Origin of the sequence: Streptomyces sp. NPDC046712 (assembly GCF_040645695.1) — a bacterium.
In the GTDB taxonomy this organism is placed as follows: domain Bacteria; phylum Actinomycetota; class Actinomycetes; order Streptomycetales; family Streptomycetaceae; genus Streptomyces.
In genome coordinates this window covers 391,718-447,331 of sequence record NZ_JBEYYW010000003.1, presented here as the reverse complement: position 1 = coordinate 447,331, position 55,614 = coordinate 391,718, and the positions used below count along the sequence as shown (strand labels likewise).

Sequence of the window (55,614 nt, the reverse complement as noted above, 5' to 3'; positions counted from 1 at the left end):
CAACTAATCTGGCGTTGATTTTTGGCACGCTGTTGAGTTCTCAAGGAACGGACGCTTCCTTTGTACTCACCCTCTCGGGCTTTCCTCCGGGCTTTTCCCTTCGGTCTTGCGTTTCCGACTCTATCAGATCTTTCCGATCCGATTTCCTCGGTGCTTTCCGGCCTCTTCGGTTTCCCGTTTCGACCTTCCGGCGTTTCCGACTCTATCAGATCCTTTCGGGCCTGATTCCCAGTCAGAGTGGGTTGTCTTTGCGGCTGTTGGGCCGTTCCGACGCTCAAACTCTAGCGGATTTCCCGGGCGACTCATAATCGAGTCAATCGAAATGAATTTCGGCATGCCGAAATTCGTCCCGGCTGGGAGATCGTGCTGAGTTGAGGTGCCGCATCAGCGGCGGGAGTGGCTGTCGCAGAACCGTTCCGGCCCCGTGACAACTCGGAGAACACTACGGATACGGCGGGGGCGTGTCAACCCCGGCCCGGCGAACCTCGAGCGGGCCTCGACCGGGCCTCTCAGTCGAGGTCCGTGAGCCGGCCGCCCGCGTCCGGCTGGGTGTGCTCGACCCTGCGGAGGAGGCGGATCAGCATCTCGCCGAGGCCGCCACGCTCCTCGCTCGTCAGGTCCTGGAGGAGCTCCTCCTCGAAGTCCGTCGCCATGCGCATCGCCTCGAGCCACTTCGAGCGGCCCTCGTCCGTCAGCTCCACGATCACCCGCACGCGGTTGCTCTCGTCGCGGTCGCGGGTGACGAGGCCTTCGCCCGCCATGCGGTCGATGCGGTGCGTCATCGCGGCCGGGGTGAGGCCGAGGCGCTTGGCCAGCTCGCCGGGGCCCAGACGGTAGGGCGCGCCGGCGAGGACGAGGGTCTTGAGGACCTCCCACTCGGCGTTGCTGATGCCGAGGTCGGCGAGCTGACGCCCGTACGCCACGTTCATCCGTCGGTTCAGCCGGCCGAGGGCGGAGACCACCTTCTCGACCTGGGGGTCGAGTTCGCGGAACTCGCGCTGATAGGCCGCGATCTGTTCGTCGAGGCTCGGCTCGGGGGTGTCGGACATGCGGGGAGTATCCCACGGGCGACGTTGGCGTTGAAGTCCTTCCATGTGTATTGTTAAGGATCTAACTTTAGTGTTTAAGTCTTCAGGGTTCAGTCCTACAGGGCTGAAGCCCTCCTCTCGAAGTGGGTGAGCGTGACCAAGGCGATGGGTGCAGCGATGCGCCGGATCCAGGCAGGCAGCGCGCTGAGCGCGTTCGGACTCGGCTTCACCGTTCCGTACCTCTATGTGTATGTCGCTCAGGTGCGGGACCTGGGCGCGTCCACGGCAGGCATCGTGCTCGCCGTCTTCGCCATGGCCGCACTCGTCGTCCTGCCGTTCAGCGGGCGGGCCATCGACCGGCGCGGTCCCGTCCCCGTTCTTCTGGTCGCCGCCGTCCTCGCGTCCCTCGGCGCCCTGGGCATGGGGCTCTCCGAGAGCGTGCCCGCCGCCGTCGGTTCGGCCGCGCTGCTCGGTGCCGGTACGGCCGTGATGCAGCCGGCGCTGGCGACGATGATCGTCTGGTGCTCGGACCCGTCCACCCGTACCCGGTCCTTCGCCATGCAGTTCTTTCTGCAGAACCTCGGACTCGGCGTCGGTGGTCTGATCGGCGGCCAGCTCGTCGACGAGAGCCGGCCGGACAGCTTCCTTCTTCTCTTCTCGATCGAAGCGGCGATGTTCCTCGTGCTCGCCGGAATCGTTCTGACCGTGCGGATGCCGGGCTCCCCCGCACTGCAGGGCACCCGCCCGGCCTCCAAGGGCGGCGGCGTCCGGGCGCTGCTCGGGCACAAGGCGATGGTGCAGCTGTGCGTTCTCGGCTTCGTGCTGTTCTTCGCCTGCTACGGCCAGTTCGAGTCGGGCCTCGCGGCGTACGGCACCGAGGCCGCGGGCATTCAGCCGTCCACGCTCGGGATCGCGCTGGCCGCCAACACGGCCGTCATCGTGGTCGCGCAGTTCGTGGTGCTGAAGTTCGTCGAGCGTCGCCGCCGCACGCGGGTGATCGCGGCCGTCGGTCTGATCTGGACCGTGGCGTGGGTGATCGCCGGGTACGCGGGGCTCGGGCACGGCAGCCAGACGATGGCGACCGCGGCCTTCATCTCCACGTACGCCCTCTTCGGGCTCGGTGAGGCGATGCTGTCGCCGACCGTGGCGCCGCTGGTGGCCGATCTGGCTCCGGAGTCGATGGTCGGGCAGTACAACTCGGCGTTCGCACTGGTCAAGCAGCTCGCGCTGGCCGTCGGGCCGGCCGTGGGCGGGCCCATGGGGGCCTCGCTGCACGGGCCGTACATCGTGACCTTCGTGCTCTTCTCGCTCGGGATCACGTTCCTGGCGCTGCGGCTGGGCAAGCAGCTCACGCCGGTGCAGGACCAGCCCTCCCTGGTCACGAAGACCTCCCGGGTGGTGGCCCAGCACGTGCCGGAGCGCGAGACCGCCGCCGCCTAGTCGGGCAGGGCGAACTCGCACCAGACCGCCTTGCCGCCTCCCGGCGTACGGCGGCTTCCCCAGGACGAGGCGATCGTCGCGATGATCGAGATTCCGCGACCCGCCTCGTCCTCCGTCTCCGCCCTGCGGCGGCGCGGCAGATGGTCGTCGCCGTCCGTGACCTCGATGATCAGGCGCCGGTCGGTGCGGCGCAGCCGCAGGCGCATCGGCGGGGTGCCGTGCTTGAGGGAGTTCGCCACCAGTTCGCTGGTGGCGAGGACACCGAGGTCGCGCAGTTCGACCGGGAAGCGCCAGCTGGAGAGGACTCCCGACGCGAAGGCACGCGCGCGTGGGGCGGCCTCGACTCCGCCGAGGAGCTCCAGTGCCGCGTTGTGGAAGAGCTCGGCGTCCGCGCCCTTGCGAGAGGGGTGCTGGACCACCAGGACCGCCACGTCGTCGTCGTGTTCCGCGGTGACGCCGAGCGAGCGCAGCAGCCGGTCGCAGACGACCTGCGGGGTGCCGAGGGCGCCGGACAGCGCGCGCTCCAGGGCGGCGACGCCCTCGTCGATGTCCTCCCGGCGGCGTTCGACCAGACCGTCCGTATAGAGGACGGCGGTCGAACCGGGAGGCAGGGCGATCGTGCCGGAGGTGTGCAGCCAGCCGCCGGTGCCGAGCGGAGGGCCGGTGGGGTCCTCGGCGCGGCGGACCGTGCCGTCCTCGTCCCTGACGAGGATCGGGAGGTGGCCTGCGGAGGCGTAGACGAGCTTGCCCTCGTTGGGGTCGTGCACCGCGTAGACGCAGGTGGCGATCTGGCTGGCGTCGATCTCGGCGGCGAGGCCGTCGAGCAGCTGGAGCACTTCGTGCGGGGGCAGGTCGAGCCGGGCGTAGGCCCGGACGGCGGTGCGGAGCTGGCCCATGACGGCGGCCGCGCGCACGCCGCGGCCCATCACGTCGCCGATGACGAGGGCGGTGCGGCCCGCGCCGAGGGTGATGACGTCGTACCAGTCCCCGCCGACCGCCGCGTCCGTGCCGCCGGGCTGGTACGTGGCGGCGATCCGCAGGTCGTCGGGCTGCTCCAGCTCCTGCGGGAGCAGGGAGCGCTGGAGCGTGACGGCGGTCTCGCGGTGCCGGCGCTCGCTGGCGCGCAGCCGCTCCGCGGCCTCGGCGTGGTCGGTGACGTCGGCCGCGTGCACGAGGACGGCGCCGCCGTCGAAGCGCGGGGAGTCCACGGGTAGGCAGGTGACCGTGTACGAGCCGCCTTCCTGGGTCTTGCGGGACTTGACCGTGCGGGGCTTCCCGCTGCGCAGGACCTGGTCCATCAGCGGCAGCAGGCCCAGCTCGTGGGCCTCGGGGCAGGCGTCGGCGACGGCGGCCCCGGTGGGACGGGGGCCGAAGGCGGCGGCGTACGCGTCGTTGACGTACGCGATGCGGTGCTCGGGGCCGTGCACGAGCGCGACCAGGCCGGGGAGGCGGCCGATGATCTCCCGTACGGAGAAGTCCTCCAGTGCGGGGACCTCGTCGGGGCGGGGCTCAGGCTGCTGCTGCTCGTACTCCCCGCGGGCGGCGGGCACGGAGCCCTCGGTCCCCCGCGCCGCCGTGCGGCGCTGTGTTCCGGGGAGTCGGGCGCTCCAACGGGTGAAGTTCACGGATCTGTATGCCTCGTGGTGTCGTTGGCCGTGCTGAGTCACTCTGTGCAGGTGTGAGCCCACCTATGGTCACACGTCCAGTGTGACCGACCGCACTGACATCGGTGTCAGCCGGGCTTCGGGCCGTTCTTGGGGGGCGGGGGCGCGGCGGCGAGTTCGAACTCGGCGCGCGGGTGTTCCAGCGAGCCGAGCGAGACGATCTCCCGCTTGAACAGGCCGGAGAGGGTCCACTCTGCCAGCACGCGGGCCTTCCGGTTGAAGGTCGGGACGCGGCTGAGGTGGTAGGCGCGGTGCATGAACCACGCCGGGTAGCCCTTGAGTTTGCGGCCGTAGACATGTGCCACGCCCTTGTGGAGGCCGAGCGAGGCGACCGAGCCGGCGTAGCTGTGGGCGTACTCCTTGAGCGGTTCTCCGCGCAGGGAGGCGGCGATGTTCTCGGCGAGCACCTTGGTCTGGCGCACGGCGTGCTGCGCGTTCGGCGCGCACTCCGCGCCCGGTTCTTCCGCGGTGATGTCGGGGACGGCGGCCGCGTCACCTGCTGCCCAGGCGTGTTCGACGCCGTCGACGGTCAGGTGTGCCGTGCACTTGAGCCGGCCGCGTCCGTTGAGCGGCAGGTCGGTGGCGGCGAGGACCGGCGCGGGTTTGACGCCGGCCGTCCAGACGACCGTGCGGGTCGGGAGGCGCGTGCCGTCGCTCAGGACGGCGACGCGGTCCTCGCAGGACTCGAGGCGGGTGTCGAGACGTACGTCGATGTTGCGGCCACGCAGCTCGCGGATGGCGTACTTGCCCATCTTCTCGCCGACCTCGGGCAGGATCCGGTTCGACGCCTCGACCAGGACCCATTTCAGGTCCTCCGGCTTGATGTTGTGGTAGTACCGCGCGGTGTAGCGGGCCATGTCCTCGAGCTCGGCGAGCGCCTCGACGCCGGCGTAGCCGCCGCCGACGAAGACGAAGGTGAGGGCGGCGTCGCGCAGGCCCGGGTCGCGGGTGGAGGAGGCGATGTCCATCTGCTCGATGACGTGGTTGCGCAGCCCGATGGCCTCCTCGACGGTCTTGAAGCCGATGCCGTAGTCGGCGAGGCCGGGGACGGGGAGGGTGCGGGAGATCGAGCCGGGCGCGATGACCAGTTCGCCGTAGGTGAGCTGGATGTTGCCGGTGCCCTCCTCCTCGGTGGCGAGGGTGGAGAGCGTCGCGGTCCGCTTCGCGTGGTCGACGGCGTGGACCTCGCCGATGACGATCCGGCACTTGTCGAGGACGCGGCGGAGCGGGACGACGACATGGCGCGGGGAGATGGAGCCGGCCGCCGCCTCGGGGAGGAACGGCTGATACGTCATGTACGGCTCGGGCGTGACCACCACGATCTCGGCCGCACCGCTTCTGAGCTCGGCCTTGAGCCGGCGCTGCAGGCGCAGCGCGGTGTACATCCCGACGTAGCCACCGCCGACAACGAGAATGCGCACAGGTTCCGTCACTGTCCCATGACGCAACGCCGTCCGGGGTTTGTCCACAGGCCCGGCAAATTGTGTGACCGGAGGGGCTGGAGGCATGAGGTGGTGCACAGAGGTACCCATAGCCGTAAGTACGCAGGTCAGGATGGGTGAGGGGGGTGGGTCGGGGGGTCAGAATCGGGAGAGTTCAGGCCCTTGCTCCGATCGGGGGGCGCACCGTACGGAACTCCCCCTTCTGAATTGACCTCGTCTCAACTATGTTCGTACCTCGTCGGGGTATCGGATCGCAGCGCGTGGACCAGAGCGTGGGACGGTCCGGACATCCCGTGTCAGGGCGGGGAAGTCTCCGGGGGGAGACATCATGAGCGGGGGAACGCTTATGCACATGCAGGATTCTCGTTGGCAGGCCGTCGCGGACGGCTCGGTCAACGGACGGACGGGAGCGACGGCACCGGTCGGGCGCTCGGCTCCGTTGCGCGTGGACGCGCAGCGGAATCTGGAGCATGTCCTGCGCGCCGCGCGCGAGGTCTTCGGCGAGCTCGGCTACGGGGCGCCGATGGAGGATGTGGCGCGCCGCGCCCGGGTCGGTGTGGGCACGGTCTACCGCCGCTTCCCGAGCAAGGACGTTCTGGTGCGCCGGATAGCCGAGGAGGAGACCTCCCGGCTGACCGAGCAGGCCCGTACGGCTCTCGGGCAGGAGGACGAGCCCTGGTCGGCTCTCTCCCGGTTCCTGCGGACCTCGGTCGCCTCGGGTGCGGGTCGGTTGCTGCCGCCGCAGATCCTTCGGGTGGGCGTGGACACGGACGACCTCGTGCTGCCGTCGCAGGCGGCGGAGGGCGGGGTGCGGGTGCCGCACCAGCGGGGCTTCGCGGACCAGGCCGAGCAGCGGGTGGTCGGGCCGCGCGCGGTGCCGGAGGCCGAGCAGGACGACGCCGGCGCGGCGGAGCTCCTGGAGGTCGTCGGCCGGCTGGTGGACCGGGCCCGTGAGGCGGGCGAGCTGCGGGCGGACGTGACCGTGGCGGACGTCCTGCTCGTCATAGCCACGGCGGCGCCCGCGCTGCCGGACGCGGCGCAGCAGGCGGCGGCCTCGGCCCGGCTCCTGGACATCCTGTTGGAGGGTCTGCGCTCGCGGTAGCGGGCGCCGGCCGGGTCGTCGGACGGTCCGGGCGGACCGTTGAGCATTCCACGAACGCGTGAGCGGTTACGCCCGGACACAGGAAGTCGCCCCGGACGAGTGGTAAGTGGACGCGTGGGTTCGGCGCGTCTCCGCTCTGTGGCACGCTTGGCCGGTGTTCGGGTCTGGGCGTGCATACGGGGGCTTCCGCGATGAGCGGTGACGGTCGGGACGAGGCGCTGGGACACGGTGGCGCCACCGAGACCGGGGGCCTGCCTTCACGGCAGGTACCGAGCCAGGGCGGCCGGAAAGGTTCCTCGGACGCGCCCGCGGGGCCCGCCGAACCGAGCGTGCCCCAGCAGCGCGAGCGGCCGGCCGGTCCGGTGCCCGGTGCCGACGAGCGCGACACCGTACTGCCGCCGCCCGTCGAACTGCCGCCGTCCGACGCCGATCTGATCCAGCTGATGCGGGACGGCGACGACAGCGCGTACGAAGAGCTGTTCCGCCGCCACTCCGAGGCCGTGCGTCGCTATGCCAGGACGTGCTGCCGCGACGCGCACACCGCCGACGACCTGACGGCGGAGGTGTTCGCCCGCACGCTCCAGGCGGTACGGGGCGGGGCGGGGCCCGAGCAGGCCGTCCGCGCCTACCTCCTGACCACGGTCCGGCGGGTGGCCGCGAACTGGACGCGGACGCAGAAGCGGGAGCATCTGGTCGAGGACTTCGCGGTGTTCGCGGCGCAGGCCGCCCGCGGCTCCGAGGTCTCCGACCAGACGGCGTCGTTCGGAGCGGGGCTCGACCTCGGCGCCGACGTCCTGGCCATGCACGAGGCCGAGCAGTCGCTGGCCATGCAGGCGTTCCGGTCGCTGCCCGAGCGCTGGCAGGCCGTGCTGTGGCACACCACCGTCGAGGAGGAGTCGCCGAGCGAGGTCGCGCCGCTGTTCGGCCTGACCGCCAACGCCACCGCCGTCCTTGCCAGCAGGGCCCGCGAGGGCCTCAAGCAGGCCTATCTCCAGGCCCATGTGAGCCAGTCCCTCACCTCCGGCGGGGACTGCGCTCGGTACGCCGACCGGCTCGGCGCCTATGCGCGCGGCGGGCTGCGGGTGCGGGCCGAACGCGGGCTGCGCAAGCACCTGGAGGAGTGCGCCAAGTGCCGGCTCGCCGCCGGCGAACTGGCACAGGTGAACGCCGGGATCCCCGCGCTACTGCCGGTCGCCGTCATCGGCTGGTTCGCCGCCGGGTTCTCGCTCAAGGCCGCTGGTGTCGTGGCCGGTGGAGTGGCGGGCGCTGCCGGTGCCGGAGCGGCCGCCGCCGCGACGGGAGGCGGTTCGTCGACCACGGCCGGGGCGTCCTCCGCCGCCGTGGCCGAGGGGTTCGGCGCCCCCGCGAAGGCCGGGATCGCGGCGGCCGTGGCCGTCGCGGCCACCGCCGGTCTGGTGTGGGCGCTGTCCGGGGACCCGCAGCCGGTCGCGCAGCCCGCATCGTCGCCGCCGGCCGTCGCCCCCGCCGTACCCCCGGAGCCGACCCCGCCGCCGAAGCCGACGCCCAAGCCCACGCCGCCCCCGGCACCGGCCCCGGTCGTGCGGGCCACCGAGCCGGCACCGACGCCCGAGCCGACGCCCCCACCGAAGCCCAGCCCCAAGCCGACCCCGAAGCCCACGCCGCCGAAGCCGACCCCGACACCGAGCCCTGCGAAGCCCGCACCGAAGCCCGCGCCGCCCGCTCCGCCCACCGTCTACCAGGTCAACCGGCTGGACTACGGCATCTTCGGCGACGGCACCGAGCCGGAGGTACGGCTCGGTGACAGCAGCTGGATGTGGCAGCGCGAGGGTCTGTCGATCGGCGGCACGCGGTACGCGCACGGGGTGAGCGTGCACGCGCCGTCCTCGCTCACCGTCGACCTCAACCGCCGGTGCACCGGCTACGACGCGGTCGTCGGCATCGACGACCTGAGCGCGCCCCTCAGGGTCGGCGGCGTCCGCTTCTCCGTCTACGGGGACGGCGAACAGCTCTGGCGCTCCGAGGTGGTCCGGCCCGGCGACCCGGCGATCCCGGTCCACGTCGGCATCGACGGCCTCAGGACGATCCGCCTGGTCGTGGAGGAGCACACCCCGTTCGGCCGGGCTGCGGTCGCGGACTGGGGCCGGTCGCAGATCAGCTGCGCCTGAGCGGACGGCTGCCTTCCGTAGCGTACGAATCCGCCAGGGCGATCACCTCGTCGAGGCCGAGGCCCGTGCCGGCGGCGTACGCCACCTCTACGGTCTCCTCGGTCAGTTCCGTGCGGGCACGGGCCAGGAGTTCCTCCGCCTCACGGACTTCCGGGACCGCACGGGGCATCGTGGTGCGCCAGGTGTCGGCCGCCGCGAGGACGCGAACCGCGAGGGCCAGTTCGCCGTCCAGGGCGAGCGCGTTCGCCAAGCCCTCCGCGAGGTGCGCCGTGATGAAGTCGGCGCACTGGGCCCCTCGGGCGATGCGCAGCGCCCCGGCCGCGTCCGCGACCGCTTCGGCTCCGCCGCCCTCGCAGGCCCTGACGCGGGCGTCGAGCCCGGCCAGGACCGCCTGGAAATGCGGCGGGGCGCCGGTGGTGATCCGCCCGCGGGCCTCGTCGAGGTGGGCGCGGGCGGAGCGCAGTTCGCCGCGGTGCAGGGCGATCGCGGCGCGCAGGAAACCGATGAACGTGTGCGTGTCGTTGACGTGATGGCGGCCCGCCTCCGCCGAAGCCTCTTCCAGCCCCTTCTCGGCGGCTTCCATGTCGCCCGATCGGTAGGAGAGCTCCGCGAGCCGGGCGATCAGGAACGGGGCCTCCGCGTGGGCACCGACCTCGCGGGCCAGGCCGAGAGCCTCTTCGTACGCCTCGCCCGCCTCCTCGTGGCGCCCCCGCATCATGTGCGCCTCGGCCGCCGCGCTCGCCACCTGGGCCCGCATCCAGCGGTCACCGACGCGGCGGGACAGGGCGCGCAGCTCGGCCAGGTCCTCGTCGACACCCGGCATTCCGCCCGGCATGTCGATCACCATGTGCGTGCGGAACATGAGGCTGACGCCGGTCTCCCACTCGCCGCCGTACCGGCGGCAGTTGTCGACGGCCGTGTCCAGCATCGCGCGGACGGTGGAGGGTTCCTCCGTGAGGTACGCCGTGAACGGCCACAGCAGCCCCGGGAATCGGGCCGCCTCGGGGCCGAGGTGCTCGGCGAACGCGGTGCGAACCCGCCGTATCAGCACCGCGGCCTCGGGGTCGTCGCGGAAGCCGCTGGCCGCCTGGCTCTCCACGACGAGGAAGAAGTACAGCATCCGCAGCCGCATGCGCGGCCAGTGGCGCGGGTCCTCGGGGTCGTCGGGATCCTCGCCCAGCCGGACCGTGCGATCGACCCAGACCAGGCCCTCGGGGCGGTAGTTGCGCAGCCACCAGAACCAGCCCATGGCGAAGACCAGCCGGTGCGCGGCGGACTCGTCGGGGGCGGTCACGGTCGTGCGGTGGAGGGCGGCCCGGATGTTGTCGAGGTCGTTCTCGATCCGCCGGATCCAGGGGAGCTGCTCGCCGGAGCGCAGCAGCGGTTCGGCCCGCTCCGCGAGGGCCGTGAAGTGGGCGGTGTGGGCGGCCTCGGCGGCGGCGAGCAGGTCCGGGGTCTCGGCGGCTCGTTCGACGGCGTACTCGTGGATGGTCTCCAGGAGCCGGTAGCGCATCTCGCCCTCGTCGGTCGGGGCGGCGACCACCAGGGACTTGTCGACGAGCGCGCCGAGGGGGCCGGCCGCGTGCGGGGCGAGGGCCTCGGCGGCGGCGAGGTCCCAGCCGCCGGCGAAGACGGACACCTGGCGCAGCAGGGTGCGTTCGTCGGCTTCGAGGAGGTCCCAGGACCAGTCGACGACGGCGCGGAGGGTCTGCTGGCGGGGCAGCACGGTCCGGCTGCCGGAGGTCAGGAGGAGGAACCGGTCGTCGAGGCGTTCGGCGATCTGGCTCGGGGTGAGCAGGCGCAGCCGGGCGGCGGCCAGCTCGATGGCGAGCGGCAGGCCGTCGAGTCGGCGGCAGATCTCGTCGACGGCCTCGATGTCCTCGACGGGGTCGAAGTCGGGGCGTACGGCGCGGGCGCGTTCGGCGAAGAGGCGGTGGGCCGGGTCGGGCGGCAGGGGTTCGACCGGGCGGACCGCCTCGCCGGGGACGCCGAGGGGTTCGCGGCTGGTGGCGAGGACGCGGAGCCGCGGGCAGTGGGTGAGGAGGGTCTCGGCGAGTGCGGCGGCCGCGTCGATGACGTGCTCGCAGTTGTCGAGGACGAGGAGGAGACAGCGGGCGGCGAGGTGCTCGACGAGGTGGGCGGTGGGGTCGTCCTTGAGGGGCTGGCCCTCGCGCGTGATGAGGGTGGTCTCGCGGAGCCTGAGGGCGGAGAGGACGGCGCCGGGTACGGCCGCGGGGTCGTCGAGCGGGGCGAGTTCGACGAGCCAGGCGGCGGGGCCCTCGGCCTGGAGCGCGCTCCGGAGCGCGGCTTCCTCGGCGAGGCGGGTCTTGCCGGAGCCGCCCGGGCCGGTGAGCGTGACGAGACGGGAGTGGCCGAGGTCGGCGTGGAGGGCGGCGAGTTCGGGTTCGCGGCCGACGAAGGAGGTGAGGCGGGGGCGGATGTTTCCGGTCTCTCGCGGCTGCGGCGCCGTCGGGCGGAGCAGCTCCCGGTGGAGCGCGGCCAGTTCGGGGCCGGGGTCGGCTCCGAGGCCGTCGGCGAGGGCGCGCCGGGCGTCCTCGTAGGCGGCGAGGGCGTCGGCCTGCCTGCCCTCGGCCCGCAGGGCGCGGACGAGTTGGGCGCGGAAGCCTTCGTCGTACGGGTGCGCGGCGGTGAGCTCGGACAGCTCCGGTACGAGTCCGTCGACGGCGCCGCGCCTCAGGTCGGCCTCGACGCGCTGCCGTACGGTGGCGAGCCGCTGCGCCTCGGGCCGCACGCGCGCGTGCTCGGGGAGATCGGCGAGCGCCAGGCCGCGGAAGAGGGCGAGGGCGGTACGGAGGAGGCCGGCGGCGGTCTCGGGGTCGCCGGCGTCGAGGCGGGCGCCCGCGTCCCGGACGTGGCGCTCGAAGACGAACAGGTCGATGTCGTCGGGTCCGGCGAGGAGCCGGTAGCCGGGGCCGGGCGTCGACTCGACGGCCTCCCGCCCGATGGCGCGGCGCAGCCGCCCGACGAGGGCCTGGAGGGCGGCGGGGGCGTCGTGCGGGGGCTCGTCGCCGTACACGTCGTCGACGAGTTCGGCGACGGTGACGGTCCGTCCGCCGCGCAGCGCGAGCGCGGCGAGCAGCGCGCGCAGCCGGGCACCGCCGAGGGGGAGGGGGGTGCCGTGGGCGTCGAGCGCGAGGGTGGTGCCGAGGATGAGATACCGCACGCGGGCCATTGTCCCTGGGGGCGGTGCCCTGCGCCTCGGGGTTTACCCGGAGGGTCGCCGCCCGGGGCGCGGGCGCGGCGCGTCCGTCCCCAGCCTGTGGACAGACGTCACCGCGCAGCCGTACGCCGCGCCGGAGCCGATCGCCCCGTCACGCCGCGCCGGAGCCGACTCGCCCCGTCACGCCAACAGCGATCTCGTCGACGGCACCAGCGGTCCCACCACCGCCCGTTGCCGCGGTGGGGCCGCGGTGCCCGTCCAGCAGGTGCCGCGGCGGGCGAGGAGCCGGTGGAGCCAGAGTTCGGTGGAGACGAGGTCGGCGAGGCCGTCCAGGGGGACGGGTTCACCCTCGGAGGCCGCCCGCAGGGCCTTGCGGACCACGCGGGCCTCGATCAGGCCCGCGTCGGCGAGGAGCGGGGCGGCGAAGAGGGCCATGAGGTCGGGGAGCGCGGCGCGCAGGCCCGCGCGGACGGCCGCGGCCGGGACCGCGGGGTTCGGTGTGCCCCAGCCCGGCGGGAGGTCGTGGATGCCCGCGCCCGCGAGGACCGTGCGCAGGACGGCCGCCCTGGCGCCCGGCTGGACCCGCAGCGATTCGGGGAGGTCGCGGCAGGCCCGTACCACCTGGTTGTCGAGGAAGGGGGCGTGCAGCCGTTGGCTGCGGATCTCCGCCGCCTGTTCGAGCACCCTGTGGTCCGCCGCCGCCCGGGCGAGCGCCGCACGCGCGCGTGCCTCCCCCGGCCGCTGCACCGACGTCGGCAGCGTCGCCGCCCGGTTCAGGCGAACCGATACTTCAGCCAGCGCCTCACCGGTCAGCCAGCGCGCCGCCGGGCCGGGGCGCGACCAGGTCAGCGCGGAGAGGGACGCCTCCAGGGGGCCGAAGGCCCCGGGCCCCGGACGGTTCGCGTCCAGCAGCCGCGTCGCCGCAGCCTCCAGGCCCGACCGGTAGGGGGTACGGGCGAGCCGGCGCGCCGCCCGGTAGACCGTCAGCGGTACGAGCAGCGAACCCGCCGACGGGCCGGTGGCCTTGGCGAGCGCCGTCACCGGACGCACCAGTGATCTGCGCCGCCGGTCCATCAGCAGGTCGGCGAGGCGCGCCGGATGCGCGTCCAGGACCTGTCGGGCCCCCAGGCCGGTGAAGTGGTCCGCGCTGCCGCCCGCGAGGCGCCGCCGGTGCCGGTCGGCGACGACGAGCGAGGGACCCGGCTCGTCGGTCAGCGGACCCTCCAGCTCCGCGTAGGGCAGCGCCTCCTCACCGGCCGCCACGACCACATGGTGCAGCCGCGGGTTCGCCGCGATCGCCCGCGCCCGCTCCAGCTCGTCCTCCCGGCCCGAAGAACCTCCGGCCGCCAGGTCGTTGAAGGTGACGGCGAGCAGCCGCTCCCCCGCGCCCGTGCCGTGGCCGAGGATCGTCCCGGGGACCCCTGGGAGTCCGGCCGCAAGGAGTGCGAGCGTTCCGGACGCGCTGCCCCCGGAGAGGTCGGCGCCGATCCCGGGCGCGGGTCCGCCGCCGCGGGCGGCCCGTCGCTCGGCGGGCCCCATGCCGGGGACGGGCCCGGGGTCCGGCAGCGGGGACTCCGGCGCGTGCCGGGGCGCGGTGAGCCGGGCCCGTACGGCATCGACCAGTGCGTCCCGTACGCCCTCCACAGCCCGGCGCGGCTCGACCTCGGCCGCGGCGACCGCGAGCGAGGCCACCGGCTCGTACCCGGTGATCTCGCGCGAACCCTCGCGCAGGATCAGCGCGTGCCCGGGTGGCACCCGCTTCACCCCTTCGTACGGCGTGGAGTCGCGCAGCGCCTCCGGCGTCTCGGGACAGGCGAGCAGCGCGGCCAGATGCCCGATGTCGAGCTGGGCCTCGATGAGGTCCGCGAGGGGCAGGGCGGCGGTCGCGTACGCCGTGCCGTTCGCCCACGGAGTGTGGAACACCGGCCGCGCGCCCGCCAGATCGCCCGTGACGGTGATCCGGCGGCCGACCTTCACAACCGCGGTGTAGCTGCCGGCCCAGGCGGTGAGATGGCGCAGCGCTCCCCCGCGCGCGGTGAGCAGCCCGACCCTCAGCTCCTCGTCGCTCGCGGCGCAACACCCCAGTACGGCAAGGCGGGTGTGCGCGTCGACGCTGATCAGCCGTACCTCGTCCGGCCGCCAGTCGCCGACCGCCCACAGCGGATCGGGGTCACCCCAGAGCAGCTGTGCGCCCACCGGCTGGATCGTGCGCCCCTCGGACGCCGCGCCCCCCACGGCTCCGGCCGTACCCGTCGGGCCGAAGCTCGCGGCGACACTGCTCCAGCCCACCAGCCATCGCATCGGCGCCTCCACGTCGGTTCAGTGGAGGAACATGCTGCCACGACAACGGCGCACAGGAGGGGGTCCGGGGTCGCGCACGCAAAGGCGAATGCGCCCCTGGCATGGGACAGTTGCGGCCGGTTCGCCCACCGTCGTCATTCGGCCATTCTCGGCGCCGCGAGGAGTGTCCGGCGGTTCGGGAGGAGTGTCCGGCAGTCCGGGAGGCGCTGTTCGCCTCCCGGAGCCGTCCGCCGCCCGCGGGGAATGGGGCGACGGTGTCCCCCAGCCCACCGGTCCACAGCCGGTGGGCCGACCCACGCAGCACTCATGGAAGCGCTCCCCCGCCGACCGGGCGAGAGCGCACGGCCGGGCGCACGGCCACACAACCGGAGCACGCGCCCGGAGCCGCCCCACGAGCGCCGTCCGGCGCTCCCCGCGCCGACGCCACTACGCCATCCGGCCCCCATCCGTCTGTTCACACAACAATCCCGCCATACGGAACTCCGCCCCTTAACGGTCGGGATCCGGCGAACTACGCTGTGTTTACGAATGCCGCACGCCTATGCCCGGCGTCGTGGCGGCCGTCTTGGGTGTCGAGGGGTGGCGTCATGTCCAGGGAGCAACGCGGGCCGAACGAAAAGCTCGGCACGGTTCTCGCCCTCGCGGGAATCAGCAACGCCGGCCTCGCCCGGCGCGTCAACGACCTCGGTGCGCAGCGGGGACTGACGCTTCGGTACGACAAGACCTCCGTGGCCCGGTGGGTGTCGAAGGGCATGGTGCCGCAGGGCGCCGCCCCGCATCTGATCGCCGCCGCGATCGGCCAGAAGCTCGGTCGGCCGGTGCCGCTGCACGAGATCGGCCTCGCCGACGCCGATCCGGCGCCCGAGGTGGGTCTCGCCTTCCCTCGCGACGTGGGCGAGGCGGTCCGCTCGGCCACCGAGCTGTACCGGCTGGACCTCGCCGGCCGGCGGGCGGGTGGCGGCGGGATCTGGCAGTCGCTGGCCGGATCGTTCGCGGTCAGCGCCTACGCGACGCCCGCCTCGCGGTGGCTGATAACGCCCGCCGACTCCTCCGTGGAGCGCCTGCTCGAACCCGCCGACGGACCGGCGCCCGAAGGACCCGAGACCGGCCCCCACGCGCGCGTGGGGCACAGCGATGTCGCCAAGCTCCGTGAGGCCGCGGAGGACGCGCGCCGCTGGGACTCCAAGTACGGGGGCGGCGACTGGCGTTCCTCGATGGTCCCGGAGTGCTTACGGGTCGATGCCGCGCCGCTGCTGCTCGGCTCGTACTCGGACGAGGTCGGCCGGGCACTGTTCGGGGCGACGGCGGAGCTGACCCGGCTGGCCGGCTGGATGGCCTTCGACACCGGCCAGCAGGAGGCCGCCCAGCGCTACTACATCCAGGCGCTGCGCCTGGCCCGCGCCGCCGCCGACGTACCGCTCGGCGGATACGTCCTCGCCTCCATGTCGCTCCAGGCCACCTACCGGGGCTTCGCCGACGAGGGCGTGGACCTCGCCCAGGCCGCCCTGGAGCGCAACCGCGGGCTCGCCACCGCCCGCACCATGTCCTTCTTCCGGCTCGTCGAGGCCCGGGCGCACGCCAAGGCCAACGACGGGGTGGCGGCCGCGGCCGCGCTCAAGGCGGCCGAGGGCTGGCTGGAGCGCTCGCGGGAGGGCGACGCCGACCCGTCCTGGCTGGGCTTCTACTCGTACGACCGGTTCTGCGCGGACGCCGCCGAGTGCTATCGCGACCTGAAGGCGCCGCGCCAGGTGCGCCGCTTCACCGAGCAGGCGCTGTCCCGGCCGACGGAGGAGTTCGTCCGCTCGCACGGGCTGCGGCTCGTGGTGTCCGCGGTCGCCGAGCTGGAGTCGGGCAATCTGGACGCGGCCTGCGCGGCCGGCACGCGCGCGGTGGAGGTGGCGGGCCGGATCTCGTCCGCCCGGACGACCGAGTACGTACGGGATCTGCTGCACCGGCTGGAGCCGTACGGGGACGAGCCGAGGGTCATGGAGCTGCGCGAGCGGGCCCGCCCGCTGCTGATGACCCCGGCGTGACTCCCGCGACACTCCGGCGTGAGGCGTGTCCCACCGGGTTTAGCGGCTTTGTCAGTGGGTCAGTGCACTATCGGGGTGGGAGGTGGTGCAGGTGTCGGTGTCCGTACGCGACGTGGACTGCGACGTGCTCGTCGTCGGCGGCGGGATCGTCGGGCTGTCGACGGCGTACGCCCTGACCCGCGCCGCGCCCGGCACTCGTGTCACGGTCCTGGAGAAGGAGCACGGCCCGGCCCGCCACCAGACGGGGCGGAACAGCGGGGTGATCCACAGCGGGATCTACTACCGCCCCGGGTCCCTGAAGGCACGGTTCGCGGTCGCCGGCGCGGCCGAGATGGTCAAGTTCTGCGCGGAGTACGGCCTGCCGTACGAGGTGACCGGCAAGCTGATCGTCGCGACGGGACGCGACGAGCTGCCCCGGCTGCACGCACTCGTGCAGCGCGGCCGGGAGAACGGCATCCCGGTGCGTGAGCTGGGCCCCGCGCAGATCACCGAGTACGAGCCGCGGGTGCGGGGCCTCGCCGCGATCCATGTCGGCACGACCGGCATCTGCGACTACGGAGCGGTGGCGGCGCAGCTCGCCGAGTCCTCAGGGGCGCGCATCCTGTACGGCTCCGAGGTCGCCGCGGTCGACCGGCGACCGTGGGGCGTCGCCGTCCGCACGGCGGCCGGGACGGTGGTGCGGGGACGGGTCCTGGTGAACTGCGCGGGGCTGCACTGCGACCGGGTGGCGCGGCTCGCCGGCGACGAGCCGGGGATGCGGATAGTCCCTTTCCGGGGGGAGTACTACGAGCTGGCGGACCCCTCGCTGGTCCGCGGCCTGGTGTACCCGGTGCCGGACCCGGCCTTCCCCTTCCTGGGGGTCCATCTGACCCGGGGCGTCGACGGCGGCGTGCATGTGGGGCCGAACGCGGTCCCGGCGCTGGCCCGGGAGGGATACGGCTGGTCGGTCGTCCGGCCCGGCGATCTGGCGGGGACGCTGGCATGGCCGGGGTCGTGGCAGATCGCGCGGGAGCACTGGCGGTACGGCGCGGGCGAGCTGCGCCGGTCGCTGTCGAAGCGGGCCTTCACGGAGGCGGTGCGCAGGCTGCTGCCGGTGGTGGAGGAAACGGATCTGCGGCGGGCCCAGGCGGGGGTGCGGGCACAGGCGGTACTGCGGGACGGGACGCTGCTGGACGACTTCCTGATCCGCGAGGCTCCGCGGACGGTCCACGTCCTGAACGCGCCGAGCCCTGCGGCGACGGCGTCCCTCCCGATCGGCCGCGAGGTCGCCCGCAGGGCCCTGGCCTTCTTGTAGCCCGTCGTTCGCGCCCCTTCGCCCTGCCCCAACCGCCTCGCTCCGGGGCCTGCGGGGGAGGCCCGCCTCACTCCGGGCCCCCGACAGAGGGCCGCCGCCGGAGGCCCGCGGGCTTTCTCCGACACGCCGTAGAATCGGGGCATTGTGTCTGAGTCTCGAGAAACCGCCACGCAGTCCGTCGCCGAGCCCGTCGTCGCCCGGCGCGGTAGCCGGATGTTCGCCGCGGGGGAAGGGCCCCTGCCCGATCCCGCCGGCTCGCACCACGAGCGGCGCATCCGCAGCTTCCAGCCCCGTCGCAGCCGCGTCACCGCCGGTCAGGCCGAGGCGATGCTCAAGCGCTGGCCCGACTGGGGCCTGGACATCGACGGCAAGCGGGTCCTCGATCTGACCGAGATGTTCGACGGTCTGCCCGTCGTCCTGGAGATCGGCTTCGGCATGGGCGAGGCCACCGCCCAGATGGCCGCCGCCGACCCCGGTACCGGCATCCTCGCCGTGGACGTGCACACCCCCGGCCAGGGCAACCTCCTCGGTCTCGCCGACCGGAACGGCCTGGAGAACGTCCGGGTCGCCAACGGCGACGCGATCATCCTGCTCCGCGAGATGCTCGCCGCCGACTCCCTCGACGGCTGCCGCGTCTACTTCCCGGACCCCTGGCCCAAGAAGCGTCACAACAAGCGGCGCCTCATCCAGCCCGAGTTCCTCACCCTGCTCGCGACCCGGATGAAGCCCGGTGCCGTGCTGCACTGCGCCACCGACTGGGAGGAGTACGCCGAGCAGATGCTCGAGGTCCTCTCCGCCCACCCCGACTTCGAGAACACCCAGGCCGACGGCGGCTACGCGCCCCGCCCCGCCTTCCGTCCCCTCACCCGCTTCGAGGGGCAGGGCCTCGACAAGGGCCACGTCGTGCACGACCTGCTTTTCCACAGGAAATAGAACTTGCTCGCGGGGTGTCAGTGCACCTCGTTAGGGTCACTCACGTGTCGAACCACGTGCCCGTCCCTGCCCGGGACACCGAGGAGCCGGCCTTCCCGGCCGTCCCGGACCGCGCCCAATGGCGCTACCGGCCCCGTCGCGCCTTCTGGCGCAGCAAGGTGGTCCGGATCGTCGCCGTGGCCGCCGTGCTCACGCTCTGCGCGCTGGTGATCCTGGCGATGGTGCGGGAGCAGACCGGCACCGAGGGCTTCCTCGTCGGTCTCGGCCTGGCCGTCCTGCCCGTCCCTCTCCTCGTGGCCGCCTTCCGCTGGCTCGACCGCGTCGAACCCGGCCCCTGGCGGAACCTGATCTTCGCGTTCTGCTGGGGCGCCTTCGCCGCCGCGCTCGTCGCGATCCTCGCGAACTCCTTCGCCGTCCGCTGGATAGCGACCGCCACGGCCGACCCGACCTCCGCCGACACCCTCGGCGCCACGGTCGTGGCGCCGGTCGTGGAGGAGAGCGCCAAGGCGGCCGCCGTGCTGCTGATCTTCCTGCTCCGCCGCCGTGAGTTCACCGGTCTCGTCGACGGCGTCGTGATCGCCGGCCTCACCGCCAGCGGTTTCGCCTTCACCGAGAACATCCTCTATCTCGGCCGGGCCTTCGGCGAGGACCAGGAGATCGGCACGTCCGGCATCGGTTCGGTGACCGCCGGGACCTTCTTCGTACGGATCGTGATGTCGCCGTTCGCCCATCCGCTCTTCACGGTGCTCACCGGCCTCGGCTTCGGCTTCGCGGCCCTCGCCACCCGGCGTCAGCGCGTGCGGCGCGTCCTGCTCCCGGTGACCGGCCTCGTCCTCGCGATGGGCGTGCACGCCCTGTGGAACAGCTCGGCGTCGATCCTGGGGCCGTTGGGCTTCTTCGCCGTGTACGGGATGTTCATGGTGCCCGCCTTCGGTCTGCTGACCTGGCTGGCGATATGGAGCAGACAGCGGGAGCTGCGCACGATATCCGGGCAGCTCCCGGCCTACGCGGCGGCGGGCTGGCTCTCCCCGGCCGAGCCGCTCGCGCTGTCCTCGATGCGGGCCCGTTCCCTCGCCCGTGACTTCGCCCGTCGCACGTACGGCCTGCCGGCCGCCACCGCGGTCGGGGAGTACGAGGCGTTCGCGACGACCCTCGCCTTCCTGCGCCACCGTGCCCAGCGCGGCGCGGCCGGCCCGGACTTCACTGCCCGCGAGCAGGAGCTGCTCCACCACCTCTGGCAGCGCAAGGCGGTCGCCTCTCCCGCGTTGACGTATGCGGCGCGGGCGACCGGCCAGGTCTGGGCGCCGCCGCAGTACCTGGACTACGGCGGCTACAACCCGTACCGCAGTTAGGGCCTGTCCGGCGGATCAGGGGTCGGACAGGCCCTGGGCGGAGCCGGCGCGTGATCGCGTCGGAGACTCAGACCGACAGGCCCTTGTCGCGCAGCCAGGCGGCCGGGTCGATGCCGTCGCCGCCCGCGGTGTGGACCTCCAGGTGCAGGTGCGGGCCGGTCACGTTGCCGGTCGCACCCACGCGGCCGATCGTCTCGCCGGTGCCCACGGACTGGCCCACGTTCACCGTCATCGAGGACAGGTGCGCGTACCAGACCTCCGAACCGTCCTCCAGCTCCAGGACGATCCGGTAGCCGTAGGAGCCGGACCAGCCCGCCGACTTGATCGTGCCGCCGTGCACCGCCTTGACCGGGGTGCCGGTGGGCGCCGCGAAGTCGAGGCCGGTGTGGTAGCCGGAGGACCACATGGAGCCGGACTGGCCGTACGTGGAGGTGAGGGTGTACGAGGAGGTGGGCAGGGAGTAGCTCGCCGCGAGCTTGGCCAGGCGCTCCGCCTCGGCCTTGGCGGCCGCTTCCTCCTCCGCCTTCTGCTTCGCCTCGGCCGCCGCCTTCTCGGCCGCTTCGACCTTCGCCGCCGCCTCGGCCGCGGCCTTCTCGGCGGCCAGCTTCTCCGCCTCGGCCTTCTCGGCGGCGTCGGCGGAGGCCTGCTGCTGCTCGGCCTGCTGGAGGATGCGCGCGCGCAGCGCCTCGCCGGCGTCGGCGGTGGACTCGGACGCGGAGCCGCCGTCGGTCTTCGCCGCCGCGTCGGCGGGGAGGGCGAGGGAGGCGGTGAGCGGCTGCGGGTTGTTCGTCCCGGAACCCGTGCCGTTCGCGTCCTCGTCCCCGTCGGAGATGAACTCGCCGACGCCCGGGAGGTCGGAGGCGTCCGGCAGGTTCAGGTCCGGGAGCGAGATGGAGACCGGGGGCTTCTCCTTGGCGGTGGCCATGCCACCCGCGCCGACCGCCGCGATGACACCGACGCCGAGGACGGTGGAGGAGCGGGCGAAGCCGGAGCGCTGCTTCACGACCCGGTGGCGGCCACCGGAGCGGGCCTGCTGACGGAGGGAGTCCTCGGTGGGGTTCCACTCCCCCCAGGTCGTGGCGTCGTCGTCCGAACCGGCGGCACCCGAGGCACCGAACGCATCGAAGTGGGCTTCGGGGGCAGGGGTGTTGGACGCCACGGAGGCGTACTCCTTTCCTTCCTTCTCGCCTACCGGGTTAGCTGACGGGTTCGGAGCAGGAAGGTCTCCTACGGGCGCTGTCGCACAGGTGCGAAAGTGCCCGATTCACCCCAAGTGGTGGTTCCCCGGTTCCTTTTCAGGATTCGGCGCGTGCGCACGGTGCCGTCTCTTACGACGGCTGGGACGACCGCGCTGCGTTATCGAACGTTAATAGACACGGGGGCCGGATTCCAAGCTGTTCTGGTTGATCATTCACGAGATTGAGCTGGTACAGCCCGATTTGATCCCGCTTCAGCAAGAGCCCGCCGCAGGGCAGGGAATCTGACGATGTATCAATTGTTATCGCAGCGGTACCTCTCCACTACGGATGGTCACGGAACCACCGGCATCGTCCGCCGCCGCTCCGGCTGCCCCGCCGCCGGACGGCTCACCGCGAGCAGCGCCATGTCGTCCGTCGAACCCCCGCCCGTGTACCGGCGGACGTCGTCCACGATCGCGTCGAGCAGCTCCTCGGGCCCCGGGAAGATCCGCCCGGAGAGCCGCTCGGCGGGATCGTAGAAGGCCCCCTCGGCATCGCGGGCTTCGGAGAGCCCGTCGGTGTAGAGCAGCAGCGTCGTGCCCGGCGGGTACGGGGTCTCGTCGGCCCGGTCCGGCCACGCGGCCAGCTCGCCCATGCCCAGGGGCAGCGCCGCCTCGCTCGGCTCCAGAAGCGCCAGACTCCCGTCCGCGTACAGCAGCAACGGCTCGGGATGACCGCGGTTCACCACCCGTACGAGACCGGCGCCGCGCGGGATCTCGGCCAGGACGGCGGTGGTGAACCCCTCGAAGGCGTCCAGGCCGTCGCGCCGGGTCCCCTCCCGGGCCAGAGCCCGCTCCAGACGCTGCGCGACGCCCTCCAGCGTCGCCTCCTGCTCGGCCGCCTCCCGGAAGGCGCCGATGACGACGGCGACGGCCTCGACCGCGTCGAGCCCCTTGCCCCGGACGTCGCCGACCACGAGCCGTACCCCGTACGGCGTGTCCTGGACGGCGAAGAGGTCGCCGCCGATGAACGCGTCCGCCTGCGCGGCCTCGTAGCGGGCCGCGACCTGCAGCCCGCCGATCCGCTCGGCGGGCGTGGGCAGGACCGCCTTCTGGGCGGTCGCCGCGATCACGCGGGCGGAGGCGAGCCGCTCGCCGCTGCGCCGCACGACCCGGTTGACGAGCAGGGCGAGCGCCGAGACCGTGAAGACGGTCAGGCTCTCGGTGAGCGCCGGGATCTCGTCGACGGTGTGGTTGTAGATGTGCAGGCCCACGCTGGCGAGGACGGCCGCGATGCCGGTGAGCAGGGTGGTCAGCATCGAGAAGAACGGGGCGGCGATGAGCGGCGCGGCCGAGAACATCGGCGAAGCCGTGTAGGCCGCCGGCGTGGAGAGGTCGAAGACGATGCCGCCCACGATGACCAACGGCGGCAGGGCGCGGACGAACCGGCGGGCACGCTCGGCGCGGGGGCGCGGGTTCTTGGTTTCCCCGTTTCCCGCCACCTGCTGCCCCACCTGTGCTCTCCTGCCCGGTCCGGCCACGGCGACGGACGGTACCGCGCCCTCCCCAGGGTGGCGGGAGCCGCGCCGCGTGGCGACCCCCGCTCGGCCAAGTGGGCGACACCCGCCCGCCCCCACACAGTCGGCCGCCACCCCGCCCGGTCAGCGCCACCCCGCACCGTCAGCCGCCACCCCGCCCGGTCAGACGCCGGACCCGCCCGGTCAGCCGCGGCCCCAGGCGCCGGACCCGCCCGGTCAGCCGCCCGCGCCCAGCCGTCCGCCCCGCGCCAGCAGCCGGACCGCGCCCGCGCACACCAGCCCGACCCCGCACAGCACCAGCCACGGCGTCGCCGACCACCCCGTCATATCGAGCAGCACGCCCGTCCCCAGGTTCCCGAGCGTGATCCCGATCCCGCACACGGTGTTGTAGAGCCCGTAGTGCGTGGCCACCCACCGCCCGCCCGACAGCGCGACGACCGTGTCCATCTCGTACGGGTACAGAACCGCGTTCGCGACCGCCAGGACCGCCGAGCACAGCAGCAGGCCCACGACCCCGGGCACGGCCGGCGGCAGCAGGAAGGCCCCGCCCATCAGCACCAGGCCGAGGACCAGACACCGCTCCCGGCTCAGCCGCCGCTTGCACCAGGCCGTGATCCGCAGCTGGCCCGCCAGCGCCACGAGCGCGGAGACCACGAACAGCGCGGTCGTCGCCGCCGTGCTGTCCGCGGCCAGCGGCAGCGCCAGATAGACCTGGAAGGACAGGACGTACGAGCCGGTCATCGCCAGCGAGAAGAGCCAGAACGTGCGGTTGGTCAGCACCGTACGGAACTGCCCCCGCTCCTCCACCTCCCCGTCCTCGTCGGACGCCTTCCCCCGTACCGGCAGGTGCCGCAGCTGCACCAGCGTCAGTACGGCGAACAGCACCGCCGCCACCACACACGTCAGCCGGAACGACACCCCCGTCAGCGCCACCCCCACCAGCGGCCCGAGCAGGATCCCGGCCTGGTAGTACGTGTTGAACAGCGCGAACGCCTCCACGCGCCGCTCCCCCGCCTCCGCCGCGAGGTACGCCCGCACGGCCGGGTTGAACAACGCCCCCGCCAGACCCGTCGCCACCGAGGCGGCGATCAGCACCGGCAGCGACTGGGCGAACGCGAGCGCCCCGAAGCCCGCCGTCCGCAGCGCGCAGCCCGCGACGATCAGCGGCTTGAAGCCGAGCCGGTCGGCGAGCGCCCCGCCGACCAGGAACATGCCCTGCTGCGAGAGGTTCCGTACGCCGAGGACGAGCCCGACGGCCCAGGCCGCCATGGAGAGCCCGTCCGAGAGATGCGCGGCGAGGTACGGCATCAGCATGTAGAAGCCGAGGTTGATGGTCAGCTGGTTGAGGAAGAGCAGCCGTACCGCCGGTTCGAAGGTGCGGCTCTGCCGCCAGATCCCGTCCTTGGCGGGGGCCGACGCCTGAGTGCTCATCGGACCCGCTCCAGGACGCGGCGGGTCCAGCCGTCGACCTTCGCCTCTCCCTCGTACGCAGCGGGCTCCTCGCGCGGCGGAGCGTCGAGCAGTCCGTGCGCCGCGCAGAACTCGTCGCTGAAGACCGTGTCGAAGTACCGCTGCGGCCCGTCAGGGAAGACGGCCGCGATCCGCGTCCCGCGTGGCCGGGTGCGGGCCAGCCACCCGGCCACCAGCGCGACCGCGCCCACGCTCCAGCCGCCCGTGGCGAACTGACGCGACGCCAGCCGTCGGGCGGCCCGGACCGCGTCCGCCGGCCCGACCCAGTGGATCTCGTCGAAGGCCGCGTGGTCGACGTTGCCGGGATGGATGGAGGAGCCGAGCCCGCGCATCAGCCGCTCGCCGGCCGGCAGACCGAAGACGGTGGAGTGGACACTGTCCACGCCGACCAGCTCCAGGGCGGGGCTGGACGTGGCCCGCAGCGCCCGGGAGATGCCCGCGGAGTGCCCGCCGGTCCCCACCGCGCAGACCAGGACGTCGATCCGGTCGAGCTGCGCGGACAGCTCGGCGGCGAGCCCTCCGTACGCCTCGGGGTTGTCGGGGTTGCCGTACTGGTTCGGCCACCACGCTCCGTCGAGGCTCGTCAGCAGCTCGGCCACGCGGTCCATGCGGGCCTGCTGCCAGCCGCCCTGCGGGCTCGGCTCCGGCACGACGTGCACCCGGGCGCCGTGGGCGACGAGCATCCGCTCGACGATCGGTTCGAGACCGGGGTCGGTGACGACATGGACGGGGTGGCCGTGCAGCACTCCGGCCAGCGCGAGGCCGAGGCCGAGCGTGCCGGAGGTCGACTCGACGATGGGCGCGCCGGGCCGCAACTCTCCGCGGCGGCGTGCCTGTTCGACCATGTGCAGGGCGGCACGGTCCTTGATGCCGCCGAAATTGAAGCCTTCGAGTTTGGCCCAGTAGCCGTCGTCCATCCACAGCACCGGGGTGTTGCCGACGGTCTGCGCGGCGACGGACAGCAGGTTGTTCGTCAGGGGCATCGGAGATACGTCCTTGAAGTGGTACGCCGAAAGGGAGCCTGGTCGTGTCGTGCGACCCGGCTCAGTTCCGGTCCACTCCGAGGGCGATCAGCAGACGACCCGGCTCGGGTCCGGGTCCCGCCCGGTCGCGGACGCAGCGCGCGTGCGGATCGGCGGGGAAGACCTCTTCGTCGGCGAGGAGTACGGCTCCGCCGACGTCGGGCGCCGCGGGCTGCGGGGCCGTCTGGGCGGGCAGGTGGGCGTCGAAGGACCACGACTCCGCAGGCGTCTCACAGCCGTGCGGCAGGGCGGGGGCGGCGACGGTCGTCGCTTCGGGCGAGGCGAGCAGATGGTGCCCGTGCGACCCGTGGCAGACGCTCACCAGGAGGGCGAGGAGCGCGAGCAGGACGAGGACGGCGGGCGCCCGCCGTCGTACGTCAGTCACTGTCTCGTCACGCATGGTGCGCGTGACCCTACGGTGCGGCAGCGCGCGGCCGCAAAGAGGCGGGCCGGTTTCGGCCAGTGTTTACTTCGGGCGCCGCGGGACCTACAGGTTCCGCTCCGCGTAGACCTTCATCGCGTCCCGGACGAGGAGGACGGTGCCCTCGCCGTGCTGGTCGTAGTTCTGGCCGAAGCGCGGGTCGTCGACGTACATCTGGCCGAGGCCGATCACGTACTCCTTCGTCGGCGTCGTCGTGGTCGACAGCCATGCGACATGGCGTCGCGCGATCGCCTGCGCCTCGTCGCTGTCGGCGGCGAGGCCGTCCCGTGCCGCCTGCCCGAAGTCGCGGGCGATGCCGGCCTGCTCGTCCATGAACGCCTGCTTCTCCTCGGCGCTGAGCGAGCGCCACCAGCGGTCGCCCTTCTCGTACGCGTCGCGGCCCCAGCGCTCGGTGACCTCCTCCTCGTACCGCGTGTGATCGAATCCGTCGAACACTTCTTCCGCCATGAGTTCTTCTCCGTTCTCCGTCTTGTGGAGAGTGGTCCGCACGGCCTCGATCTGCCGCCCGATCCGTTCCCGCTCCTGTTCCAGGAGGAGGAGATGGGTGTGCAGGGCGGCGGACGTGTCCCGCTGACCTTCCAGGACCTCGGCGATGGCGGGCAGGGAGAGCCCCAGCTCGCGCAGCAGCAGGATGCGCTGCAGCCGCACGAGCGCCGCCTGGTCGTAGTACCGGTAACCGTTGGCGCCGATCCGGCTCGGTTCCAGCAGTCCGCGCTCTCCGTAGTGCCGGAGGGTGCGGCTGGTGGTGCCGGCCTTCTTGGCGATCTCCTGGATCGACCACTCCATGGGGAAAACGCTAAATCTTGACGTTGCGTAAAGGTCAAGCGGCGCTTTTCGCGAGAACGACGAAGGCCCGGATCCAGTGACTGGATCCGGGCCTTCGTTGCTACTGAGTAGCGGGGACAGGATTTGAACCTGCGACCTCTGGGTTATGAGCCCAGCGAGCTACCGAGCTGCTCCACCCCGCGTCGGTGAATATGACCTTACGGCATGGTGAGCCGATCCCCTAATCGGTTTTCCCCGCACCGGCTCGCCAGCCGCTCAGCAGCCGCAGTCCTCGGCGTCGACCGGGGCCGTCAGCGGGTCCGCCTCCTTCTTCGCGGGGCCCTCCCAGGTCTCGTACGGGAAGCCCTCGCGGACCCAGTACTCGAAGCCGCCGAGCATCTCCTTCACCTGGTAGCCCAGCTCGGCAAGGGCGAGCGCGGCACGCGTGGCGCCGTTGCAGCCGGGCCCCCAGCAGTACGTGACCACCGGCACGGACTTGTCGAGCAGCTGCTCGGCCTGCTCCGCGATGAGCGCGGTCGGCAGGTGGATCGCGCCGGGGACGTGGCCCTGGTCCCAGGAGGCGGTGGAGCGGGAGTCGAGGACCACGAAGCCCAGCTCGCCGCCGGCGGCGACGGCGGAGGCGACATCGGAGACGTCGGCGTGGAAGGCGAGGCTGGCGGAGAAGTAGGCGGCCGCGGCGGCCGGGGAGGCGGGCGGGGTGCGAAGTACGGCGTTGACCTGCGCAGTTGTCGTCATGCATGAAAATCTACGGTCGAAGATCACGGTGCTGAAGTGGCAATTCCCGGCGCCGGACCCGATCGGCCGGGGAAATCCGGGCGTTCGGCGGGGGGCGGAGGGGATCTCACGCACCGGACGCCCCGCGGCCCGGGAAGAGCCCCGTGGCGCCGCACCGCTGTCACATGTCGCGCCCGTCATCCGTCATCACGATGACGGGCATCAACGAGGGAGACACCGATGGACGAGAAGGACCTCCTGGCCGAGCGCTTCCAGGCCGACCGCACCCATCTGAAGGCGGTCGCCTACCGGATGCTGGGCTCACTGAGCGAGGCCGAGGACGCCGTCCAGGAAGCGTGGTTCAAGCTCAACCGCTCCGACATCAGCGACGTGCAGAACCTCAGCGGCTGGCTGACGACGGTCGTCGGACGGGTCTGCCTGGACATGCTGCGTTCGCGTGCCTCGCGCCGGGAGGACCCGCTGGAGTACTACGTCCCCGATCCGGTGGTCCGCGACGGGGACGGCACCCGCGACCCCGAGGAGGAGGCGCTGCTCACCGACTCGGTGGGCCTGGCGCTGCTCGTGGTCCTGGAGACGCTGGGGCCGGCGGAGCGGCTGGCGTTCGTCCTGCACGACATGTTCGCGGTCTCCTTCGACGAGATAGCCCCGATCGTGGACCGCACCCCGGCCGCGACCCGCCAGCTCGCCAGCCGCGCCCGCCGCCGCGTCCAGGGCGCGGCCCCGGCGCCTGCCCCGGACATGACCAGGCAGCGCCAGGTCGTCGACGCCTTCATGGCCGCCTCCCAGGGCGGTGACTTCGAGGGCCTGCTCGCGGTCCTCGACCCGGACGTGCTCCTGCGGGCGGACTGCGGCAAGGTGTCCGCGCTCTCGAAGGTCATCCGCGGCGCCGAGGCGGTCGTCAACCAGGCGCTCACGTTCGCCCGCTTCCGCCGCGCCTACCGGACGGTGCTGATCAACGGCACGCCGGGCGTTCTCTCCTACGTGGACGGCCAGGTGGCCGGGCTCATGGCCTTCACGATCGTGGACGACCACATCGTGGAGATCCAGATCATCGCGGAGCCGGAGCGCCTGGCGGCGCTGGGACTGCCCGGACTGGAGGGCTGAGAACCGGCACCCCGGCCGGGCGCGCCGCCCGGCCGGGGTGTCGTCCGGCCGGGTGTGGTCCGGCAGAGCGTCGTCCGGCCGGGGTGCGTCCGGCCGGGTGTCGTCCCGCCCCTACTGCCTGAGGGCTTCCAGGGGTTCGACGCGGGCTGCCCGCAGGGACGGGTAGAGGCCGGCGAGGAGACCGGTGAGAGACCCGACGACCGGGGCGGGCAGGGCGACGTAGGGGTGGACGATCGCGGTCCAGCCCTGGGCGAGGGAGACCGCGACCACCACGCCGACCCCGATCGCCGAGCCGATCAGCCCGCCGAGCGTGCCGAGCGCGGTGGACTCCGCGAGGAACTGGCCCGCGACGTGCGAGGGGCGCGCCCCGAGTGCGCGCCGCAGACCGATCTCGCCGCGTCGTTCCAGGACCGCGACCAGCGTGGTGTTGGCGATGCCGACCGCCCCGATCACCAGGCAGATCGCCGCGAGCAGCAGGAACAGGCCGGACAGCGAGGTGTCCACGGAGTCCCGCAGGGTGTGCGGGTCGGGCGGCGGCACGGCGGTGAGGTACTGCGGGGCGTCCGGACGGAGGGCGAGCGGGGCCTGATCCGCGATCAGGGAAGCGGCCCCGGGCTTGGTGCGGATCACCATGGTGGCGGGTGCGTCGACCGGCGGACCGTAGGCCCGGAGCGCGGTGGTCTCCGGCAGGATGACACCCAGCATCAGTTCGGGGACGGTCTCCGCGTCGGCCACGATCCCGACGACCGTGTACGCGGTGTTGTCCACGAACACCACCGGCTGATTGTCCACCCGGCTGACGCCGAGGATGCGGGCCGCCCCGGCACCCAGCACACACACCGGTTCGGCCCGGCCGCGGTGGAACTCGTTGTAGAGCACCCCCGAGGCGACCTCGGCCCGCGTCGCGGCCAGCAGGCCGGGCGAGGCCGCGTAGACCCGTACTCCCTGAGCCCCGTCGCCGTCCTCTCCCGGGCGTCCGGGGCGGGTGCCCACCGAGGGGTTGCGCAGGGAGGGCTGCCACCAGACCCCGGCCGCCTCCACGCCGTTGAGGCGCTGGACGCGTTCGTCGGCGTCGGCGGGAAAGTGGAGCTCCGGCGCTGTGGTGCTGTCCTCGGGAAGGTGGTCGAGGACGGTGACGGTGGTCGCCTTCAGGGTGGTGAACGCCTTGCCGATCTGCCCGGTCGCGGTCGAGGTGAGCCCGAGGACCGCGACGAACGCCCCCACGCCGAGCACCGTGCCCAGCATGGTCAGGACGGACCGGCCCGGCCGTTGCAGCAGTCCGGCCAGGGATTCGGCCACCAGGTCGCGCGCGCGGAACCGGGTGGTGGCGGGCAGGTCGGTCATCCGGCTGCCCCGGCGGGGAGCCCGGCGGGTTCCGAGGAGACGATCCTGCCGTCCCGGAGGGTGACGGTGCGCTGGGCGCGGGCCGCGACGGCCGGGTCGTGGGTGATGACCACGATGGTCTGGCCCTCGGCGTGGAGTTCGACGAAGAGGTTCATGATCATTTCTGAGGTGCGGGTGTCGAGGTTGCCGGTGGGCTCGTCGCACAGCAGCAGGGCCGGCCGGTTGACCAGCGCGCGGGCGATGGCCACACGCTGGCGCTCGCCACCCGAGAGCGTGGTGGGCAGCGCGTCCAGCCGGTGCCCGAGACCCACCCGGACCAGCGCCTCCCGCGCCCGCTCGATCCGCACCTGGGGCCGTATGCGCGTCGCGGTGTAGAGCTGCGCCAGGACCACGTTCTCGGTGACCGTCCGGTGGGGCAGCAGATGGAAGGACTGGAACACGAAGCCGATGCGGTGTCCCCGCGCCGCGGTCCGCTGTCGTTCCCGCAGACCGGCGACATCGGTGCCGGAGAGTTCGTACGTGCCCGAGCTCGGCCGGTCGAGCAGCCCGAGCAGGTTGAGCAGGGTGGACTTGCCCGAGCCGGAGGGTCCGACGATCGCGGTGAACTCGCCGCGCTCCACGACGAGATCGACCGGGTGCAGCGCGTGCACCTCCACGGTGCCGGGGAAGGTGCGGGTGACCCCAGTGAGCCGGATGACCGGGTCGGAGGAGTCGCCGGCGCCGAGCCCCGGGGCCGACGTCGTCCCCGGGTACGGGGACGCGTTACCGGCGGCCGGCCCGAGGCCCGCGGCGCGCCCCCGGAAGGGGCGCGGCAGCCGCAGCGGGCTCACCGGCCGACCACCACCCGGTCGCCCTGCCGCAGGGTCTCGCCACCGGCCGGGGTGACCTGGACCAGGCCGTCGGCCGACGGTCCGGCGGTGACCCGTACCTTCCGCTCACGACCACCGGGCTCCTGCACCGTCACCGTGGTGTGGGTGTCCGCTCCGGTCAGCAGTGCGGCCTGCGGCACGACCAGGACAGCGGTGCCGGTGAGCGCGGAGGTCACGGTGATCATGACGTTGTGGCCTTCCAGCCGGTCGTCCCACGCCTTGTCCGGTGTGATCGTGACCGGCAGGTAGGGGGCGTTCCCGTTCGCCGAGGCCGCCGCGCCCTCGCTCTGGCTCTTGCCCTGGCCGCCCTGCCCCTGGCCCTTGGCGTCCTTGCTGTCGCCCGGAGTCACCCGCTCGCCGATCGAGGCGACCTTCCCGGACACGGTGATGCCCAGGGTCTCGCTGGTCACCTCCACCCGGGTCCCCGGCGTGAGGCGTCCCTCGAGGGCCGGATCCAGGTAGCCGGTGAGTCGGGGACCTCCGCTGGTGAGCACCACGACGGGCCCCTCCAGACGGTCGCCCACGGCAGCCGGGAGACCGGACACCCGGGCCGGCAGGTCCTTCACGAAGATGGCCTCCGAGGCGGGCAGCATCACGCCGTCCGCGGCGACAGCGAGGTCGTACGCCTTCTTGGCCTCCGCCAGCCGCTTGCGGGCCCCGTCCAGTCCGGTTCCGGGGCCCGTGCCCGTACCGGATCCTGCCGCGGATCCGCCGTCGTCCGTACGCTTCTCCGTCGCGGCCCCGTCCGGTCCGGCGGGAGTCCCCTGCTCCAGCTGCGTGACGGTCGCCGACGCTTCCTCCCAGGCCGTCCTGGCCTGCCGTACCGCCTCTTCGGTCCGGGCTCCGGTGACCGGAGGCTCGTACCCCATCCGCCGGTACAGCGCGGCGACGGCGGACTTCGTACCCGGTCCGAAGTAGCCGCTCCGGTCGCCTCCGCGTCCGATACCGAGGCCCGCCAGGGCCTCCTGGAGCTGGTCGACGTCATCACCGGACATGCCCGGCAGCAGGTCGCGGTAGCTGGGGAGTGCGCCGGGCAGGACGAACACCGGACGGCCGGAGACCTCGGCCAGCGGCCGTCCCGCCCGCGCCCGGTCGCCCTCGGCCACCAGCACCTTGGTGACCACCAGCGAACTCCGCGCGGCGCTCTCGCCCTGCGCTGCGTCCTTCCCGGTCGCGGCGATCGCGGTCGGCGCGATCTCGGTCTGCCGCCCGGTGGCGAAATCCCCGCGGAACACCAGGGTGCGCACCAGCTTCTGCCGCTCCACCGGGGTGGTGATCACGGTCGGGGTGGGGGGCGCGCTGTCGGCGACCGCCTGGGCCGGCGACTTCACCAGTGTGGATCCGAGCACCCCGCCGAGGGAGAGCAGGGCGGTGGCCGCCGCGGTCAGGAGCCCGGCCCGGCGGCGGCCCGCCGGCCCGAGGGCCATTACTGGGCCCCCGCCGAAGCGACGATCTCGTTGATCCGCTTGGCGTCGCTCTCCAGCGCCTTCTGCTCCTCCTTGAGCGTCTCGGCGTTCGCCTCGATCTGGTCCTGCTGGTACGCGGTCTCGACCGCGACCCAGGTGCCGACGACGTTGGCCTCCTTGCCGCACGTCCAGGACGCCACCGCCGTCTCGATCTCCTCCGAAGTGGCCGTCGGGGCGCCCCACTTCCGGTCGCCGATCGCGTCGAACGGGCTCTTGTAGGCGCTGTAGCCCTTGCCGGTCATGCAGCCGGCCCACTTCTTCTCGGCGGCGATCACTCGCGGGTCGTTCTTGGCGACCTCGAAGGAACGCGCCTTGATCGCCGCGGCGGTCTCGGCGTGCCCGACCCGGTCGGCCTTGCCGTTCGCGAGCTTGCGCTGGGCCTCCCCGGCGCAGCCGCCCTCGGGCACCTTCATCCCGTTGTACGTCGTCACCGGCTCGAGGGTGCCGTCCTTCAGGCCGCGCAACACCTCGGTGACCGCGGCCGGCTGGCGCACCATCTGATCGGACGTCAGGGCCCGCGGGTCACCCTGAGCCATATGGAAGCCGTGCTTCCGGGCCACGTCGAGCGAGGCGGGGGTGCCGTAGCGGCGGGCGTGCGCGGAGCCCTGAGTGACGGTCGCGGCGGGCAGCGCCTTCATCTGCAGGCCGAAGCGGCCCAGGCACTGCTGCTTCAGCAGGTTGAGGGCCTGCCCGGTCTGCACGATGCGGTCGGTGGACACGTCGTAGGCGTCGATCGGCAGGACCAGGTCGCTCGTGGTGTCCTTCGCCTCGACCTTGCCGACGCCCGGAACCTCTCGCTGCTCCTTGGCGGGCGGCGCCGCCCTGTCGCTCCCGGTCTCCTCGCCGCCGGAGCTGCAGGCGGTGGCGGCGAGAACCGTGAGAACGGCCGCGGTCAGCCGGGTACGGACGGAACGAGTCGTGATCATGAGGCACCTTGCGCGGGAAGCGGGCAGGGAGGGAAGAATGCCCGCTGTGCCGGGCGGCAGATTCCGGCTGCCGCCCGGCACAGCGGGGGTGTAGGGAAGAGAAACCGGTCAGAGGGTGATGGACCAGCGGGTGCCGATGCCGACCATGGTCGAGGCGTTCTCGTTCCAGGTGTAGTAGAGCGGTCCGCCCTGGCCGTCGTAGGCGTAGTCCCAGTTGCCGGCGTAGCCGCTGTTGAACCAGACGGTGCCGCCGACGCCCTGGTTGTACTGGACCTCCATGGCGGTGGCGTTGTTCTTCACGTACGAACCGGAGCCGGTGCCGGTGTTCGAACGGAACTTCTCGCCGGCCAGGTCGTAGAAGCTGCCCTCCTGGGCCCACACGGCCTGGGTGCCGGTGTGGTACCAGAACAGGCACATCGGCATCGAGCCCTGGACTCCGGGGACGTAGCACTTGGAAGAGTTGGCATTGCCGGATGAACGGTGATGCGGGTTCCAGTATTCGTCGGCGGAGGCCGGGGCCGTGGTGACGGCCAGCAGCGCCACGGCGGCAGCGGCGGTTCCAAGAGCCTTCTTCAGCATGCGATTACTCCTCATTCCCGTGGGCCCTCTCCGGCATCGGGGACGTCCCCGGCCTGGAGCTGGTACCCGAGCGAGGGGTGCCCCCCGGGCATCCCGATGGATCCACGCAGGGGTACGCGTGAGGTGTCCGCTTGGTGTGCGAAACGGGGAGGGCCACCCCGTGAACACACATGATCATCACAGGATTGTCGTAAACGCGTCAATGAATATTCGCCAACTCGCATGCATGTCTCTCACTTGATGCACCATCACCCGGAAGATGCGGAATCAGACCGTCCGGACGGGGCGGCGGGTCACTCCCTCGCCTCCAGAGGGGCCCGTACAGATGTTCGACATCCTGGGCGGGCGCCGCCTCCGGCAATCGGCCTGGCGGCCCGGATGCGGGAAAGAACAACGCCCCGACCCGCATCTCTGCAGGTCAGGGCGTTCTGACTTGACGTCAAAGGTAGGCCGTGTGGGACTCGAACCCACAACCAACGGATTAAAAGTCCGCTGCTCTGCCAATTGAGCTAACGGCCCTCAGCACAAGGGCACCCCCGCAGCATAGCCGGAGCGGGCCCCACCAGGGGCGAGGGCCCGCATCCCACCCGTTGGTCGGGTGCGATGCGGGCCCTCGCCTCGATCATCAGAACCGGTCAGGTCGGCCTGGGGCCGGCCCTCGGTCAGCCGTTGCGCTTCCAGCGCGGCTTGTCGTCGCGGCGGCCGAAGGAGCCACCGGTCGAGCCGGTGCCGCGGTGGTCGCCGCCACGGTGGTCGTCACGGCGGCCGTACGGACGGTCGCCGCCCGAGCGGAAGCCGCCCGCGGGGCGGTCGTCGCGACGGTCGCGGTTGAACGGGCGGTCGCTGCCACGGTGGCCGCCGGTCGGGCGGTCGTCGCGGCGGAAGCCGCCACGGTCGTTGTCCCGACGGTCGTTGTCGCGGCGGAAGCCACCCGACGGACGGTCGTCACGGTTGAAGCCACCGGACGGACGGTCGTCGCGGCGGAAGCCACCCGACGGACGGTCGTCCCGACGGTCGTTGTCCCGGCGGAAGCCACCCGACGGACGGTCGTCACGGTTGAAGCCACCCGACGGACGGTCGTCGCGGCGGAAGCCACCCGACGGACGGTCGTCCCGACGGAAGCCGCCGGAGGGACGGTCGTTGTCGCGGCGGAAGCCGCCCGACGGACGGTCGTTGTCACGGCGCTCGAAGGAGCGGCCACCACGGTCGTCACGGCGGAAGCCGCCACGGTCACCGCCACGGTCGTCACGGCGGTCGTCGCGGCGGAAGCCGCCACGGTCGCCACCGCGGTCACGGCGCTCGTAGTTGCCCCGCTCGTCACGGAACGCGGGGGTGCGCTCCTCGCGGCGCTCCTGGACCGGCTCGGCGGCGACGACGGCCGCGGCGACCTCGGCCTCGGCGGCCTCCGTCACCTCGGCGACCGCGGCCTCCGGGTCCTCGCCACGCTCACGCGCGGAACGGGCGACCAGTCGGTCGGCCTCCTCGCGGAGCTCGGCGGCGCGACGGGTCAGACGCTCCAGCTGCTTGGTGAGGTCGGCGACCTCACGCTCGGCCTGCTTGGCGGCGTTGTTCGCGGAGTCGGCCTGGACCTCGGTCAGCGAACGCGCACCGGTGATCTCGGCGACCTCCGGGTCGAACGCGCCCGCGCCGCCCACGATGTGACGCGAGGCGTCGACGCCCGCGTCCTCCATCAGACGGAAGATCTGACGGCGCTGGTGCGGGAGGGCGAGGGAGACCACGACGCCCGAGCGGCCGGCACGGGCGGTACGGCCCGAGCGGTGCAGGTAGTCCTTGTGGTCACCGGCCGGGTCCACGTTCAGGACCAGGTCGATGCCGTCGACGTGGATACCGCGGGCCGCGACGTCGGTGGCGACCAGCGCGTTGACGTAGCCGTCCTTGAAGTCGGCGAGCACGCGGGTACGGGCGCCCTGCGTCATGCCGCCGTGCAGCGCGTCCGCCTTCACGCCCGCCTCGACGAGCTGCTCGGCGATACGGTCGGCGCCCAGCTGCGTCCGCACGAAGATGATCGTGCGGCCCTTGCGGGCGGCGATGGCGGCCGTGACCGGCGCCTTGTCCTTCGGCTTCACGACGAGGACGTGGTGCGTCATGGTCGTGACGTTGCCCTGGGCGCTGTCGACCTCGTGGCTCACCGGGTTGTTCAGGTAGCGCTTGACCAGCGTGCCGATCTCGTTCTCCATCGTGGCGGAGAAGAGCATGCGCTGGCCGCCCTCGGGGACCTGGTCGAGCAGCTCGGTGACCTCGGGCAGGAAGCCCAGGTCGGACATCTGGTCGGCCTCGTCGAGGACGGCGACCTGGACGTTCTCCAGGGAGCAGGCGCCGCGGTTGATGATGTCGCGCAGACGGCCCGGGGTGGCGACGAGGATGTCGACGCCGCGCTCCAGGGCGTAGATCTGGTTGCCCATGGACGTACCGCCGCAGACGACCTTGATCTTCAGGCCGAGCACGTCGCCGTACGGCTGAAGGGCGTCCGCGACCTGCATCGCGAGCTCACGGGTCGGGGTGAGGATGACCGCGCGGGGCTTCTTCTTCTCGGTGTGACCGCCGGCCAGCTGGGCCAGGGTCGGCAGACCGAAGGAGAGGGTCTTGCCGGAGCCCGTACGGCCGCGGCCGAGGATGTCCTTGCCGGCCAGGGCGTCCGGGATGGTCGCGGCCTGGATCGGGAAGGGGGTGGTCACGCCGTTCTGCGCGAGCTTGCGCACGACGCCCTCGGGCAGGCCCAGGTCGGCGAAGGTGACGGTGGGCTCGGAGGACTCGGCCTCGGTGGCGTCGGAAGCCTCGGTCTCGACGATCTCGGTGACCTCTACGGCCTCGACGATCTCGTCGTTCTCGGGCATGACGGCGTGGTCAGAACTGAAAATGGACATGCGAAATGCGAAACCTTCCGGAGTCTCGGCACGCGCCCGTCAACTCCGTGAAATTCGCAAATCGACCGCCTCAATGCGGTCCAGCCACGGCTAGGGAGAGTACGCGCCACGCGGCGCTCTTCTGTGTCGGCGCCGGGCAATGGGATCAAACGATCTACCACCATACGCACCCTCCCCCACCTATGGCAAACCGGACTGCGTCACACCGGCCCGACCTGCGGAGACGCCTCCGGCTCCGCCTGCCCGCCCGGTCCGTCCGCCGCCTTCATGGCACCCATGTGGGTGTCCGCGCCCGGCGTCGAAGTCGGAGGGTCGGACGGCTTGTCGGTCGGCTCGGCCGTGGGCTCCGGAGTCGGGGTCGGCTCCGGGGTCGGCGTGGGCGTCGGCTCCGGCGGATCGACCGGCGGGGTGGCCTCCCCACCCGGCGCACTGGGCCCACCGGCCCCACCCGGCGCACCGGGCTCCTGGCCGGGCTTCGGCCGGGCCCCAGGGCCCGCGGGGGCGTCCGCCGGAGGCTTCCCGGAGGCCGACGGGGATCCGCTCGGGACCGGCGAGGCCGAGCCGGCGGCATCCGCGTCCGGCCCGCCCTTCCCCGATCCCCCGACGGTCCCACCGTGCCGGCCCGACACCCCGACCCCGCCGTCCGACTCGGCCGCCACGCCCTTGCTCCCCGCGGACTTGCTGGGCGCCGGCTTCGCGCCCTCGTCACTCACACTCATACAGCCGCTCAGGCCGGCACAGGCGGCGACCGCCAACGCGGCGGCGGCCCATCTCACACGGGTGGGCAAAGGGCGCACGGAGGCACCTCCAGGACACAAGGGGCGGGAAAGCCGGGAGAGGGAACACGTTTCGCTGCCCAACTCCCTTTGCCCCACAAGGGACACGCCCCCCAAGACGGAACCCCCGGCCCTGGATTCGTCTCCAGGACCGGGGGCGGTGCGTTCTGTGGTGATCGGTCGGTGTGGTCGTGCGGCGGTCAGCTCCCGAGACCGAGGAGGGAGCCGACGGGACCGAGGGCGCCGCCCTTGGCGCCGGTGGTGGCGGTCGCGGCCTTGGCCGTGCCGGCGGTGGTGGCGACGCCGTCCACCTCGCGCTCGGTGCTGAGGAGGCCGAGGTCGTTGAGGACGTCCTGCAGGCTGATCACGTCGCCCACGTCGACCAGGTCGCCCACGCCGTGGATGTCGCCGGAGTCGGCGTGGGCGGTGCCCGCCATCCCGAGAGCGGCGACGACGGTGACGGTGGCGGCGGCAAGCGTGCGCTTGAGGGTGTTGTTCATACTCCGAAAAACCGCCGGACCTGCACGGGGTCACCCTCCGCGCGAGGTTGCCACTCCAATGGACGCCACAACCTGGCGGACGTCGCGGACAATGGCGGTGTGCTGGAGATGACACGCGACACGTTCGAAGAGCTGGTGGCCCAGGCCCTGGACACGATCCCGCCGGAACTCACGCGGGTCATGGACAACGTGGCCGTGTTCGTGGAGGACGAACCCGACCCCTCGGACCCGGAGCTCCTCGGGCTGTACGAGGGGACGCCCCTGACCGAGCGCGGGGAGTGGTACGCCGGGGTTCTGCCGGACCGCATCTCCATCTACATGGGCCCTACCCTGCGCTACTGCGAGAGCCGGGACGACGTGGTCCACGAGGTCGCCGTCACCGTGGTGCACGAGATCGCCCACCATTTCGGCATCGACGACGAACGGCTCCACGAGCTGGGCTGGGGCTGACAGGGGCGGCGGTCCGGCACCCGGCGGAAACCGTTTTGGCGATAGCGGCCGCCATCCCATATGCTTCTCACGTCCCCGACGCGCTGAGAAGCGCCCAGGTGAGCCCCTAGCCCTCATCGTCTAGTGGCCCAGGACGCCGCCCTTTCAAGGCGGTAGCACGGGTTCGAATCCCGTTGGGGGCACGCATAACCGTGTGCGAGACTAGTGCTCGCGCACATCACAAGGTCCTGTGGAGCAGTTGGTTAGCTCGCCACCCTGTCAAGGTGGAGGTCGCGGGTTCAAGTCCCGTCAGGATCGCTGAGGCTGGAAACAGTCTCGTCCTCTAGCTCTTCGAGCTGGGGACACCCCAGGCTGGGTAGCTCAGTTGGTACGAGCGATCGCCTGAAAAGCGATAGGTCGCCGGTTCGACCCCGGCCCCAGCCACAGAATGAAGGCCCCGTCCGATGGACGGGGCCTTCGTCGTTCCCCTGTACGGGTACGGATACGAGGGTGGGGCACCCGGTCGGCGGAACCGGGCACCCCCTTCCTCAGGCCGCCCGGCGGCGGCCCCGCCACCCCCGGACGGCGAGCACCACCGCCACCACGGCGACGACCCCCACCAGCAGGGCCCAGTCCGGCACCGACCGGCTCACCGACCCCACCCGCTCCTCCACCGCGAACGAATCGTCCACCGACAGGAGCCCCGGCAGCGCGGTCGTGCCGTCGAAGACCAGGAAGAGCGTCCCCAGCAGCACGAAGAAGAGCCCGGACAGCAGCGAGGTCGTGTGCAGCTCGAAGCGGCCGGCACGGAGCGTCCGGCCGCGCAGCCAGCGGCGCCGACCCAGTTCGTACCGCTCCCAGAGCAGCGCGAGCAGGAAGAGCGGCACGGCCATCCCCAGCGCGTACACCGCGAGGAGCAGACCGCCGTACGCCGGGCTTCCGCTCAGCGCCGCCACCGTCAGGACGCTGCCGAGGATCGGGCCCGCGCAGAAGCCGGCGAGGCCGTAGACCAGGCCGAGGGCGTACACGGAGACCGCCGTCGTGGGGCGGATCCGACCGCTGGCCTCGGCGATCCGGCGAGAGGCGAAGCCCATCCCGAGGATCTGGAGCACGCCCAGCACGATGATCACCCAGCCGCCGAGCGCCACGAGCAGATCCCGGTGGCCGTAGAACAGCCGTCCGGCGTACGACCCGGCCGCGCCGAGCGGGACGAGGGTGGTGGCCAGACCGGCGTAGAAGATTCCGGTACGGGCGAGGAGCCGGCCCGCCGAGTCGATCGAGTAGGCGAAGAAGGCCGGGAGCAGCAGGGCGCTGCACGGGCTGAGCAGGGCGAGCAGTCCGCCGAGGAAGGCGGCCAGGTACCCGATGTCGGAGGTCATCGCCCGGCCTTCGGCGCCTTCGCCGTCTTCGCCGCCGCGTCGATCGCCTCCGTGAACGTCTCCAGCGGCTGCGCGCCCGCGATCGGCCGCCCGTTGACCAGGAACGACGGGGTCGAGGTCGCCCCCAGCGAGTACCCCTGCTCCTGGTCCTTGCTCACCGCCGCCCGGGCCGCCGCACCGTCCGTGTCCTTCGCGAACCGCGCGAGGTCGGGGACCCCCGCCTCCTTGGCGAGCGCGGTCAGCCGCTCCTTGCCGAAGCCCTTCTCCTTCGTGCCCTCGGCGTACGCCGCCTTGTGGAACTCCCAGAACCGGCCCTGCTGCCCCGCCGCCCAGGAGGCCCGGGCCGCCGCCTCCGACTCCTCGCCGAAGATCGGGAAGTTCCGCCACTCGATGCGCAGGGTGCCGTTCTCGACGTACTTCTTCACCAGCTCGGGCTCGGTGTCGCGGGCGAACTTCCCGCAGTAGCCGCACTTGAAGTCGGCGTACTCGATGAGGACCACGGGTGCGTCGGCCCGCCCCATGGCCAGCTTGTCGGAGGCGTCACGGCGGGCGTACGCCTCCAGCTCGGGGTAGATGCCGGCGGCCGGGTCGGCGGAGACCTCCGCGACGGACGACGAGCCCGAGGTGCTCCCGGACGCGGGCTTGGTCGCGGTGTACGAGACGAGTCCGAGCCCCACGGCGGCGAGGGCCACCCCGGAGACGATCACGATCGGCTTGGACTTGGACATGCGGAAATGCTCCTGAACGTGGATGAAGAGGACGGGCGACGGCGGCGCTCGGCCCTCTAGACGCGCAGGATCGACAGCTCCACGGGTGACGGTGGTACGAGCTCCGGAGGCTCCGGACCGGGCGCCGGGTCCGGTACGTCTATGGCCGCACCCCACTCCCCGCCGGCCGCGCGTGCGCCCGCCAGGGCCGGCAGCAGCTCGCCGAAACCGTTCGGCCGGGGCGGTACGACGGGGCCCGCCGCCCCCTCGTCCCGCAGATGCCCCTCGCCGCATCCCTGCGATGGGCTCCCCACGACCACGGGGGACGACAGCGCCACCGCGGTGGTCGCACCGCACGCCAGGACCCCGAGCACCACACCCACCAGCGCGGCGAGCGCCGCGAGCGCGCGGACGGTGCGGGACATGGGGGGTACCTCTCAGCTCGGCGTGCCCGAAATATTACGGGTCGCACCTCACGGAAATCGGTTCGCCCGTTCTCGGCCCGGGGTGCGATCCTGGATTCCGTATGTCTACTTCCTTCGCCGCCCTCCAGTCCGTCCTGGCCGAGGTCTCGCTGCGGGACGCCCACCGGCTCGGCCGCCGCCTCGAGGGCGCCCGCCGCATCCGCAAGCCCGAGGCCCGTGAGGCCGTCCTGGACGAGATCGCCGCCGAGGCCGGCAAGGCCAAGGAGCGCGTCGACGGACGTGCCGCACGCGTGCCCGCGGTCACGTACCCCGAGCAGCTGCCCGTCTCGCAGAAGAAGGACACGATCCTGGAGGCGATACGTGACCACCAGGTCGTGATCGTCGCCGGTGAGACGGGTTCCGGAAAGACGACGCAGATCCCCAAGATCTGTCTGGAGCTGGGCCGGGGCGTCCGCGGCATGATCGGCCATACGCAGCCGCGCCGGATCGCGGCCCGTACCGTCGCCGAACGCGTCGCGGACGAGCTGAAGACCCCTCTCGGCGAGGCGGTCGGCTGGAAGGTCCGGTTCACCGACCAGGTGAACCCCGACGCGACCTTCGTGAAGCTGATGACCGACGGCATCCTGCTCGCCGAGATCCAGACGGACCGCGAGCTGCGCGCCTACGACACGATCATCATCGACGAGGCCCACGAGCGGTCCCTCAACATCGACTTCCTGCTCGGCTATCTGGCCCAGCTGCTGCCCAAGCGCCCCGACCTCAAGGTCGTCATCACCTCCGCGACCATCGACCCCGAGCGCTTCTCCCGCCACTTCGGCGACGCGCCGATCGTCGAGGTCTCCGGCCGTACGTACCCCGTCGAGGTCCGCTACCGCCCGCTCCTGGAGGAGGACTCCGAGGAGGCGGACCGGGACCAGATCACCGCGATCTGCGACGCCGTCGACGAGCTCCAGTCCGAGGGCCCGGGCGACATCCTGGTGTTCCTCTCCGGCGAGCGCGAGATCCGCGACACCGCCGACGCGCTGCTGAAGAAGCAGCTGCGCAACACCGAGGTCCTCCCCCTCTACGCGCGCCTGAGCCACGCCGAGCAGCACCGCGTCTTCCAGGCCCACCCCGGCCGGCGGATCGTCCTCGCCACCAACGTGGCCGAGACCTCCCTGACCGTCCCCGGCATCAAGTACGTGATCGATCCGGGCAACGCCCGTATCTCCCGCTACTCCCACCGGACCAAGGTCCAGCGGCTGCCGATCGAGCCGGTCAGCCAGGCCAGCGCCAACCAGCGCAAGGGCCGCTGCGGCCGTACGTCCGACGGCATCTGCATCCGGCTCTACTCCGAGGACGACTTCCTCGCCCGCCCGGAGTTCACCGACGCCGAGATCCTCCGGACGAACCTGGCCTCCGTCATCCTGCAGATGACCGCGGCCGGCCTCGGCGAGATCGAGAAGTTCCCGTTCATCGACCCGCCGGACCACCGCAACATCCGCGACGGCGTGCAGCTCCTCCAGGAGCTCGGTGCGCTGAACCCGGCGGAGAAGGATCCGAAGAAGCGGCTGACCGAGCAGGGCCGGAAGCTCTCCCAGCTCCCCGTCGACCCGCGGCTCGCCCGGATGGTCCTGGAGGCCGACAAGAACGGCTGTGTACGGGAAGTCATGGTGATCGCGGCCGCGCTGTCCATCCAGGACCCGCGCGAGCGCCCCGCCGAGAAGCAGGCCCAGGCCGACCAGCAGCATGCCCGCTTCAAGGACGAGACCAGCGACTTCCTCGCCTTCCTCAACCTCTGGCGCTACATCCGCGAGCAGCAGAAGGAGCGCGGCTCGTCGTCGTTCCGCCGGATGTGCAAGCAGGAGTACCTGAACTTCCTGCGCATCCGCGAGTGGCAGGACATCTACGCGCAGCTGCGTACGGTCGCGAAGCAGATGGGCATCCACCTCAACGAGGAGGACGCGCCCGAGCAGTCCGTCCACACCTCCCTGCTCGCGGGGCTCCTGAGCCACATCGGCATGAAGGACGTGAAGGAGGGCGCGAAGAACGAGTACCTGGGCGCCCGCAGCGCCAAGTTCGCGGTTTTCCCCGGCTCGGCGCTCTTCAAGAAGCCCCCGCGCTTCATCATGTCGGCCGAGCTGGTGGAGACCTCGCGCCTGTGGGCCCGGGTCAACGCCAGGATCGAGCCGGAGTGGATCGAGCCGCTCGCCCAGCACCTGATCAAGAAGACGTACAGCGAGCCGCACTGGGAGAAGGATCAGGCGGCCGTCATGGCGATCGAGAAGGTGACGCTCTACGGCGTGCCGATCGTCACCGATCGCAAGGTGAACTACGGGCGGATCGACCCCGAGGCCTCCCGCGACCTGTTCATCCGCAACGCGCTCGTCGAGGGCGACTGGCGCACGCACCACAAGTTCTTCGCCGACAACCGCAAGCTGCTCACCGAGGTCGAGGAGCTGGAGCACCGCGCCCGGCGCCGGGACATCCTCGTCGACGACGAGACGCTCTTCGACTTCTACGACAAGCGGGTGCCCGAACACGTCGTGTCGGGCGCGCACTTCGACTCCTGGTGGAAGCACAAGCGCCGTGAGGAACCGGAGTTCCTCGACTTCGAGCGCGAGATGCTCATCAACGAGAAGGCCGGCGCGGTCACGAAGGACGACTATCCCGACTCCTGGCGGCAGGGGCCGCTGAAGTTCCGGGTGACGTACCAGTTCGAGCCGGGCGCGGACGCCGACGGTGTGACCGTCCACATCCCGCTGCAGGTCCTCAACCAGGTCACGGACGAGGGCTTCGACTGGCAGATCCCGGGCCTGCGGGAAGAGGTCGTCACCGAGCTGATCCGTTCGCTGCCCAAGCCGATCCGCCGCAACTACGTGCCCGCCCCGAACTTCGCGACCCGCTTCCTGGACGCCGTCGTCCCGGTGCAGGAGCCGCTGACGACGGCCCTGGCGCGCGAGCTGCACCGGATGGTCGGGGTCCCGGTCTCGCCGGACGACTTCGACCTGACGCGGATCCCCGAGCACCTGAAGATCACCTTCCGGATCGTCGACGAGCGGCGCCGCAAGCTCGCGGAGGACAAGGACCTGGAGGCGCTGAAGCTCAAGCTGCGCCCGAAGGCCCGCCAGGCCCTCTCCAAGGCCGCTGCGGCGGCCACGGCGGGCCCGGACGGCTCCGGGCAGTCCCTGGAGCGCACGGGGCTCACGGAGTGGACGATAGGCACGCTGACGAAGGTCTTCGAGACCCGGCGGGCCGGCCAGCCGGTCAAGGCGTTCCCGGCGCTCGTGGACGCCGGCGACACCGTCTCCGTACGGCTCTTCGACACCGAGGCAGAGCAGACGCAGGCGATGTGGCAGGGCACGCGGAAGCTGATCCTCCTGAACATCCCGGTGAACCCGGCGAAGTTCGCCTCGGACAAGCTGACCAACCAGCAGAAGCTGGCCCTGTCCCGTAACCCGCACGGCTCCATCCAGGCGCTCTTCGACGACTGCGCGACCGCCGCGGCGGACAAGCTGATCGCCGACCACGGCGGTCCGGTCTGGGACGAGGAGTCGTTCCGGAAGCTGTACGACAAGGTCCGCGCGGATCTCGTCGACACGACCGTCCGGACGGTGGGCCAGGTCCAGCAGATCCTGGCGGCCTGGCAGGCCTGCGAGCGGCGTCTGAAGGCCACCAACAGCCTGGCCCTGATCAACAACCTGGCCGACGTCCGCGAGCAGCTGGCATGGCTGATGCCGGCCGGCTTCGTCACGAAGACCGGGCTGCGGCGGCTGCCGGACCTGATGCGCTATCTGGTGGCGGTGGACCGGCGGCTCCAGCAGATGCCGACGGGCGTCCAGCGGGACACCACCCGCATGGAGAAGGTCCACGAGATGCAGGACGAGTACGCCTGGCTGCTCGAACAGCTCCCGAAGGGCCGTCCGGTGGCGACGGAGGTCACCGACATCCGCTGGATGATCGAGGAGCTCCGGGTCAGCTATTTCGCGCATGCGCTGGGCACGGCGTACCCGGTCTCGGACAAGCGGATCGTCAAGGCGATCGACGCGGCCGCCCCATAGGGGATCAGGCCGGCGGAGGGTGTCGCCTGCGCCGGTTCGACCTGACCCTCTGACCTGCTGTACAGTCTTCCTCGCAGCCCCCACACGGGGTTGTGAGCATGGTCCTGTGGAGCAGTTGGTTAGCTCGCCACCCTGTCAAGGTGGAGGTCGCGGGTTCAAGTCCCGTCAGGATCGCTTTCGAGAAGGCCCGCACCGTTCGGTGCGGGCCTTCTTCGTTGCGTTCCCGTGTATTGACGCCGCCCGCCGGACCCCGGTACCCAGACATCAGGGAATCGGGGGCCCACTTCGGAGGTGGTCGCGCATGGCCGCGGCGTCCGCAGCACGACCGGCACGTGAGTCGAGACACGAGATACGCGCCCTGCTGCGCGCCCATCTGGCGGCCGCGTCCCGCTGCGGGCACGTCACTCGGCAGTGTTCGGTCTGCCATCGCCTCCTGGCGCTCGCCATCGAGCTGGAGCGCACCGAGGACGAAGGTCCCACCAACCCATGACCAACGGCGGGTTGGAGCCTGTCCGAGGGTGGGAGGCTGTTCTTTGGCAAGCCTTCGCCAGTGTGACGGGTGTCACCGAAAGAGTTTTACAAACCCCCTCACTTACACCCTCCCTACATGTGCCCCATTTAATATGTGCAATTGCACCACTCTTCAAGCCGAGTGACGGGGCACAAAAAAGATCGCGCTGGACCCGGCGGAGTCCAGCGCGATCGATGACGAAGAGCCTGTTGGGGCAGGCGCCCGTCGGCAGTGCATGGGGTGGGCGATCCAGGTTGGGGGACTTGGAAGTGCCCGGTGAAGCGGGGTGTTGCGCGTACCTCAGGCCTCGCTGCGCTGCTGCGGAATGCCCGCCAGCAGCGCGCGGACCTCAGCCTCGCGGTACCGGCGGTGTCCACCCAGCGTGCGGATGGACGTGAGCTTTCCTGCCTTGGCCCAACGGGTCACCGTCTTCGGGTCCACACGGAACATCGTGGCAACCTCAGCGGGGGTCAGCAGCGGCTCGGCATCAGGGGTGCGAGCGGTCATGAGCGGCCTCCTCGGGAGAACCGAACCTTCTCGGTTCTTTCCTCTAAATTCTGCACCTTGACCCGCGTTGCCCGAAATGGCGGACGCGAGCCGAGTCGGTTATAGGACGAACGGCTTGTCCTCGGCACTACAACTACACCATCCGTCCAGCCACGTCGGCCAAACCGATGGAATTGCCCTCGCAGGTGTTCATCAGCGGCGGAAGTCGATGGACCATGCCATAACGGACAGTCACGCCACTGTGACGATCAGTCACAGAGCGATCAGGAGTCGTCAGACCCCCCATAGAGTGCAATGCTGAGCGTTCCGCCCATACTTGGACGGAAGGAACCCTCCCCGGACTCCTTGTCCTATTTTGGCACGAGGGTGGGCGATGGGCGCAAGGGCGCAGTAAGTGCTGTCCGTCACGCTTGAGCCAAAGGCCCGGATCGGGACCTACGTCCCACCGCGGACTCACCTACGTCCCCCCAAGGACCCACCAAGGACCCGCGGCGCTCAATGATCATTTACATCAGGCGGACGTGTTCTGTCGATGATCAATTGGCGAACTGCAGGTTGCGTACCTCCCGCCACCGCTCCGCGAGCCGGCCGTACGCCTCGCTCGCACGCTCCCCGTCGCCCTCACGCAGCGCCGCGATCCCTTCGGCCACATCCGCCGCCGACCGGTCCCCCGCGAGCTGCTCCGGGGACAGCGCGTGCACCAGACCGCCGTAGTCCAGCTCCACCAGCGCCCGCGGATGGAACTCCTCCAGCCACCGGCCCACCTCGACCAGACCCTCGGTCAGCGGACCCTCGTCGATCGACTCCCGCAGCGCCTTCAGCGCCCGGGCCAGCCGGCGGCGCGCCTGCACCATCGGCGTCCGGTAGCGGAACACCGGCGGCGCCCCCTCCTCGTCCCCGGGGACGTACTCCCGCTCCTCGTCCGCGAAGAGCGTGAACCAGCGCACCGGCACCTGCCAGACCGTCGTACGGATCCACGGGCGCGCGTCCGGGTTCCGCTCCCGCCAGCGCTCGTGGTCCGCCGCCACCTGGGCCCGCACCACCGGCGGCAGCATCGCGTCGAGCACCGCCCGGGGCAGCGAACGCCCCGGCTCGGCCTCCTTGAGCTGCCCCAGCTCCTCCAGGGCCAGCCAGCCCCGCAGCCGGGTCCGCCACGGGCAGACCACGACCACCCCGTCCACGGACGCGACGAAGGCGTCGCCGCTCTCGTGGACCGGCACCGGGACCGGCGGGGTCGGCAGCAAGTCCGCCAGCGAGCGACGCAGTTCGTCCTGGGCGGTCGGGGTGTCCGTCCGGCGCGCGTACCGGTCCCAGTGCGCCCGTTCCGGCTCGGGGAAGGCCGCCAGCGGCTCGTAGACCCGCAGATAGGCGGCGTACGGGACAAGGACCGAGGAGGCGACCGACATGTCGCAAATCCTTCCACGGAGGTACTCCGGGAGTGGGTGATCCTGAGCACTGCTGCGGATCTACGCACGCGTAGGACTTACTCTCTTGCCGAACCGGTCCCACCACCACCCGCAGGGGGGACCGGCCTAACCGCCGCTTCGTACTTGGGAGTCACCACCGTGACCGATGTGACCGGCGTTCCTGCTGCTGACGTACTGCACACTCTGTTCCACTCGGAGCAGGGTGGCCACGAGCAAGTCGTGCTCTGCCAGGACCGCGCCTCCGGCCTCAAGGCCGTCATCGCCCTCCACTCCACCGCCCTGGGCCCCGCCCTCGGCGGCACCCGGTTCTACCCGTACGCCTCCGAGGCCGAGGCCGTCGCCGACGCGCTGAACCTCTCCCGGGGCATGTCGTACAAGAACGCCATGGCCGGCCTCGACCACGGCGGCGGCAAGGCCGTGATCATCGGGGACCCCGAGAAGATCAAGACCGAGGAGCTGCTGCTCGCCTACGGGCGCATGGTCGCCTCCCTGGGCGGCCGCTACGTGACGGCCTGCGACGTCGGCACCTACGTCGCGGACATGGACGTCGTGGCCCGCACCAACCGGTGGACCACCGGCCGCTCCCCCGAGAACGGCGGCGCCGGCGACTCCTCCGTCCTCACCGCCTTCGGTGTCTTCCAGGGCATGCGCGCCTCCGCGCAGACCCTCTGGGGCGACCCCACGCTGCGCGACCGCAAGGTCGGCGTCGCGGGCGTCGGCAAGGTCGGTCACTACCTCGTCGAGCACCTCCTGTCCGACGGCGCGGAGGTGTACATCACCGACGTCCGCGAGGAGTCGCTGCGCCGGATCACGGACAAGTTCCCGCAGGTCAAGGTCGTCGCGGACACCGACGCCCTGATCCGCGTCGAGGGGCTGGACGTCTACGCCCCGTGCGCGCTCGGCGGTGCCCTGAACGACGACACCGTGCCGGTCCTCACCGCGAAGATCGTCTGCGGCGCGGCCAACAACCAGCTCGCGCACCCCGGTGTCGAGAAGGACATCGCGGACCGCGGGATCCTCTACGCGCCCGACTACGTCGTCAACGCCGGTGGCGTGATCCAGGTCGCCGACGAGCTGCACGGCTTCGACTTCGACCGGTGCAAGGCGAAGGCCACGAAGATCTTCGACACCACGCTCGAGATCTTCGCTCGTGCGAAGGCGGACGGCATCCCGCCGGCCGCGGCCGCCGACCGGATCGCCGAGCAGCGGATGGCCGAGGCTCGCCGCGGCTGATTCCTGACAGGGCCGGCCCGCGGGGCGCTCGCGGGGGTGAACTTTGTAGGTTCACCCCAATCGAGAGATGACTCACCCCGGTCGGCGGGTCGGCCCTCAAGAAGAGGTTAAAATCGCGATTGACCAGCGAGGACAGGGCACCTCGATGGTTCTGTACCGGGTCATGTGATGCGTGCGGCGTACCGTATGGCCACGGAAGCAGGTACCGTTGAAGCCCTACGGACCGGTCTCTCTGTCGAGAGCCCGTTCTGAATCATGAACGCGTGTCAAGACTCTGGGGCCGTCGAGCCCCGTCACCGAGGGGGTCGAGCCATGGGGCGCGGCCGGGCAAAGGCCAAGCAGACGAAGGTCGCCCGCCAGCTGAAGTACAGCAGCGGCGGGACTGACCTGTCGCGTCTGGCCAATGAGCTGGGCGCTTCGACTTCGAGTCAGCCGCCGAATGGCGAGCCGTTCGAGGACGACGACGAGGAAGACGACCCGTACGCGCAGTACGCGGATCTCTACAACACGGACGACGAGGACGAGGACGACGAGTCCGGTCCCGACGCGTCGTCCCAGCGTCGCGCTTGACCTCTTAAAAGAGCGCTGCTCAACACTGAACCCGGTCCGGGCTATCCGGACCGGGTTTCTGTGCGTCCGCCGGACGCTTCACGACACGGTGGGTGGGCGGTGCGCACCCACCGTGTCGGAACAGACCGTGTGATCAGACCGCGTAGTCGCCGACCAGCTCCGCACCGGTGGTGTGGTCGCCGCGCTCGGTGATCTCGCCCGCGACCCACGCCTCGACGCCCCGGTCCTCCAGGGTCGCCAGGGCGACGTCCACGGACTCGGCCGGCACGACGGCCATCATGCCGACGCCCATGTTCAGGGTCTTCTCCAGCTCCAGGCGCTCGACCTTCCCGGCCTTGCCGACCAGGTCGAAGATCGCGCCCGGGGTCCAGGTCGAACGGTCGACCGTGGCGTGCAGGCCGTCCGGAATCACCCGCGCCAGGTTGGCGGCGAGGCCACCACCCGTGATGTGGCTGAAGGCGTGCACCTCGGCGGTCCGGGTGAGCGCCAGGCAGTCCAGCGAGTAGATCTTGGTGGGCTCCAGGAGCTCCTCGCCCAGGGTCCGGCCGAGCTCCTCGACGCGCTGGTCGAGGGTCATGCCGGCGCGGTCGAAGACCACGTGCCGGACGAGCGAGTACCCGTTGGAGTGAAGGCCGGAGGACTCCATCGCGATGACGGCGTCACCCGTACGGATGCGATCCGGGCCGAGCAGACGGTCCGCCTCCACCACGCCCGTACCGGCGCCGGCGACATCGAAGTCGTCCGGGCCGAGCAGGCCGGGGTGCTCTGCGGTCTCGCCGCCGACCAGCGCGCAGCCGGCCAGGACACAGCCCTCGGCGATGCCCTTGACGATCGAGGCGACCCGCTCGGGGTGGACCTTGCCGACGCAGATGTAGTCGGTCATGAAGAGCGGCTCGGCGCCGCAGACGACGATGTCGTCCATGACCATCGCGACCAGGTCGTGGCCGATGGTGTCGTACACGCCCATCTGGCGGGCGATGTCGACCTTCGTGCCGACACCGTCGGTGGCGGAGGCGAGCAGCGGACGCTCGAAGCGCTTGAGGGCGGAGGCGTCGAAGAGGCCGGCGAAGCCGCCGAGGCCACCGAGGACCTCGGGGCGCTGCGTCTTCTTCACCCACTCCTTCATGAGCTCGACGGCGCGGTCACCTGCCTCGATGTCGACGCCCGCGGACGCATAGGAGGCACCGGTGGTCTCAGGCATGGCTGGGAACTTTCGTGTCGTTACTGCGTTACTGCGGGGGTCTTACGGGCGACGGAGCGCGTCGGCGGCCGCGGTCGCGGCGGGTCCGGCGGCCAGCTCGGTCTCGAGCAGCTGCTTGCCGAGCAGCTCGGGGTCCGGCAGCTCCATCGGGTACTCGCCGTCGAAGCAGGCCCGGCAGAGGTTCGGCTTCTGGATCGTGGTCGCCTCGATCATCCCGTCGAGGGAGATGTACGAGAGCGAGTCGGCGCCGAGCGACTTGCCGATCTCGTCGACCGTCATGCCGTTGGCGATCAGCTCCGCGCGGGTGGCGAAGTCGATGCCGAAGAAGCACGGCCACTTCACGGGCGGGGAGGAGATCCGGATGTGGACCTCGGCGGCGCCCGCCTCGCGGAGCATCCGGACGAGGGCGCGCTGGGTGTTGCCGCGGACGATCGAGTCGTCCACGACCACGAGCTTCTTCCCCTTGATGACTTCCTTCAGGGGGTTCAGCTTCAGCCGGATGCCCAGCTGGCGGATGGTCTGGGAGGGCTGGATGAAGGTACGTCCGACGTACGCGTTCTTCACCAGGCCCGCGCCGAAGGGGATGCCGCTGGCCTCGGCGTAGCCGATCGCGGCGGGGGTGCCGGACTCCGGCGTCGCTATGACCAGGTCCGCCTCGACCGGGGCCTCCTTGGCGAGGCGACGGCCCATCTCCACGCGGGAGAGGTAGACGTTGCGGCCGGCGATGTCCGTGTCCGGGCGGGCCAGGTACACGTACTCGAAGACGCAGCCCTTGGGCTTCGCTTCCGCGAATCGCGAGGTGCGGATGCCGTTCTCGTCGATCGCGATCATCTCGCCGGGCTCGACCTCGCGGACGAAGCTGGCGCCGCAGATGTCGAGGGCGGCGGACTCGGAGGCGACGACCCAGCCGCGCTCGAGGCGGCCGAGGACCAGCGGGCGGATGCCCTGCGGGTCGCGGGCCGCGTAGAGCGTGTGCTCGTCCATGAAGACGAGGGAGAAGGCGCCCCGGACGTCGGGGAGGATCTTCGCGGCGCCCTGCTCGATGGTGAGCGGCTTGCCGTCCTCGTCGACCTGGGCCGCGAGAAGCGCGGTGAGCAGGTCGGTGTCGTTGGTGGCCGCCACACGTGTGGTGCGGCCTTCCTGCTTGGGCAGGTCGGCGACCATCTCGGCGAGCTGGGCCGTGTTCACCAGGTTGCCGTTGTGGCCGAGCGCGATGGAGCCGTGGGCGGTCGCCCGGAACGTCGGCTGCGCGTTCTCCCACACGGAGGCCCCGGTGGTCGAGTAGCGGGCGTGACCGACCGCGATATGACCCTGGAGGGAACCGAGAGAGGTCTCGTCGAAGACCTGGGACACGAGGCCCATGTCCTTGAAGACGAGGATCTGGGAGCCGTTGCTGACCGCGATTCCCGCGGATTCCTGGCCCCGATGCTGGAGGGCGTAGAGCCCGAAGTACGTGAGCTTTGCGACCTCTTCACCCGGAGCCCAGACCCCGAAGACGCCGCAAGCGTCCTGGGGGCCCTTCTCGCCGGGAAGCAGATCGTGATTGAGTCGACCGTCACCACGTGGCACGCCTCCGAGTGTAGGCGAGGTCGACCACTGGTCCGAATTGGGGAATTGGGCGGGGTCCTCCAATGGTGCGATCGTACGAGCTGATCCACAGACCTCCGGCGGGGCGTCGATGAGGCCCTCGGGGCCCAACGGGGAGAAGGGCTCCGAGGGGTCTGCCGCGACAGCCGCATCACCGACTACCGGCGGGTAGGAACGGGCCCGAAGGGCCGGGGGTGTGACGGAGTTCGCAGCGGAAGGGCCCACAGAGGCTGTCATGGGCATGGCGTTGCACGTCCGGGAAGGCCGTCCAGGTGCCGGAACGGCCGTTGACAGGTGCACGAACCATCCACCAGGCTCCAGCCTCATGCAGCCCCTGCGTGACCGCTCGGTCACCCTCGTGGCGCGCCGACACGTCGACCTCGTCCGTGTCGCCGGCGCGCTCTGTCGCTGCGCCTAGGGCCGCGGACCCGGCCACGATCCGCCGGGACAGGCCCTAGGTCCGTCCGCCGCTGATCGCCCGGACACGACCCAGCCCCGCCCCCGCGCCTTGATCACAGGGGTACCCCGTACCCCCAGGGCCCCCACCTGCCCGGCGCCGGGGCGTCCTTTCCCGAGCGACGGCCCGCATCCGGGCCGTGATGCCGCGCGCCCTCGCGCGCCGCCCGGCCTTCGCACACCCCCGCACCTTCCAAGGAGCTGCCATGCCCACGCCCAAGATTCCCCTGTCCCGACGCGCCTTCGGCGGGGCGGCGGTCGGGGCCGCCGCCGTCACCGCGCTCGGCGCCGGAGCCGGGACCGCCCAGGCCGGAGCCGCCGAGGCCGCGTCCGCGCAGACCGGGGAGCGGCCGTTCCGTGCCGCTCGGGGCCGGAGCTCCCGACGGCCGAACATCCTGTTCATCCTCGGCGACGACCTCGGCTGGGCCGACCTCTCCTCGTACGGCTCCCCGCACATCCGCACCCCCCACCTGGACCGGCTCGCCCGCCAGGGCGTCCGCTTCACGAACGCCTACTCCGGCTCGGCGACCTGCTCCCCCACCCGCTTCAGCCTCTACACCGGCCGCTTCCCCGGCCGGACGAAGGGCGGACTCGCCGAGCCGATCGCCGACAAGTCCGTCGGCCTGGAGCCCACGCACCCCACGCTCGCCTCGCGGCTGCGCGAGTCCGGCTACGCCACCGCCCTCATCGGCAAGTGGCACTGCGGCTACCTCCCCGACTACTCCCCCACCCGCTCGGGCTGGGACGAGTTCTTCGGCAACTTCGGCGGTGCCCTGGAGTACTACTCCAAGCTCGGCCTCGGCGGCGAGTACGACCTCTACGAGGGCGACGCGCAGTACAAGGACCTGCGCTACTACACCCGGATCCTGACCGAGCGGGCGAGCGAGTACGTGGCCCGCGACCACGAGAAGCCCTGGCTGCTCAACCTGAACTTCACCACCCCCCACTGGCCCTGGATCGCCGACGGCGACGAGGAGACGAGCGCCGAGATCGTCCGGCGGATCAAGGCGGGCGACCGCAGCGCCCTGTGGCACCAGGACGGCGGCTCCATCGAGAAGTACAAGGAGATGGTCGAGGACCTCGACCGCTCGATCGGCGAGGTGCTCAAAGCGCTGCAGCGGTCCGGGCAGGAGCAGGACACCCTCGTCTTCTTCGCCAGCGACAACGGCGGCGAGCGCTTCTCCTACAACTGGCCGCTGGCCGGCAACAAGGGCTCGCTCCAGGAGGGCGGCATCCGCGTCCCGTCGATCCTGCGCTGGCCCGCCCGGATCGACGGCGGTCAGGTCAGCGACCTGCCCGTCTACACGCCCGACTGGACGGCGACCCTCCTCGAACTGGGCGGCGCCCGGCCCCACCCGGCGTACCCGCTGGACGGAACCAGCCTCGCCGGACATCTGCTGCGGGGCGAGGAGATCGGCGAGCGCGACCTCTTCTGGCGGGTGCGGGGCGAGCGGGCGCTGCGCCGGGGCGAGTGGAAGTACTACCGGGGCAAGACCGGCCGCGACCAGCTCTTCCACCTCACCGAGGACGCCCGCGAGCAGGCCGACCGAGCCCCGTACGAGCGGGAGCTGCTGGCCGACCTGCGCGCGGCGTGGGAGCGGACGGACGCGGGGCTGCTGCCGTACGGGGGCTAGCTAGGGCTTCGCCGTGGCGTCGGCGGTGGGCTTCGCGGTCGCGGCGAAGCCCTCGCCGTCGGCGCCCGTGAGGGTCAGGGTGCGGTGGCGCAGCTCGTACGAGAGGGGTCCGTCGAGGAGCTCGTACAGCTTCGTCTCCAGATCCATCTGCGGGCCCGAGCAGATCATCCGCGTGGTCGCGACCGGTCCCGTGACGGTGAGGGTCTTCTCGGTGACCTTCGCCGAGGCCGTGAACCGGTTGCAGCCCAGGTTGCCGCCGACCCGGCCGTCCTTGTCGATGACGAAGTGCGCCTTGCCCTCCGAGCCCTTGGGCAGGGAGGTGGCGGTGTCGCCGGAGAGGAGGGAGTCGACGGTCCAGGTGGTGCCGTTCAGCGGGGCCGGCGGCTCGGAGCTCAGGGCGAGGGAGGTCGCGCCGTCGGGGGCGGTGAGGGTGAGGCTGTCTCCGGTCAGCTTCGCCTTGAGCGAGCCGGTGAACGCCTTGTGGAAGGCCCTCTCGAAGTCCATGGCCTCGCACGCCATCTCGGTGGTCTCGCCGAGGGCGACCTTGAGGGTGTCGCCTTCGACGGCGACAGTGCCGCCGAAGTGGTTGCAGCCCGAGTTGCCCTTCGCCCGGCCGGTCTTGTCGATCTCGACAAAGGTGCCGGCGGGGGCAGGGGTCTTCCTGCCGTCGACGGTCAGGCTGTCCACGGACCAGTGGACCCCGGTGACCGGCAGGTCCGGGGAGACCGTGCCCGCGCCGGGGTCGGACCCGGCCTTCTCGGTGCCGCAGGCGGCGAGGAGCAGGAGCGAGGCCACGGCGGTGGTGGCTGCGGTGATGCGCGGCTTCAGCATGGCGATGGGACGGACGGGCGGGACGGACGGTTCCGTTCAGCCCAGGATCGGCAGCACGCCGGAGAGATCCGCGCGCTCGCCGCTCGCACGGACCGCGGCCGTGTCCAGCGCCTCCGACCAGCCGGTACGACCGGTGGCCAGCCGGATCCAGGTGAGCGGATCGGTCTCGACGACATTGGGCGGGGTGCCCCGGGTGTGCCGGGGACCCTCCACGCACTGGACCACGGCGAAGGGCGGGACCCGGACCTCGACCGCGCCTCCCGGGGCCTTCGCGGCGAGCGCGTCGGCGAGCAGACGGGTGCAGGCGGCCAGGGCCTGCCGGTCGTACGGGATGTCCAGGCCGGTCACCGCGTTCAGGTCGTCGGTGTGGACGACGAGTTCGACGGTACGGGTGACCAGGTGGTCGCCGAGGCGCATGGCGCCGAAGCGCGTCGGGACGAGGCGCTCGTCCGGAGCGCCGGAGATCGCCGCCTCGAACCGCGCCGCCGTCCGCGCGTACAGCCCTGCCAGGTCGCCCGTGTCGATCGCCCGGGTGTCCTCGTCGATCGAAGCGGCGGCCGTGACCGTCGCCGAGGGCCAGTCGAGCAGGGCGAGTTCGAGCGTCGCCGGCTCGGGCTCGGAGAGCTTGCGGACGACCGAGCCGAGGACCATGGTCACGTGCGCGGCCAGCTCCCGTACGGTCCACTCCCCCAGTCGGGTCGGCCCGTCGAACTGCTCGGGCGTGAGCCCCTCCACCGCCGCCCGTACGTTCCCGAACTGGCCGAGCACGGCGGCCCGGATCTTGGCGGAGTCGTAGCTGCGAGTGCGCTTCTTGGCCGGTGGCATGGGGGCGAGGGTAGTCGGAGACTGGAGGGGGAGGGCTTCCGGAACACAGCCACCCGCACGAGAAGGGTCGAGCACTCATGGCCGAGCACCCTGATGCCGCGTTGGTCCGCCGGGGCTACGAAGCGTTCTCCACGGGAGACATGGATACCGTGCGGTCGCTGATGACCTCGGACTGCACCCACCACTCACCGGGCAGCAGCCAGATGTCCGGCCACTTCAAGGGCGCGGACAACGTCCTCGCCCATTTCGGGCAGCTCATGGAGCTCACCCACGGCACCTTCCGGGTCGAACTGGAGGGCGTGTACCCGGACGGCCG

Annotated in this window: 45 protein-coding genes, 6 tRNA genes and 1 riboswitch (1 of these 52 running past the window's edge); of the genes, 20 read left to right on the top strand and 31 right to left on the bottom strand. The window is 71.7% G+C overall.

Annotation, left to right across the window (positions count from 1 at the left end):
• Window positions 1-509: 509 nt before the first annotated feature.
• Window positions 510-1,049 (bottom strand): MarR family transcriptional regulator, encoded by a 540-nt coding sequence (locus ABZ939_RS06595; RefSeq protein WP_361849952.1) that lies wholly within the window; start codon window positions 1,047-1,049, stop codon window positions 510-512.
• A gap of 144 nt (window positions 1,050-1,193) precedes the next feature.
• On the opposite strand from ABZ939_RS06595, the gene ABZ939_RS06590 reads away from it, so the two are divergent.
• On the top strand, window positions 1,194-2,468 hold the full coding sequence (locus ABZ939_RS06590; RefSeq protein WP_361850003.1) for an MFS transporter: 1,275 nt from the start codon (window positions 1,194-1,196) through the stop codon (window positions 2,466-2,468).
• Here ABZ939_RS06590 and ABZ939_RS06585 read toward each other — a convergent pair.
• Both ABZ939_RS06585 and ABZ939_RS06580 read right to left on the bottom strand, forming a co-directional pair.
• Entirely contained in the window at window positions 2,465-4,093 is a 1,629-nt protein-coding gene (locus ABZ939_RS06585; protein ID WP_361849950.1) for a SpoIIE family protein phosphatase, read from the bottom strand. The two genes, ABZ939_RS06590 and ABZ939_RS06585, sit on opposite strands and share 4 nt — an antisense overlap.
• A gap of 107 nt (window positions 4,094-4,200) precedes the next feature.
• Complete coding sequence (locus ABZ939_RS06580) at window positions 4,201-5,565, bottom strand: NAD(P)/FAD-dependent oxidoreductase (protein WP_361849948.1); 1,365 nt, start codon at window positions 5,563-5,565, stop codon at window positions 4,201-4,203.
• 355 nt (window positions 5,566-5,920) lie between these two features.
• On the opposite strand from ABZ939_RS06580, the gene ABZ939_RS06575 reads away from it, so the two are divergent.
• Both ABZ939_RS06575 and ABZ939_RS06570 read left to right on the top strand, forming a co-directional pair.
• On the top strand, window positions 5,921-6,676 hold the full coding sequence (locus ABZ939_RS06575; protein ID WP_361850001.1) for a helix-turn-helix domain-containing protein: 756 nt from the start codon (window positions 5,921-5,923) through the stop codon (window positions 6,674-6,676).
• 191 nt (window positions 6,677-6,867) lie between these two features.
• Window positions 6,868-8,823, top strand: coding sequence for a sigma-70 family RNA polymerase sigma factor (locus ABZ939_RS06570; RefSeq protein ID WP_361849946.1), 1,956 nt, complete (start codon window positions 6,868-6,870; stop codon window positions 8,821-8,823).
• Here the strand turns inward: ABZ939_RS06570 and ABZ939_RS06565 are convergent.
• Both ABZ939_RS06565 and ABZ939_RS06560 read right to left on the bottom strand, forming a co-directional pair.
• The gene (locus ABZ939_RS06565; RefSeq protein WP_361849944.1) at window positions 8,810-12,007 is read right to left on the bottom strand and encodes a BTAD domain-containing putative transcriptional regulator; all 3,198 of its coding nucleotides are present in this window, start codon (window positions 12,005-12,007) and stop codon (window positions 8,810-8,812) included. The two genes, ABZ939_RS06570 and ABZ939_RS06565, sit on opposite strands and share 14 nt — an antisense overlap.
• Before the next feature lie 177 nt (window positions 12,008-12,184).
• Complete coding sequence (locus ABZ939_RS06560) at window positions 12,185-14,305, bottom strand: asparagine synthase-related protein (protein ID WP_361849942.1); 2,121 nt, start codon at window positions 14,303-14,305, stop codon at window positions 12,185-12,187.
• 587 nt (window positions 14,306-14,892) lie between these two features.
• Between ABZ939_RS06560 and ABZ939_RS06555 the strand changes: the two genes are divergently transcribed.
• From ABZ939_RS06555 to ABZ939_RS06540, 4 genes are all read left to right on the top strand, one after another.
• On the top strand, window positions 14,893-16,338 hold the full coding sequence (locus ABZ939_RS06555) for an MFS transporter (protein ID WP_361849940.1): 1,446 nt from the start codon (window positions 14,893-14,895) through the stop codon (window positions 16,336-16,338).
• A gap of 91 nt (window positions 16,339-16,429) precedes the next feature.
• Window positions 16,430-17,632 (top strand): L-2-hydroxyglutarate oxidase, encoded by a 1,203-nt coding sequence (lhgO, locus tag ABZ939_RS06550; RefSeq protein ID WP_361849938.1) that lies wholly within the window; start codon window positions 16,430-16,432, stop codon window positions 17,630-17,632.
• Between the two features lie 213 nt (window positions 17,633-17,845).
• A complete protein-coding gene (gene trmB / locus ABZ939_RS06545) occupies window positions 17,846-18,565 on the top strand; it encodes a tRNA (guanosine(46)-N7)-methyltransferase TrmB (protein WP_361849999.1) in 720 nt (239 codons plus the stop codon).
• Between the two features lie 44 nt (window positions 18,566-18,609).
• Window positions 18,610-19,917 carry a PrsW family intramembrane metalloprotease gene (locus ABZ939_RS06540; RefSeq protein ID WP_361849936.1) on the top strand — a complete coding sequence of 436 codons (1,308 nt, stop codon included), beginning with the start codon at window positions 18,610-18,612 and terminating at the stop codon, window positions 19,915-19,917.
• Between the two features lie 67 nt (window positions 19,918-19,984).
• Here the strand turns inward: ABZ939_RS06540 and ABZ939_RS06535 are convergent, their stop codons facing one another.
• From ABZ939_RS06535 to ABZ939_RS06500, 8 genes are all read right to left on the bottom strand, one after another.
• Entirely contained in the window at window positions 19,985-21,076 is a 1,092-nt protein-coding gene (locus ABZ939_RS06535) for a M23 family metallopeptidase (protein WP_361849934.1), read from the bottom strand.
• 11 nt (window positions 21,077-21,087) lie between these two features.
• Window positions 21,088-21,235, bottom strand: a riboswitch (cyclic di-AMP (ydaO/yuaA leader).
• Window positions 21,236-21,447: 212 nt separating this feature from the next.
• Window positions 21,448-22,596 (bottom strand): PP2C family protein-serine/threonine phosphatase, encoded by a 1,149-nt coding sequence (locus ABZ939_RS06530; RefSeq protein ID WP_361849997.1) that lies wholly within the window; start codon window positions 22,594-22,596, stop codon window positions 21,448-21,450.
• Window positions 22,597-22,848: 252 nt separating this feature from the next.
• A complete protein-coding gene (locus tag ABZ939_RS06525; protein WP_361849932.1) occupies window positions 22,849-24,063 on the bottom strand; it encodes an MFS transporter in 1,215 nt (404 codons plus the stop codon).
• Window positions 24,060-25,085, bottom strand: a complete 1,026-nt coding sequence (locus tag ABZ939_RS06520) for a PLP-dependent cysteine synthase family protein (RefSeq protein ID WP_361849930.1) — start codon at window positions 25,083-25,085, stop codon at window positions 24,060-24,062. Before ABZ939_RS06520 ends, ABZ939_RS06525 begins: the two co-directional genes overlap by 4 nt.
• Before the next feature lie 61 nt (window positions 25,086-25,146).
• Entirely contained in the window at window positions 25,147-25,524 is a 378-nt protein-coding gene (locus ABZ939_RS06515; RefSeq protein ID WP_361849928.1) for a hypothetical protein, read from the bottom strand.
• A gap of 87 nt (window positions 25,525-25,611) precedes the next feature.
• Window positions 25,612-26,352, bottom strand: coding sequence for a MerR family transcriptional regulator (locus ABZ939_RS06510; protein WP_361849926.1), 741 nt, complete (start codon window positions 26,350-26,352; stop codon window positions 25,612-25,614).
• A gap of 108 nt (window positions 26,353-26,460) precedes the next feature.
• A tRNA-Met gene (locus ABZ939_RS06505) sits at window positions 26,461-26,534 on the bottom strand.
• A gap of 73 nt (window positions 26,535-26,607) precedes the next feature.
• Entirely contained in the window at window positions 26,608-27,087 is a 480-nt protein-coding gene (locus ABZ939_RS06500; RefSeq protein WP_361849924.1) for a rhodanese-like domain-containing protein, read from the bottom strand.
• A 219-nt stretch (window positions 27,088-27,306) separates the two neighbouring features.
• On the opposite strand from ABZ939_RS06500, the gene sigJ reads away from it, so the two are divergent.
• Complete coding sequence (gene sigJ / locus ABZ939_RS06495; RefSeq protein WP_361849922.1) at window positions 27,307-28,191, top strand: RNA polymerase sigma factor SigJ; 885 nt, start codon at window positions 27,307-27,309, stop codon at window positions 28,189-28,191.
• 111 nt (window positions 28,192-28,302) lie between these two features.
• Here the strand turns inward: sigJ and ABZ939_RS06490 are convergent, their stop codons facing one another.
• From ABZ939_RS06490 to ABZ939_RS06450, 9 genes are all read right to left on the bottom strand, one after another.
• Complete coding sequence (locus ABZ939_RS06490; protein ID WP_361849920.1) at window positions 28,303-29,535, bottom strand: ABC transporter permease; 1,233 nt, start codon at window positions 29,533-29,535, stop codon at window positions 28,303-28,305.
• Entirely contained in the window at window positions 29,532-30,191 is a 660-nt protein-coding gene (locus tag ABZ939_RS06485) for an ABC transporter ATP-binding protein (RefSeq protein ID WP_361849995.1), read from the bottom strand. The genes ABZ939_RS06490 and ABZ939_RS06485 overlap by 4 nt, the downstream gene beginning before the upstream one ends.
• A gap of 170 nt (window positions 30,192-30,361) precedes the next feature.
• Window positions 30,362-31,831 carry a peptidoglycan-binding domain-containing protein gene (locus tag ABZ939_RS06480; RefSeq protein ID WP_361849918.1) on the bottom strand — a complete coding sequence of 490 codons (1,470 nt, stop codon included), beginning with the start codon at window positions 31,829-31,831 and terminating at the stop codon, window positions 30,362-30,364.
• Complete coding sequence (locus ABZ939_RS06475; protein ID WP_361849916.1) at window positions 31,831-32,796, bottom strand: hypothetical protein; 966 nt, start codon at window positions 32,794-32,796, stop codon at window positions 31,831-31,833. The genes ABZ939_RS06480 and ABZ939_RS06475 overlap by 1 nt, the downstream gene beginning before the upstream one ends.
• Before the next feature lie 108 nt (window positions 32,797-32,904).
• Complete coding sequence (locus tag ABZ939_RS06470) at window positions 32,905-33,375, bottom strand: hypothetical protein (RefSeq protein ID WP_361849914.1); 471 nt, start codon at window positions 33,373-33,375, stop codon at window positions 32,905-32,907.
• A gap of 446 nt (window positions 33,376-33,821) precedes the next feature.
• Window positions 33,822-33,894: transfer RNA gene (locus ABZ939_RS06465), tRNA-Lys, on the bottom strand.
• 143 nt (window positions 33,895-34,037) lie between these two features.
• Window positions 34,038-36,260 carry a DEAD/DEAH box helicase gene (locus ABZ939_RS06460; protein ID WP_361849912.1) on the bottom strand — a complete coding sequence of 741 codons (2,223 nt, stop codon included), beginning with the start codon at window positions 36,258-36,260 and terminating at the stop codon, window positions 34,038-34,040.
• Between the two features lie 200 nt (window positions 36,261-36,460).
• Window positions 36,461-36,979 (bottom strand): hypothetical protein, encoded by a 519-nt coding sequence (locus tag ABZ939_RS06455; RefSeq protein WP_361849910.1) that lies wholly within the window; start codon window positions 36,977-36,979, stop codon window positions 36,461-36,463.
• A 257-nt stretch (window positions 36,980-37,236) separates the two neighbouring features.
• Window positions 37,237-37,536, bottom strand: a complete 300-nt coding sequence (locus tag ABZ939_RS06450) for a hypothetical protein (protein ID WP_361849908.1) — start codon at window positions 37,534-37,536, stop codon at window positions 37,237-37,239.
• Between the two features lie 99 nt (window positions 37,537-37,635).
• On the opposite strand from ABZ939_RS06450, the gene ABZ939_RS06445 reads away from it, so the two are divergent.
• The 4 genes from ABZ939_RS06445 (at window position 37,636) to ABZ939_RS06430 (ending at window position 38,409) form a co-directional block, all read left to right on the top strand.
• Window positions 37,636-37,986: a metallopeptidase family protein gene (locus ABZ939_RS06445; protein WP_361849906.1), complete on the top strand. Its 351-nt coding sequence runs from the start codon at window positions 37,636-37,638 to the stop codon at window positions 37,984-37,986.
• Window positions 37,987-38,095: 109 nt separating this feature from the next.
• Window positions 38,096-38,168 (top strand) — tRNA-Glu (locus ABZ939_RS06440).
• A 41-nt stretch (window positions 38,169-38,209) separates the two neighbouring features.
• Window positions 38,210-38,283: transfer RNA gene (locus ABZ939_RS06435), tRNA-Asp, on the top strand.
• A gap of 52 nt (window positions 38,284-38,335) precedes the next feature.
• Window positions 38,336-38,409, top strand: a tRNA-Phe gene (locus ABZ939_RS06430).
• 104 nt (window positions 38,410-38,513) lie between these two features.
• Here the strand turns inward: ABZ939_RS06430 and ABZ939_RS06425 are convergent.
• The 3 genes from ABZ939_RS06425 to ABZ939_RS06415 are packed head-to-tail and all read right to left on the bottom strand — an operon-like array spanning window position 38,514 to window position 40,476.
• Window positions 38,514-39,344 (bottom strand): cytochrome c biogenesis CcdA family protein, encoded by an 831-nt coding sequence (locus ABZ939_RS06425; protein WP_361849904.1) that lies wholly within the window; start codon window positions 39,342-39,344, stop codon window positions 38,514-38,516.
• Window positions 39,341-40,072 (bottom strand): thioredoxin domain-containing protein, encoded by a 732-nt coding sequence (locus ABZ939_RS06420; protein ID WP_361849902.1) that lies wholly within the window; start codon window positions 40,070-40,072, stop codon window positions 39,341-39,343. The genes ABZ939_RS06425 and ABZ939_RS06420 overlap by 4 nt, the downstream gene beginning before the upstream one ends.
• A gap of 56 nt (window positions 40,073-40,128) precedes the next feature.
• Window positions 40,129-40,476, bottom strand: a complete 348-nt coding sequence (locus tag ABZ939_RS06415; protein ID WP_361849900.1) for a hypothetical protein — start codon at window positions 40,474-40,476, stop codon at window positions 40,129-40,131.
• 101 nt (window positions 40,477-40,577) lie between these two features.
• On the opposite strand from ABZ939_RS06415, the gene hrpA reads away from it, so the two are divergent.
• The 3 genes from hrpA to ABZ939_RS06400 all read left to right on the top strand — a co-directional run bounded on the left by hrpA (window position 40,578) and on the right by ABZ939_RS06400 (window position 45,006).
• A complete protein-coding gene (hrpA, locus tag ABZ939_RS06410) occupies window positions 40,578-44,516 on the top strand; it encodes an ATP-dependent RNA helicase HrpA (protein WP_361849898.1) in 3,939 nt (1,312 codons plus the stop codon).
• 100 nt (window positions 44,517-44,616) lie between these two features.
• Window positions 44,617-44,690, top strand: a tRNA-Asp gene (locus tag ABZ939_RS06405).
• 127 nt (window positions 44,691-44,817) lie between these two features.
• Window positions 44,818-45,006, top strand: a complete 189-nt coding sequence (locus ABZ939_RS06400; RefSeq protein WP_361849896.1) for a DUF6274 family protein — start codon at window positions 44,818-44,820, stop codon at window positions 45,004-45,006.
• Window positions 45,007-45,327: 321 nt separating this feature from the next.
• Here the strand turns inward: ABZ939_RS06400 and bldC are convergent, their stop codons facing one another.
• Window positions 45,328-45,534 carry a developmental transcriptional regulator BldC gene (gene bldC / locus ABZ939_RS06395; RefSeq protein ID WP_003949541.1) on the bottom strand — a complete coding sequence of 69 codons (207 nt, stop codon included), beginning with the start codon at window positions 45,532-45,534 and terminating at the stop codon, window positions 45,328-45,330.
• Window positions 45,535-46,070: 536 nt separating this feature from the next.
• Complete coding sequence (locus ABZ939_RS06390; protein WP_361849894.1) at window positions 46,071-46,940, bottom strand: hypothetical protein; 870 nt, start codon at window positions 46,938-46,940, stop codon at window positions 46,071-46,073.
• Window positions 46,941-47,099: 159 nt separating this feature from the next.
• Here ABZ939_RS06390 and ABZ939_RS06385 point away from each other — a divergent pair, with 159 nt between their 5' ends.
• A complete protein-coding gene (locus tag ABZ939_RS06385; RefSeq protein ID WP_361849892.1) occupies window positions 47,100-48,194 on the top strand; it encodes a Glu/Leu/Phe/Val dehydrogenase dimerization domain-containing protein in 1,095 nt (364 codons plus the stop codon).
• A gap of 312 nt (window positions 48,195-48,506) precedes the next feature.
• A complete protein-coding gene (locus ABZ939_RS06380; protein ID WP_352189724.1) occupies window positions 48,507-48,764 on the top strand; it encodes a DUF3073 domain-containing protein in 258 nt (85 codons plus the stop codon).
• Window positions 48,765-48,897: 133 nt separating this feature from the next.
• Here ABZ939_RS06380 and purM read toward each other — a convergent pair whose 3' ends face one another.
• Both purM and purF read right to left on the bottom strand, forming a co-directional pair.
• Complete coding sequence (purM, locus tag ABZ939_RS06375; RefSeq protein ID WP_361849890.1) at window positions 48,898-49,965, bottom strand: phosphoribosylformylglycinamidine cyclo-ligase; 1,068 nt, start codon at window positions 49,963-49,965, stop codon at window positions 48,898-48,900.
• A 42-nt stretch (window positions 49,966-50,007) separates the two neighbouring features.
• Window positions 50,008-51,534 carry an amidophosphoribosyltransferase gene (gene purF / locus ABZ939_RS06370; protein ID WP_361849888.1) on the bottom strand — a complete coding sequence of 509 codons (1,527 nt, stop codon included), beginning with the start codon at window positions 51,532-51,534 and terminating at the stop codon, window positions 50,008-50,010.
• A 343-nt stretch (window positions 51,535-51,877) separates the two neighbouring features.
• Between purF and ABZ939_RS06365 the strand changes: the two genes are divergently transcribed.
• Both ABZ939_RS06365 and ABZ939_RS06360 read left to right on the top strand, forming a co-directional pair.
• A complete protein-coding gene (locus ABZ939_RS06365) occupies window positions 51,878-51,970 on the top strand; it encodes a putative leader peptide (protein WP_361849886.1) in 93 nt (30 codons plus the stop codon).
• Window positions 51,971-52,214: 244 nt separating this feature from the next.
• Window positions 52,215-53,642 (top strand): sulfatase-like hydrolase/transferase, encoded by a 1,428-nt coding sequence (locus tag ABZ939_RS06360; protein WP_361849884.1) that lies wholly within the window; start codon window positions 52,215-52,217, stop codon window positions 53,640-53,642.
• On the opposite strand, the gene ABZ939_RS06355 is transcribed toward ABZ939_RS06360, so the two are convergent.
• Both ABZ939_RS06355 and ABZ939_RS06350 read right to left on the bottom strand, forming a co-directional pair.
• Window positions 53,643-54,473 carry an META domain-containing protein gene (locus ABZ939_RS06355; RefSeq protein WP_361849882.1) on the bottom strand — a complete coding sequence of 277 codons (831 nt, stop codon included), beginning with the start codon at window positions 54,471-54,473 and terminating at the stop codon, window positions 53,643-53,645.
• A gap of 36 nt (window positions 54,474-54,509) precedes the next feature.
• Entirely contained in the window at window positions 54,510-55,298 is a 789-nt protein-coding gene (locus ABZ939_RS06350; RefSeq protein WP_361849880.1) for a sterol carrier family protein, read from the bottom strand.
• Between the two features lie 77 nt (window positions 55,299-55,375).
• Between ABZ939_RS06350 and ABZ939_RS06345 the strand changes: the two genes are divergently transcribed.
• Window positions 55,376-55,614, top strand: partial view of a nuclear transport factor 2 family protein gene (locus ABZ939_RS06345; RefSeq protein WP_361849878.1) — the 5' portion only. 166 nt of this gene lie beyond the right edge of the window; only the first 239 of its 405 coding nucleotides appear in the window; it begins with the start codon at window positions 55,376-55,378; the stop codon falls past the right edge of the window.

What these genes read in the sequence shown, in the direction of transcription:
- ABZ939_RS06595 (WP_361849952.1), bottom strand. Translation starts at nt 1,049, where the DNA reads ATGTCCGACACCCCCGAGCCGAGCCTCGACGAACAGATCGCGGCCTAT.
- ABZ939_RS06590 (WP_361850003.1), top strand. Translation starts at nt 1,194, where the DNA reads ATGGGTGCAGCGATGCGCCGGATCCAGGCAGGCAGCGCGCTGAGCGCG.
- ABZ939_RS06575 (WP_361850001.1), top strand. Translation starts at nt 5,921, where the DNA reads ATGCACATGCAGGATTCTCGTTGGCAGGCCGTCGCGGACGGCTCGGTC.
- ABZ939_RS06570 (WP_361849946.1), top strand. Translation starts at nt 6,868, where the DNA reads ATGAGCGGTGACGGTCGGGACGAGGCGCTGGGACACGGTGGCGCCACC.
- ABZ939_RS06560 (WP_361849942.1), bottom strand. Translation starts at nt 14,305, where the DNA reads ATGCGATGGCTGGTGGGCTGGAGCAGTGTCGCCGCGAGCTTCGGCCCG.
- ABZ939_RS06555 (WP_361849940.1), top strand. Translation starts at nt 14,893, where the DNA reads ATGTCCAGGGAGCAACGCGGGCCGAACGAAAAGCTCGGCACGGTTCTC.
- trmB (WP_361849999.1), top strand. Translation starts at nt 17,846, where the DNA reads ATGTTCGCCGCGGGGGAAGGGCCCCTGCCCGATCCCGCCGGCTCGCAC.
- ABZ939_RS06525 (WP_361849932.1), bottom strand. Translation starts at nt 24,063, where the DNA reads ATGAGCACTCAGGCGTCGGCCCCCGCCAAGGACGGGATCTGGCGGCAG.
- ABZ939_RS06520 (WP_361849930.1), bottom strand. Translation starts at nt 25,085, where the DNA reads ATGCCCCTGACGAACAACCTGCTGTCCGTCGCCGCGCAGACCGTCGGC.
- ABZ939_RS06515 (WP_361849928.1), bottom strand. Translation starts at nt 25,524, where the DNA reads ATGCGTGACGAGACAGTGACTGACGTACGACGGCGGGCGCCCGCCGTC.
- ABZ939_RS06510 (WP_361849926.1), bottom strand. Translation starts at nt 26,352, where the DNA reads ATGGAGTGGTCGATCCAGGAGATCGCCAAGAAGGCCGGCACCACCAGC.
- ABZ939_RS06500 (WP_361849924.1), bottom strand. Translation starts at nt 27,087, where the DNA reads ATGACGACAACTGCGCAGGTCAACGCCGTACTTCGCACCCCGCCCGCC.
- sigJ (WP_361849922.1), top strand. Translation starts at nt 27,307, where the DNA reads ATGGACGAGAAGGACCTCCTGGCCGAGCGCTTCCAGGCCGACCGCACC.
- ABZ939_RS06490 (WP_361849920.1), bottom strand. Translation starts at nt 29,535, where the DNA reads ATGACCGACCTGCCCGCCACCACCCGGTTCCGCGCGCGCGACCTGGTG.
- ABZ939_RS06480 (WP_361849918.1), bottom strand. Translation starts at nt 31,831, where the DNA reads ATGGCCCTCGGGCCGGCGGGCCGCCGCCGGGCCGGGCTCCTGACCGCG.
- ABZ939_RS06475 (WP_361849916.1), bottom strand. Translation starts at nt 32,796, where the DNA reads ATGATCACGACTCGTTCCGTCCGTACCCGGCTGACCGCGGCCGTTCTC.
- ABZ939_RS06470 (WP_361849914.1), bottom strand. Translation starts at nt 33,375, where the DNA reads ATGCTGAAGAAGGCTCTTGGAACCGCCGCTGCCGCCGTGGCGCTGCTG.
- ABZ939_RS06460 (WP_361849912.1), bottom strand. Translation starts at nt 36,260, where the DNA reads ATGTCCATTTTCAGTTCTGACCACGCCGTCATGCCCGAGAACGACGAG.
- ABZ939_RS06455 (WP_361849910.1), bottom strand. Translation starts at nt 36,979, where the DNA reads ATGAGTGTGAGTGACGAGGGCGCGAAGCCGGCGCCCAGCAAGTCCGCG.
- ABZ939_RS06450 (WP_361849908.1), bottom strand. Translation starts at nt 37,536, where the DNA reads ATGAACAACACCCTCAAGCGCACGCTTGCCGCCGCCACCGTCACCGTC.
- ABZ939_RS06425 (WP_361849904.1), bottom strand. Translation starts at nt 39,344, where the DNA reads ATGACCTCCGACATCGGGTACCTGGCCGCCTTCCTCGGCGGACTGCTC.
- ABZ939_RS06420 (WP_361849902.1), bottom strand. Translation starts at nt 40,072, where the DNA reads ATGTCCAAGTCCAAGCCGATCGTGATCGTCTCCGGGGTGGCCCTCGCC.
- ABZ939_RS06415 (WP_361849900.1), bottom strand. Translation starts at nt 40,476, where the DNA reads ATGTCCCGCACCGTCCGCGCGCTCGCGGCGCTCGCCGCGCTGGTGGGT.
- hrpA (WP_361849898.1), top strand. Translation starts at nt 40,578, where the DNA reads ATGTCTACTTCCTTCGCCGCCCTCCAGTCCGTCCTGGCCGAGGTCTCG.
- ABZ939_RS06400 (WP_361849896.1), top strand. Translation starts at nt 44,818, where the DNA reads ATGGCCGCGGCGTCCGCAGCACGACCGGCACGTGAGTCGAGACACGAG.
- bldC (WP_003949541.1), bottom strand. Translation starts at nt 45,534, where the DNA reads ATGACCGCTCGCACCCCTGATGCCGAGCCGCTGCTGACCCCCGCTGAG.
- ABZ939_RS06390 (WP_361849894.1), bottom strand. Translation starts at nt 46,940, where the DNA reads ATGTCGGTCGCCTCCTCGGTCCTTGTCCCGTACGCCGCCTATCTGCGG.
- ABZ939_RS06380 (WP_352189724.1), top strand. Translation starts at nt 48,507, where the DNA reads ATGGGGCGCGGCCGGGCAAAGGCCAAGCAGACGAAGGTCGCCCGCCAG.
- purM (WP_361849890.1), bottom strand. Translation starts at nt 49,965, where the DNA reads ATGCCTGAGACCACCGGTGCCTCCTATGCGTCCGCGGGCGTCGACATC.
- ABZ939_RS06365 (WP_361849886.1), top strand. Translation starts at nt 51,878, where the DNA reads ATGCAGCCCCTGCGTGACCGCTCGGTCACCCTCGTGGCGCGCCGACAC.
- ABZ939_RS06360 (WP_361849884.1), top strand. Translation starts at nt 52,215, where the DNA reads ATGCCCACGCCCAAGATTCCCCTGTCCCGACGCGCCTTCGGCGGGGCG.
- ABZ939_RS06355 (WP_361849882.1), bottom strand. Translation starts at nt 54,473, where the DNA reads ATGCTGAAGCCGCGCATCACCGCAGCCACCACCGCCGTGGCCTCGCTC.
- ABZ939_RS06350 (WP_361849880.1), bottom strand. Translation starts at nt 55,298, where the DNA reads ATGCCACCGGCCAAGAAGCGCACTCGCAGCTACGACTCCGCCAAGATC.